The sequence below is a fragment of the Pseudoalteromonas sp. Ps84H-4 genome, from assembly GCF_024124645.1.
GTDB lineage: Bacteria > Pseudomonadota > Gammaproteobacteria > Enterobacterales > Alteromonadaceae > Pseudoalteromonas > Pseudoalteromonas lipolytica_C.
The window spans coordinates 57,672-115,342 of the sequence record NZ_JAMXSK010000003.1 but is presented as its reverse complement, the minus strand read 5'-3'; the positions used below and the strand labels follow the sequence as shown (position 1 = coordinate 115,342).

44 protein-coding genes (2 of these 44 cut by a window edge) are annotated in these 57,671 nt (G+C 40.0%); 13 read left to right on the top strand and 31 right to left on the bottom strand.

What is annotated here, in order from left to right; translation table 11 throughout:
• Positions 1-1,455, bottom strand: the 5' portion of a protein-coding gene (locus tag NH454_RS05185; RefSeq protein WP_249930215.1) for a BCCT family transporter. The gene continues 36 nt to the left of window position 1, outside the view; only the first 1,455 of its 1,491 coding nucleotides appear in the window; its start codon is at positions 1,453-1,455; its stop codon lies off the left edge, out of view.
• Between the two features lie 227 nt (positions 1,456-1,682).
• Here NH454_RS05185 and NH454_RS05180 point away from each other — a divergent pair, with 227 nt between their 5' ends.
• Positions 1,683-2,099, top strand: a complete 417-nt coding sequence (locus NH454_RS05180; RefSeq protein ID WP_135924881.1) for an MgtC/SapB family protein — start codon at positions 1,683-1,685, stop codon at positions 2,097-2,099.
• Between the two features lie 4 nt (positions 2,100-2,103).
• Here NH454_RS05180 and NH454_RS05175 read toward each other — a convergent pair whose 3' ends face one another.
• Both NH454_RS05175 and NH454_RS05170 read right to left on the bottom strand, forming a co-directional pair.
• Positions 2,104-3,180 carry an energy transducer TonB gene (locus NH454_RS05175; protein WP_253038418.1) on the bottom strand — a complete coding sequence of 359 codons (1,077 nt, stop codon included), beginning with the start codon at positions 3,178-3,180 and terminating at the stop codon, positions 2,104-2,106.
• Between the two features lie 102 nt (positions 3,181-3,282).
• Complete coding sequence (locus NH454_RS05170) at positions 3,283-5,181, bottom strand: beta-ketoacyl synthase (RefSeq protein ID WP_235382731.1); 1,899 nt, start codon at positions 5,179-5,181, stop codon at positions 3,283-3,285.
• Between the two features lie 127 nt (positions 5,182-5,308).
• Between NH454_RS05170 and NH454_RS05165 the strand changes: the two genes are divergently transcribed.
• From NH454_RS05165 to NH454_RS05155, 3 genes are all read left to right on the top strand, one after another.
• Positions 5,309-6,319, top strand: coding sequence for a helix-turn-helix domain-containing protein (locus NH454_RS05165; protein WP_235382730.1), 1,011 nt, complete (start codon positions 5,309-5,311; stop codon positions 6,317-6,319).
• Between the two features lie 182 nt (positions 6,320-6,501).
• Positions 6,502-7,638 (top strand): GAF domain-containing sensor histidine kinase, encoded by a 1,137-nt coding sequence (locus NH454_RS05160; protein ID WP_253038416.1) that lies wholly within the window; start codon positions 6,502-6,504, stop codon positions 7,636-7,638.
• A gap of 20 nt (positions 7,639-7,658) precedes the next feature.
• Positions 7,659-8,558 carry a S41 family peptidase gene (locus NH454_RS05155; protein ID WP_253038414.1) on the top strand — a complete coding sequence of 300 codons (900 nt, stop codon included), beginning with the start codon at positions 7,659-7,661 and terminating at the stop codon, positions 8,556-8,558.
• On the opposite strand, the gene NH454_RS05150 is transcribed toward NH454_RS05155, so the two are convergent.
• The 9 genes from NH454_RS05150 to NH454_RS05110 form a co-directional block, all read right to left on the bottom strand.
• A complete protein-coding gene (locus NH454_RS05150) occupies positions 8,535-8,978 on the bottom strand; it encodes a GNAT family N-acetyltransferase (RefSeq protein WP_253038413.1) in 444 nt (147 codons plus the stop codon). The genes NH454_RS05155 and NH454_RS05150 overlap by 24 nt on opposite strands.
• A gap of 26 nt (positions 8,979-9,004) precedes the next feature.
• Entirely contained in the window at positions 9,005-9,499 is a 495-nt protein-coding gene (locus NH454_RS05145) for an MgtC/SapB family protein (RefSeq protein ID WP_235382727.1), read from the bottom strand.
• A gap of 30 nt (positions 9,500-9,529) precedes the next feature.
• Positions 9,530-10,633, bottom strand: coding sequence for a GNAT family N-acetyltransferase/peptidase C39 family protein (locus tag NH454_RS05140; protein WP_138557600.1), 1,104 nt, complete (start codon positions 10,631-10,633; stop codon positions 9,530-9,532).
• Complete coding sequence (locus tag NH454_RS05135; RefSeq protein WP_138557601.1) at positions 10,633-12,027, bottom strand: RimK family protein; 1,395 nt, start codon at positions 12,025-12,027, stop codon at positions 10,633-10,635. Before NH454_RS05135 ends, NH454_RS05140 begins: the two co-directional genes overlap by 1 nt.
• Positions 12,028-12,269: 242 nt before the next feature.
• Positions 12,270-12,746, bottom strand: a complete 477-nt coding sequence (locus tag NH454_RS05130) for a GreA/GreB family elongation factor (protein ID WP_138557602.1) — start codon at positions 12,744-12,746, stop codon at positions 12,270-12,272.
• Positions 12,747-12,822: 76 nt separating this feature from the next.
• Positions 12,823-13,743, bottom strand: a complete 921-nt coding sequence (secF, locus tag NH454_RS05125) for a protein translocase subunit SecF (RefSeq protein WP_138557603.1) — start codon at positions 13,741-13,743, stop codon at positions 12,823-12,825.
• Positions 13,740-15,551, bottom strand: coding sequence for a protein translocase subunit SecD (gene secD / locus NH454_RS05120; RefSeq protein ID WP_253038412.1), 1,812 nt, complete (start codon positions 15,549-15,551; stop codon positions 13,740-13,742). Before secD ends, secF begins: the two co-directional genes overlap by 4 nt.
• 73 nt (positions 15,552-15,624) lie before the next feature.
• The gene (locus tag NH454_RS05115) at positions 15,625-15,996 is read right to left on the bottom strand and encodes a hypothetical protein (protein ID WP_138557605.1); all 372 of its coding nucleotides are present in this window, start codon (positions 15,994-15,996) and stop codon (positions 15,625-15,627) included.
• Positions 15,997-16,203: 207 nt separating this feature from the next.
• Positions 16,204-17,250 (bottom strand): NAD(P)-dependent alcohol dehydrogenase, encoded by a 1,047-nt coding sequence (locus NH454_RS05110; RefSeq protein ID WP_138557606.1) that lies wholly within the window; start codon positions 17,248-17,250, stop codon positions 16,204-16,206.
• A 172-nt stretch (positions 17,251-17,422) separates the two neighbouring features.
• On the opposite strand from NH454_RS05110, the gene NH454_RS05105 reads away from it, so the two are divergent.
• The 3 genes from NH454_RS05105 to NH454_RS05095 all read left to right on the top strand — a co-directional run bounded on the left by NH454_RS05105 (position 17,423) and on the right by NH454_RS05095 (position 21,321).
• On the top strand, positions 17,423-19,204 hold the full coding sequence (locus NH454_RS05105) for an ABC transporter ATP-binding protein/permease (RefSeq protein WP_253038411.1): 1,782 nt from the start codon (positions 17,423-17,425) through the stop codon (positions 19,202-19,204).
• Positions 19,205-19,278: 74 nt separating this feature from the next.
• Positions 19,279-19,992 (top strand): YebC/PmpR family DNA-binding transcriptional regulator, encoded by a 714-nt coding sequence (locus tag NH454_RS05100; protein ID WP_138625158.1) that lies wholly within the window; start codon positions 19,279-19,281, stop codon positions 19,990-19,992.
• Between the two features lie 54 nt (positions 19,993-20,046).
• Positions 20,047-21,321 carry a protein kinase gene (locus NH454_RS05095; protein WP_253038410.1) on the top strand — a complete coding sequence of 425 codons (1,275 nt, stop codon included), beginning with the start codon at positions 20,047-20,049 and terminating at the stop codon, positions 21,319-21,321.
• Between the two features lie 35 nt (positions 21,322-21,356).
• On the opposite strand, the gene NH454_RS05090 is transcribed toward NH454_RS05095, so the two are convergent.
• The gene (locus NH454_RS05090) at positions 21,357-22,478 is read right to left on the bottom strand and encodes a sterol desaturase family protein (protein ID WP_253038409.1); all 1,122 of its coding nucleotides are present in this window, start codon (positions 22,476-22,478) and stop codon (positions 21,357-21,359) included.
• Positions 22,479-23,338: 860 nt separating this feature from the next.
• Here NH454_RS05090 and NH454_RS05085 point away from each other — a divergent pair.
• A complete protein-coding gene (locus NH454_RS05085) occupies positions 23,339-24,145 on the top strand; it encodes an alpha/beta hydrolase (protein WP_253038408.1) in 807 nt (268 codons plus the stop codon).
• A 62-nt stretch (positions 24,146-24,207) separates the two neighbouring features.
• Here NH454_RS05085 and gap read toward each other — a convergent pair whose 3' ends face one another.
• The 5 genes from gap to glk all read right to left on the bottom strand — a co-directional run bounded on the left by gap (position 24,208) and on the right by glk (position 30,200).
• Positions 24,208-25,212, bottom strand: a complete 1,005-nt coding sequence (gap, locus tag NH454_RS05080) for a type I glyceraldehyde-3-phosphate dehydrogenase (protein ID WP_253038407.1) — start codon at positions 25,210-25,212, stop codon at positions 24,208-24,210.
• A gap of 18 nt (positions 25,213-25,230) precedes the next feature.
• Positions 25,231-25,851, bottom strand: coding sequence for a bifunctional 4-hydroxy-2-oxoglutarate aldolase/2-dehydro-3-deoxy-phosphogluconate aldolase (locus NH454_RS05075; protein ID WP_063705675.1), 621 nt, complete (start codon positions 25,849-25,851; stop codon positions 25,231-25,233).
• A gap of 34 nt (positions 25,852-25,885) precedes the next feature.
• Positions 25,886-27,736, bottom strand: a complete 1,851-nt coding sequence (gene edd, locus NH454_RS05070; RefSeq protein WP_138557611.1) for a phosphogluconate dehydratase — start codon at positions 27,734-27,736, stop codon at positions 25,886-25,888.
• 429 nt (positions 27,737-28,165) lie between these two features.
• Positions 28,166-29,179 carry a LacI family DNA-binding transcriptional regulator gene (locus tag NH454_RS05065; protein ID WP_135924926.1) on the bottom strand — a complete coding sequence of 338 codons (1,014 nt, stop codon included), beginning with the start codon at positions 29,177-29,179 and terminating at the stop codon, positions 28,166-28,168.
• Between the two features lie 22 nt (positions 29,180-29,201).
• The gene (gene glk / locus NH454_RS05060) at positions 29,202-30,200 is read right to left on the bottom strand and encodes a glucokinase (protein ID WP_135924929.1); all 999 of its coding nucleotides are present in this window, start codon (positions 30,198-30,200) and stop codon (positions 29,202-29,204) included.
• A gap of 413 nt (positions 30,201-30,613) precedes the next feature.
• Here glk and NH454_RS05055 point away from each other — a divergent pair, with 413 nt between their 5' ends.
• Together NH454_RS05055 and NH454_RS05050 are read left to right on the top strand one after the other, a co-directional pair.
• Positions 30,614-31,633, top strand: a complete 1,020-nt coding sequence (locus tag NH454_RS05055) for a LacI family DNA-binding transcriptional regulator (RefSeq protein ID WP_135924931.1) — start codon at positions 30,614-30,616, stop codon at positions 31,631-31,633.
• A 193-nt stretch (positions 31,634-31,826) separates the two neighbouring features.
• Positions 31,827-34,013: an OsmC domain/YcaO domain-containing protein gene (locus tag NH454_RS05050; protein ID WP_253038405.1), complete on the top strand. Its 2,187-nt coding sequence runs from the start codon at positions 31,827-31,829 to the stop codon at positions 34,011-34,013.
• 44 nt (positions 34,014-34,057) lie between these two features.
• Here NH454_RS05050 and NH454_RS05045 read toward each other — a convergent pair whose 3' ends face one another.
• Positions 34,058-34,984: a hypothetical protein gene (locus NH454_RS05045; RefSeq protein WP_253038403.1), complete on the bottom strand. Its 927-nt coding sequence runs from the start codon at positions 34,982-34,984 to the stop codon at positions 34,058-34,060.
• A 423-nt stretch (positions 34,985-35,407) separates the two neighbouring features.
• Positions 35,408-36,001, bottom strand: coding sequence for a DUF1287 domain-containing protein (locus tag NH454_RS05040; protein WP_253038401.1), 594 nt, complete (start codon positions 35,999-36,001; stop codon positions 35,408-35,410).
• Positions 36,002-36,246: 245 nt separating this feature from the next.
• On the opposite strand from NH454_RS05040, the gene NH454_RS05035 reads away from it, so the two are divergent.
• Complete coding sequence (locus NH454_RS05035) at positions 36,247-36,966, top strand: hypothetical protein (protein WP_253038399.1); 720 nt, start codon at positions 36,247-36,249, stop codon at positions 36,964-36,966.
• An 8-nt stretch (positions 36,967-36,974) separates the two neighbouring features.
• On the opposite strand, the gene NH454_RS05030 is transcribed toward NH454_RS05035, so the two are convergent.
• From NH454_RS05030 to NH454_RS04995, 8 genes are all read right to left on the bottom strand, one after another.
• Positions 36,975-37,373, bottom strand: coding sequence for a hypothetical protein (locus NH454_RS05030; RefSeq protein ID WP_253038458.1), 399 nt, complete (start codon positions 37,371-37,373; stop codon positions 36,975-36,977).
• A gap of 47 nt (positions 37,374-37,420) precedes the next feature.
• Positions 37,421-37,822, bottom strand: coding sequence for a hypothetical protein (locus NH454_RS05025; RefSeq protein WP_253038397.1), 402 nt, complete (start codon positions 37,820-37,822; stop codon positions 37,421-37,423).
• A 230-nt stretch (positions 37,823-38,052) separates the two neighbouring features.
• Positions 38,053-40,452: a glucan 1,4-alpha-glucosidase gene (locus NH454_RS05020; protein ID WP_253038395.1), complete on the bottom strand. Its 2,400-nt coding sequence runs from the start codon at positions 40,450-40,452 to the stop codon at positions 38,053-38,055.
• Between the two features lie 12 nt (positions 40,453-40,464).
• Positions 40,465-41,949, bottom strand: coding sequence for an MFS transporter (locus tag NH454_RS05015; RefSeq protein ID WP_253038393.1), 1,485 nt, complete (start codon positions 41,947-41,949; stop codon positions 40,465-40,467).
• On the bottom strand, positions 41,942-43,819 hold the full coding sequence (locus NH454_RS05010; RefSeq protein ID WP_253038391.1) for an alpha-amylase family glycosyl hydrolase: 1,878 nt from the start codon (positions 43,817-43,819) through the stop codon (positions 41,942-41,944). Before NH454_RS05010 ends, NH454_RS05015 begins: the two co-directional genes overlap by 8 nt.
• 91 nt (positions 43,820-43,910) lie before the next feature.
• Positions 43,911-45,761 (bottom strand): glycoside hydrolase family 13 protein, encoded by a 1,851-nt coding sequence (locus tag NH454_RS05005; protein ID WP_253038389.1) that lies wholly within the window; start codon positions 45,759-45,761, stop codon positions 43,911-43,913.
• Positions 45,762-45,763: 2 nt separating this feature from the next.
• Entirely contained in the window at positions 45,764-47,260 is a 1,497-nt protein-coding gene (locus NH454_RS05000) for a tryptophan halogenase family protein (protein ID WP_253038387.1), read from the bottom strand.
• Positions 47,261-47,364: 104 nt separating this feature from the next.
• Positions 47,365-50,154, bottom strand: a complete 2,790-nt coding sequence (locus NH454_RS04995) for a TonB-dependent receptor (protein WP_135924951.1) — start codon at positions 50,152-50,154, stop codon at positions 47,365-47,367.
• A 675-nt stretch (positions 50,155-50,829) separates the two neighbouring features.
• Between NH454_RS04995 and NH454_RS04990 the strand changes: the two genes are divergently transcribed.
• On the top strand, positions 50,830-52,455 hold the full coding sequence (locus tag NH454_RS04990; protein ID WP_253038385.1) for an alpha-glucosidase family protein: 1,626 nt from the start codon (positions 50,830-50,832) through the stop codon (positions 52,453-52,455).
• A 60-nt stretch (positions 52,456-52,515) separates the two neighbouring features.
• Here NH454_RS04990 and NH454_RS04985 read toward each other — a convergent pair whose 3' ends face one another.
• Positions 52,516-53,064, bottom strand: a complete 549-nt coding sequence (locus tag NH454_RS04985) for a TIGR00645 family protein (RefSeq protein WP_135924956.1) — start codon at positions 53,062-53,064, stop codon at positions 52,516-52,518.
• A gap of 238 nt (positions 53,065-53,302) precedes the next feature.
• On the opposite strand from NH454_RS04985, the gene NH454_RS04980 reads away from it, so the two are divergent.
• Positions 53,303-53,545, top strand: a complete 243-nt coding sequence (locus NH454_RS04980; protein ID WP_135924959.1) for a hypothetical protein — start codon at positions 53,303-53,305, stop codon at positions 53,543-53,545.
• 84 nt (positions 53,546-53,629) lie between these two features.
• On the opposite strand, the gene topA is transcribed toward NH454_RS04980, so the two are convergent.
• Both topA and NH454_RS04970 read right to left on the bottom strand, forming a co-directional pair.
• Complete coding sequence (gene topA / locus NH454_RS04975; RefSeq protein WP_253038383.1) at positions 53,630-56,296, bottom strand: type I DNA topoisomerase; 2,667 nt, start codon at positions 56,294-56,296, stop codon at positions 53,630-53,632.
• A 303-nt stretch (positions 56,297-56,599) separates the two neighbouring features.
• Positions 56,600-57,671, bottom strand: the 3' end of a protein-coding gene (locus tag NH454_RS04970) for a hypothetical protein (protein ID WP_253038381.1). It continues 2,255 nt past the right edge of the window; the window shows 1,072 of its 3,327 coding nt (coding positions 2,256-3,327); the start codon falls outside the window, past its right edge — the gene reads right to left on this strand; the stop codon is at positions 56,600-56,602.

The following is a 57,671-nucleotide window of genomic DNA, read 5'->3' as shown; positions in this document are numbered from 1 at the left end:
ACCAACCAGCTGCAATAAAAATATTAGTAAGAAAGGTAAAGCGCCTAAAATTGCAACGCTACGATTTAAGGGCTCATCTTGTAACAGCAATAATGAAAAGCTGCATATAAATAAAGCAAAACACCATGCGTAGAGGGTCACACGATTATTTTTCGCTCCAACAAGCTCTCTTATCACTAAAATTGCAGAGTCAGCTGAGGTTGCCACAAATACCAATAGTAATAACAAACTTGACCAAATAAACACGGTCCCTTGCCAACCTAATTGATGAAAAAATACAAATAGGCCTTGGCTGTAATCTTGTCTAATTGCAGCTAAAATGCCTGCTTGATTGAGTCTATCCCATTCAATCGCTGCGCCTGAAAAAGTCGCAAACCAGATAATTGTGACTAAAGTTGGAATGCACACAACCGCCATAATAAATTGCCAAACCTTACGCCCCTGACTAATTTTGGCTAGAAACACGCCGACGAATGGTCCCCACGCTAACCACCAAAAGTAGTAGTTATATGTCCAATGATTGGCCCAATCTGGTGTTTTTAATTGGCTATCAAATTGCCAAGTGCCGGTCGCAAGTAACTGTAAATAGTAGCCGGTTCCATCTAATGCAATTTTAATAATAGGCGCAATCGGCACCACTATTAGCAACCAAACGAGCAAACTAAATGCCAAAAGCACATTAAATATGCTCAGTGATTGCACACCGCGACGTAAACCAAACTTAACCGACAGAGAATAAATAACTGCTAACAAACAAACGATTAAAGACCCAACTAATAATGTTGAAGTAACACCCAACTCGATCTCAACACCTTTACTGATCAGTAAAGTTGAATTTGCTATGGTCCCCACTACACCAAAAAATATCGAGAGCACCGCAGTTAATTTTACAATAAACGAGACTGTATATTTTGCAGACCTATCAAACCGGTTGCCAAGTGCCGTTAAAACAGGAGCACATATATCTCCTGACTTACCACTGTACTGTGTTAACCCGCCAAGAACTAATGCAAAGACTGCATAAAGAGCCCAAGCATGAGCTCCCCAATTGACCAAGGTTAAAGCCAAGCTACTTGCTAGTCTGTCTGGGTATAAGCTTTGTTTAAGTGGTGGGTCAAGGGAGTGTAATGCAGGCTCTGCTACACCCCAAAAAACCAACCCTGAGCCCATTCCAGCAGCAAACAGCATAGCAAACCAACCAAAGTTTGAATACTCGACAACAGCATGTTCGCCACCAACTTTGCGGCTTCCTAATGGACTTACGGCTAATATTATGATGGCAAACAATAAAAAATTGATCATCAAGAAAAAGCTACTACCTATCCACTTTAAAACCATTTGTACAAACGGTTGTACTTGCTCAGTGATAATGTCCGGCAATATAACAGCAATGAGAGCACCAAACATACACAGTGCAAGCGCGGTCTTTTCAAGAGGTGAGGTGGAATGTTTCAAAGTGAAGCCTATTTATTCAGCGTGATTAGCATACTGTTAGCATGGCTGAAATTCAAACAGCCAAAAGACTGAAAAAATGACATAGCAATGCGTAAAAAGCGCAAATTATACCAAGCCTTACTTTTTAAAACCCGGCTACATGTCCCTAGTTTCCTCATTTTATTAAATTTGTTGATCGGGTATTGAAATTGCAGCTCAGTCAAAATTAACATCGCAAGGAGCTAAGTATGGACTTTAATTTTGATTGGTATGAAATTCTCGATAATTTAATTCACTTAGGGATTGCATATTTACTTGCCTTGCCCATGGCATTTGACCGTGAAAAAACCAGTAATGGCGCTGGTCTTCGAACTTTTCCGTTAGTAGCCGTTGCATCTTGTGGTTATGCATTAGTAGGCATGTCTGTATTAACAAGCTCAGAGGCAGAATCAAAAGTACTAGAAGGGATTATCACAGGTATTGGCTTTATCGGTGGCGGTGCCATTTTGAAGAACAAAAATTCAACTTATGGAACAGCCACAGCAGCCAGTATTTGGAATATGGGACTTATTGGCATAGCTGTGGCATTCAGTCGCTACGAAATTGCCTTTTTAATGGCATTAATTAATTTCGTAACGCTAAGGTATGTTAAACGCTTAAAGTAAACAGCTAACTAGCATCGTATTTAGAGTTAACAATGGCATACCCGGTTTGTTTAACTTTAATTTCAGCTGGGTTTGCAGATTTAACTAATAAACCGCAGCGTCTACTTTGCTCATCAATGACATAGTTAACTAACTCACTGGCTTCAAGATCAATGACTTGATCAGCACAACGGATCTGTAATTTAGATACATCACTTGCGCCCTCTATCTTGATAGAACCGCGAGACAAAGATAAATAAGACAGCTTATCTTTTGAAACACTAATTTGTGAATTGATTTGCGGTGTGCGGGCTAACAAGTCATCAATTTGCTTAATTGTAGCAAGTTTGTTTTCTTCTGAGAATTCTTTACCTTCGATATTATCAAGTGCATAAATAGCATTGTAAGCGAGGTTAAAATCGCCCTTAAAGCTATACCACTGCAGAGCACTTTTAGCGACTAAATACTGAATATCTGTTGGTAATTTTGCTCGCAATAAATAGGCTATCGACAATTGCTCATCAAAGCCAAACCATTGCTGTTGGTAGTAATAATATTGACTTTTTAACCAAGCAAATAACGCCTGCTCAGAGGTGTTTTTGGTGTGATCTTTATATAACTTAGCCAATGCCTGCTCAGCTTTTTTAAACTCTTTGGCTTGCAGCATTTTATTAATTTCATCGTATTCATTAATAAAACCACGGCTCGCTTTATCATTTGAGTAACCGTTAAAATATTTCCCTACTTCAAATGAAAATAGATACCCACCTTCAACTGTTTTACCCTCTTTAGTGGCTGGTGCAAACTCTAAATTAGTTAAATATTTCTCTGCGTTTTCTTCACTACCACGGGTATCGGAGGCCATGATCACTTCAATGTCTTTCGCTTTACCTTGTGTGTCAACTACATACGACATTAACGCCCACCCTTCTAATCGAGAGCCATTGTAGCTACCAGCAAAACGCGGATTTTGATTTTTAACGATATAGGCCGATGTAGCAGCTTGTACGTCAATACCTAAGTCATTAACGTCTCGTGCTAAAGTATGTGTTGGTAATCCGATTAGTGAACAAAGTACAGCAAATTTAGTAAGTTTGATCATGAGTAATTGCTCCTATTCCCTTAGATAGGAACATTTATAGCACTAAAAAAGGCGCTTTAAAAGCGCCTTGCTGTCAAGAATGTGCTTAAACATGTCTTGATCTTAAAACATATCCTGGTATGGGTTTGATTTTGTTAACAAAATCTTCTTATCAAAACCAGGGATTGTCATTGAATCTTCACAAATTTCAATGTCATTTTCGTCAATTAGTCCATCACCAAAACGATATATAAGCTCATAATGACCTAAATCAGCCTGTTTTTGGTAGTCAGCTTGGGCTTGTGCAACTTGAGTATGACGGTCTTGATATTGCGCCATAACCGCATCACCATGACGCTTTGCTAGCATTTTTAATGTGATTGTTGGTGAAAGTACTGTTGCCGTTGCGTTATTACCACCAAATCCTTTAGAGTTAATAAATGCAATGTCCATTGCATCGCATTGGTAATGTTGAGTACGAATATCTAAATGCTCGCTATAAACGTCATCCGCCACTTTATCGATTGTCGTGATACCCGGCATAATATTATGACTGAACACACCTAACGCCATAGCTAACTGATCTCCACTAGCTGGCGCTATAGTATGACCCACATACGCCTTAGGTGCTGCAACCTTCCAATTATCAATCGCAAATGTCTGTGCTACTTTATGATAAATTAATGATTCTGTTACGCGATTTTGTGGCGTGCTCGAGCCATGTGCCAAAATAAAGCTTCTTTTTTGTACCGCTTCTTGACCAACAATACTGCTCGCCAATGCAACAGATTTAGCCATTGTAATATAGTTACCAGGACCCGGCGCTGTGATTGATTTTTTAATACCATCTGCATTGACAAACACATCAGCAACGCTGCCTAACACATCAGCACCTAACTCTAATGCCAGTGCATCATCCATTAAAATTGCAACCTGTGCACCTTCACCAATAGTAAAGCCACAGTTTTCACCGAATGGACGACTTGTGCGGCGATGATCAACCACATCAGTATTATCAAGACGCTTTAAACCTTCTTCATTTGCAAGTGCACTCATATTACCAAAACCTTCAACGATTTCTGGCGTAATAGCACACTCAACAGACGCTACGATAGCTACTCGTGTACGACCCGCTTGAATATCGTTTACTGCGGCACGCAGGTTATATAAAAACGTGGCGCACGCGCCTGATGTGGTAAAAGTTGTACCCACATTACCTGTTACATAGGCATTGATAAAGTCAGTCGACATGGTGTTTAAGCCAAGTGCAAGCTGTTTAGTACTTACGCGATCGCCCTGTTGACGCGCACGTATCAATCCACCAAAACCCTCATCATCAACTTGACCTGCCACAGAAGCTGAGTATGTACCAATTTGATCAGGCTCAACACTGTTCATTACCTGCTGCCACGGCAGACCTGTTGAACGAATAGCATCGGTTGCGGCAAAAATAGTTGCTTGTAAGCCCCTTGGTTGATAACGGCTGTTATACATAGCTGAAGGTTCAAAACCTGTCGGTAATTGACCTGCCGCTTTAATTGGATTATCACGCGTGCTGTCATGCTTGATAGCAAGATCAGCACTAATAGTGACTTTCACTTTTTTATCACTAAGGTCTTCGACCTGCCAACTTGCTGGCACTGGAGATGGTAAATCACGACGACGCGTTTCAAAAACAATCTGTTGTTCATCAGACGCTGTTAACGTCATTTTTTGCTGCCATGGCGTTGCATCTACATCGAAGTGATTTTTTTCAATTTTACGAATAAGTGTGCCAGCTAAAATTTGCTCGCCAAATTGTGTTTCAATATCTGCTTCATTGACGGTATTACCATTTGCATCTTTTAAAACACCGTCTGTCAATGTAACTAAATTCATTAAAGTCGCTAAGCCTAAAAATGTCTCCTGACGGGCTTTTGCGTCCAAGCTGTCTAACACGATACGACGATAACCTTGATGAAAAGAAGTGCGGCCAGCGGCATTAATACCACCCATACCAACAATAACGGGTAATGCTGTCATAATTTACCTTGAGAAAACGTGTTACGATAATTCGCTTAAGTTTAAATGGATTACCAACGCTTCTTTATGCTTAAATAGCCAAATATTATGCATGAAATGCCAAAAACAACTGGTCGGAGCAATTAAAGTGACAAAACTTCAACAAACTAAAGCCACCGAAATCAGTATCTTGGTTTATCCCCATTTATTAATTACCAGCCTCACGCTACCAATTGAGATGTTGAGGGCTGGCGAAGCATTTGCCAAAAGCCATCATCAGTCTCAACAGTTTTGCCCTCTAAATATCAACTTAGTAGCCAGTAACTTGGCGCCTATACCCAACAGAACGGGGCTGGCAATCATACCTGACTGTGAAACAGTCACCGCCCCTACAAGTGATTTAATAATTGTACCTGGCATCTGGCGCAATCCGCGTCCTGTCGTCAATAAACAAAAAAAATTAGTGCAATGGTTAAAGGATTCATGGCAGCAAGGAAGTCATATTATTGGTGTAGGCACAGGTAATTGTTTAGTTGCAGAAGCAGGATTACTGGATGGTCACCCTGCTACCACTCACTGGCATTACGCAGAGCAATTTAAACGTGACTACCCTAAAGTCCAGCTCAAGCCTGACTTTTTTATCACGCAATCTGAGCGCATGTACACAGTTGCGAGTTTAAATGCGCTTGCCGATGTTATTGTGCATATTATTAGTCAATATTACGGCCGAGAAGCTGCACAACATGTTGAGCGTAATTTTTCCCATGAAATCCGTAAGCCATATGAAGATCAACGTTATCTCGAGGGAGCTGTCGATAAGCATCCTGATGAACTCATTGCTCAAATACAGTTTTGGTTAAAAAACAACCTAACATCAGAGTTATCTTTGCAAGAGATTGCAGCACAATTCAACCTTAGCTATCGCACCTTTACTCGACGCTTTCGCCAAGCCACCAGCCAAACCCCCATTGAATACTGGCAACAACTTCGCGTGCAAACAGCAAAAGAATTACTCGCCTCTTCAAACTTATCGATTCAAGAAGTCGCCCTTGAAGTCGGGTATAACGACCAAGGTCATTTAACACGGGTATTTAAGAAAGTACTATCACAAACCCCTAGTGAATACAGGACAGTTGTGCGACGTAAGTTATTCGGATAACGAGTAAGATAAACTCAGAAATTTTTGAAAATTTCATTTAAGTCAAGCATTAATTTGCCGAAATTAAATTTGTAACTAAGCTTTCAGATAGCAGTAATTTTTTCTCTGAGTCGGAAATAATGTATCAACCTGATTATAATGAATTAGTACAAAGTTGGAATAAAACCCTTGAGGTTTTAGCGATGTTTGCAAAAGTGCCCGTTGCTTTAATTATGAAAGTTGAAGACAACGTTATCAGTGTTTTTTCAAAAAATGATCATCTAGAAAATCCTTATAACATCGGTGATTGTGAAAACTTAGATGGCTCTGGCCTATATTGCGAGCATGTCATAAAAACGCAAAAGCTATTATCAATATCTAACGCACTGGTTGATGAAAATTGGAAAGATAACCCAGATATAAAGTTAAATATGATTTCTTACTTGGGGTTACCTATATCAGCCGGCGATGCGACCCCTTTTGGTACGATATGTATTTTAGATAATAAACCGCATAGTTACAGTGAACCTGTTATTAAATTACTTGAAACCATCAAGCATAGTTTTGAAGCCCAACTAAAATTACTTCATCAGCAAAAACAAGCATTTGAACAACTACAGTTCGAGGAGTTGGCTACTCTAATAAGAGGGATTGCCCATGAACTCAACACCCCACTCGGTAATTGCATAACCGCAGTTGATGTGGCTAATTTATCAATTACTAACACGCAGCAAAGTCTTGAAAATAAAAGTTTAGGCCAAAAAGCTTTATATAAGGCTCTTGAAACAATGGCTAATACTAATGAGTTATTAACACGGAACCTCACCACCTGTGCCCATAAAATACGTATTTTACAAGACTTGCTATACACAAAAGCTCAATCATCAAAGTCTCCCTTTAGCCTCAAACAATTAGCTGATACATTAACTAACCATTTAACACAACCACTTAAAGATACGAATGCCAAGCTTGAGGTTAGTTACTCGCCTTCCAAGTCAGAATGTGAAATTGAAATAGATTTACTAAAACAAGTGCTGTTTATCTTGCTACAAAACTCTATGGAGCACGCATTTTTAGGCGTTGAAAAACCACGAATCAAAATTGATATGCAAGATTACAATGGTATATTGAAAATTCATTACACTGACAATGGCATCGGAATCGAAGATGATCAGATCAACGCTATTTTTACACCTTTCTATAAAGGAAAAAACAACCATACAGGAATGGGGTTAGGTCTTAGTATTGCTAAAAAAATTGTAACGCAGCAACTACAAGGTAATATCTCAGTAATAGATAGCAACGAGGGAGTACACTTTTTATTAAGCCTGCCAAAATAGTGAGTAGTAAATTGCAGAAAATGACTATTTTCAAATGGTGCCTTTTAGCCCATATTTCTTTTTGCAGTTTAACTTTATTTGCAGAACCAAATTATCAAGAAGTAAAGCAGTTAATTGACCTACATTTTATCCATAAAACTGATTATGCTAATAAAGCAGCTTATCTCGAATATGGTAACTTAAACCTAAAATCACTCATAAAATCACTTAATGAGCCACACTCTTACCTAAAAGTTAAAGGTTTAAATACAACTTTGTTTAGTGCAAAAAAACGCTGTGTTAATAACAGTAAAATTAAGCTGAATTTTCAAAAAGGTAAATTTTCTTATCTAAAAATTTCCAGTATTGGCTCAACGACCACGAAAGAGAAATCTCAATATGTTAGTAATTCAATCAATAAGATAAGATCTCAAGACAACGAGAACTCTCGATACTGGATTATTGATTTAAGAAAAAATAGCGGCGGCAATATGTGGCCTATGTTACAAGCACTTTCCCCTTTTTTCGACGCTACACAGACATTAGGTGAATTCCATTTGTCATCTGGAAGCATTACTAGATTTGGTTTTAAAGATGGAATAGCCCATGAAAGCTCGCTACAAAAAATCAATTTCCAACCAGATACCTATCATTTAAAACATCAGCCTATTGGGATTTATGTTTTGATTGATTCTAGTGTCGCAAGTTCTGCTGAAGCTTTAGCAATTGGCCTATCATCGCTTGAAAATGTAACACTCGTTGGCGAGAAAACGTGTGGCTTAGCTACCGTCAATACTCCGTTTGAGCTCAGTGACGGAAGTATTCTTGTTTTAACAACAGGCGAGATGGCCAATATTCATGGTCAAACGTTTAAAAATGGCATCACACCGAGTATGAGTAGTCTAGAATTTATTAGGCTAATCAAAGACTTTGGAGAATAAAATTTTGCTAGCTTGTGGGCAGCCTCTGTCTTCATAACCCACTATTGCATAACTATTTTTAATCAGCATACTCAGCATTGCAGGAAAACGGTTCATCGACTTAACTTTAATAGCTCGGTAATTGTGCTCTTGAACCCATGTTTCTTGTGCGTTTAATAATGCCTGTGCAATGCCCTTTCCTCTGCACTTTGGCGCTACTGCGCCAAGCCAGCTATAGAAAGTATTTGAATCTAATGCATAACCCAGTTTGTAGGCCACAGGCTCATTATCGATAAAGGCTACTAAAATTAAATACTCAACACCTGCTATCCTTGCTTGTAACTTACCGAGCGTATTTTTACCATCAAACTCAGGGATTTGACTATCCACGAGCAGTAAATCTTGTAGATTAGCAGGCTTTATTGTGTAGCAAGGTTCCATGGATTATTCCACTCTAATTTCTTGTTTCACTTTTCTTTTCGATAATACAACTTTGAATAGCGTTTTACACGCGCATGTACACCGCGACCTAAACTTTTAAATTTAGCTTCGAGTACATCAACGCCATACAAAATAACGACCACTAATACTGAAAGTTTAATTGCAGCTAACAAGTTATCAGTGGCAATCACAACACCAATAGAGGCTAGCACCCAGATCGTTGCAGCGGATGTTACTCCGACAACCGCGCCATCTTTTGCAAGCATTACTCCGGCACCTAAAAAGCCAATACCGGTGATAATTTGCCCCACTACACGTGAATGGTCTATCACATCGCCATGTAACATAAATGCAGTAGCAAGAAATAAATAGGTACCCAACACAATGAGTGCTGAGGTACGTATACCAACAGGTTTGCCGCGTAATTGGCGCTCCATACCAATAATTGCGCCGCAAAAAGCGGCGCTACCAATTGCTGACCAAGAATAAGGGGCAATATCAAATAAACTACTCAGTGTCACTTTACTTCCAAATCAAACTAACAATCAAAATTATAAATAAAAGGCCATCGCAGTGCTGAGTCGTGATGAACCAAAACTCGCCATTTTGCTAAAATCGGCTTTGGCTATTGGCACATGCTGACAGTCAATCGCCAATTGCTTTTCGTTTTCACAGAATGGATCATGAACATACAAGCAGTGCTCATCAATATGGGTTACACACACCCAATGCGGTGATTTTTTTCCATCAAATCGATAGGTGCTGATCAATAACACCACCGCTTTACCCTCAGCAAGCCAATCTTCAATGGAGGCCAAGGTTAACTCTTGATACCTCACAGGCAGTTTTGCAGCGATTGCTTCAGCCACAAACTGATTGTGTACGGTATGCAAAATGGCTTTTTTCTTTTCGCTTCTCACCCCGTCAATAAACAAAGTATCACGGGTATTTAAAACAACATCAGCTTTAAAACCTCGCTTCATTGCCGCAAGTGCTAACCCTAGAGGATGGCAACCGCCATGCCCTGATGTCATGAAAATAGTCGTCGCTTCACGCCATATATCCAGCTCTTTGAGTTGGCTCATTGCGGTATCATTCAAGGATGACATTGCCATTAATAGCGCCGCAGGACCACAGGTAAACTCGGTTGTTTGCTGATACCAAGGCGTGTGTTTATCGGCATTAAATTCGATATTACGACGAATGTTTTTTTGCATTCGATGGGCATCACTATGGTCATCATAATAATCACTGTAATGACCAAATACCTGATAACCCAGTTTTTCATATAAGCGAATTGCTGAATGGTTGTTTACCGCAACTTCTAAACGCATGTATAAACGGCCACGTTTAGCCGTTTCGTTTTCAAGCGCAAGCAGTATCTTTGAGGCAATGCCTTTGCCTTGCTGAGATTGTAAAACAGCCAGTGAATATAACCGAGCGAGGCGCGTCCCTTTGTGACACCACACTAAACCATAACCAACGAGTTGGTTATCTACCTCTGCCACCATCAGTAAACCATGCGTTGCGCTGATCCAGCGTTTTAAACTACGGCTACTTAACCTATCTTGACTAAAGCTTTGTTCTTCAATCGCTACAAGGGCCGCCAAATCCGTTGCCTGAGCAAAACGGATTTGGCAAACAGATGCGTTCATTAACCGCGGCCTCGTGCTTCTAGGCGTTGTTTAAACTCATCCATAATGATCATATAAAGCTCATCACCTAAATAAGCATCTTCGACTTTATGGTCGATACTCGGGTTGTCATTCACTTCTAACACGTATGCTTTACCTTGATGCTCTTTAACATCAACGCCATACAAACCTTTACCCACCGTTTTACAGGCTTTTAATGCTGCATCAAGTACCACTTTAGGTAGTTCAAATGTTGGCAAGGTTTCAAAACCACCTGAGAAAAAGCGTTTTGCATCATGGTTGTAAATTTGCCAGTGATTACGCGCCATTAAATAACGACATGCATAAATTGCACGGCCATTTAACACCCCGACACGCCAATCATATTCGGTGTACATATACTCTTGCGCTAGCACAAGTGCACTGAACTCAAACAGCTCAGTTAACTTAGCAACTAACTCATCACGATTAGCAACTTTAAATACACCTTTAGAGAAAGAGCCTTCTGGCATTTTTAATACCAGTGGGTAGCTAAAGTTTGCTTCTAAACTTTCAATTGTCTCTTCGTTTGTATCAGCCACAACATGAGTTTTTAAACTCGGCACTTTTTGATAATTAAAGGCATCGTGTAAATACACTTTATTACAACAACGCAATATTGACTCTGCATCATCAATGACCACTAAGCCTAAGCTTTGTGCTTTACTTGCTAAGCGATAAGTTGGATGGTCGATAGCCGTTGTTTGACGAATAAATAGCGCATCAAATTGTGCAATATTGGTAATTTCATCAAATGTCAGTGCTTGAGCATAAATACCATGTTTAGCGGCTGCTTTAATAAATTTAGCAATGGCATCTTTATCACTTGGCGGCACTTTTTCTTGGTGATCAACCAATATAGCCATATCCCAACGGTAACGACGTTTTTTATCGTGAATGCGCCACACAGACTCGGTAAAGCTACTGAGTTGTTTTACAAACTCTGTAAAGCCAGTGTCATCTAATGATGCAATTGTGCCTTGTTTTACAACACCTTGCTCATCACACACCAAAATAGGCGCAGGATATTGTGAGAATAATGCTTTGGTTGCTTTACTTTGCTGCTCTTTATCTGTGTGACCAAAAAAGACAGTGCCACCAGCGAGCTCTTTATGACGCGTGCTGTGCTCATCGCTACGGAGCGCATTAATTGTTTTTACACTCGGTAATACCTGATGCTTTCTCGCTTCAGCAAGCAAAGAACAATAATAACCTTTACTTAAATACTGCCCTGTATCACACAAGTTTAAAATGCGCGTTTTTGGCTCATTATGTTTTGGGTAATCACGTAAGTAGGTGTCAAAGGTAATGACATTTTCGAAATTTTGAGCAATACGTTGCTCATTGTTATCAACCACAATCAAGGTTTTAAACACGACTTTTCCTAAATTAAGTCTTATGAAAAAAATGAAAACACCCAACCAATTAAGTGAACGCATGAGGCTAAACTTCACTTAACTAGATGGGTGCTTGGAATACCAATTCACAATAATTGTGTAATTAAGCGTATTGGTATAAGCATTAAGCTTGATGTGATTTATAGAGGGTTTTTAGCTTTGTGACCAACGAGTTATTTTTTACCTTAAGATGAAATTTATTGATTAATAAATTTTCTAGATCAGAGTATTTCAGTAATGTTGTAAAACTGCTTATTTCCTGCAATAGTCAGTGTTACTTCATCATTAATTTGCTTGCCAATCAGTTGCTTACCTAACGGCGCTTCTCGGGTTACAACATAAATCGGTTGCTCTTTTACGGTGACCACTAAGCCACCAGCACTTGGACCCATAAAGAACCACTTTGCGTTATCTTGCTCATCGATAAGACACACTAATGCACCTTCACGAACCTTATTAAATTCGCTTTCTTTAAACACCGTATTGAATGCCTGAATATCACGGTAGCACTCATTAACTCGCTCAGCTTGCCCTTGCGCTAAGTATGCAGCCTCTAAACCCAAGGTATCGTATTGAGTTTCAGCAACACTTTCTTCGTGAGTTGCTGCATCATGGGCCGCTTTTGCCGCTTCTTTAGCGTTTTGCAGTTGTGCCTCAAGCGCAAAGCGTAAATGTTCAATTACGTGTGTTTTATTCATATCAAAGCAGTTAAAACAGAAAAGCCGCTATTCTATGGAAAAATAGCGGCTGATGAAAGTAAGTTATAAAACTGACTTACGGCATCTCCATATAGGCTTTGGTTTTATCATCCAGTGTTTGGGTGTAATTTTCTGAACTTAACCCCAATAACTGCGGCAAGGTCGCGGCGATACAAATCGATGAGAATGTCCCCACCACAATGCCCACAAATAACGCGATAGCAAAACCCGTTAATGCAGCCCCTGCAAGCAGCCAAATACAGGCAATGGTCGCAAGTGTTGTGCCTGAGGTGATCAATGTACGCGTTAACGTAGAGCCAATTGCATCATTAATCACAACATGGGTATTTATGCGTTGATTGTCTGGCTGAATACGTAAAAGCTCTCTGACTCTGTCGCCAACAATAATTGAGTCATTTAATGAATAACCAATAATAGCCAGTAAACTCGCCAGCACGGTTAAATTAAACTCAAGCCCTAGCAAAGAAAACAAACCAAGCACTAAAGTTAAATCATGTAACAGTGCAACCACTGAACCTACTGCGAGTCGCCATTCAAAGCGCACGGCAAGATAAACCATAATTGCAATCAGCGCTGCAAATAAAGCTAAACAGCCCTGTTCAAAAAGCTCATCACCCACTTGTGAGCCTAAAAATGAGCTAGATAATACGCTATAGTCGACGCCTTGTTCATTCAGCTCTGCTTGCCAAGTACTGGCTTTACTCACCTCTGGCGCTTCTCTTAAAACAAAGTGATATTCACCCGCTTTAGTGATGGTTAATTTGCTCGCAGCCTCAGAGCTTAACTTTGCTTTTAAATCAGTAATTGTGGTGACTGACGTTGTATTAATTTCAGTAATGTAGCCACCTGTAAAATCAAGGCCAAAGTTAAGCCCCTTAACAGATAAAACACCCAAGCTCGCGATGACTAAAATACAACTTAGCAATAGCCCTAAAACGCGCGCTTTACTCGCGGCAGTTAAAGTAGACCAACTCATGCTTTTGCCCCCGTTAAATTGGTTAGTTTAATGTACAGTGTTTGGCTAAGCGCTTTTGAAATGTAAACGCCAGTAAATACGCTAGTTAATAGGCCGAGCGCTAACGTGATGGCAAAGCCTTTCACAGGCCCATAACCTATGGCATATAAAATAATCGCCGTGATCATGGTTGTTACATTGGCATCAAAAATGGTCGTAAATGCTTGGTTATAACCTTGCTCAATCGCTTGATATGTAGGTCGACCCTTGCGTTTCTCTTCTTTTATTCGCTCAAAGATAATCACATTCGTATCAACAGCCATACCTATCGTCAGAACAAGACCTGCAATGCCCGGTAAGGTCAGTACAACGCCCGGCAATAACGACATTAAACCAACTAAAGCAGTTAAATTTAGTAGCAAAGCAATATTGGCAATCAGCCCTAAGCGACGATACCAAAGCGCCATAAATGCAAGGGTAATACCGATACCCAGCATTAACGCAGCTAAGCCATGCTCAATGTTTTCACTGCCTAAGCTTGGGCCTATGGTTTGCTCTTGTACAATGGTCACTGGTGCTGTGAGCGACCCTGCACGTAATAGAAGCGCTAAATCGTAAGCAGCTTGTGGGCTTTTCATATTGGTAATGCTAAAACGAGAGCTTAAGTGCTGAGCAATGTTTGCCACATTGATCACTTCGCTTTTTTTCACAACTTCGCCATTTTCACCCCGTGAGTATTCAGAATACACAGTGGCCATTGGCTTACCAATGTTGTGCTTCGAAAAAGCAGACATCGCATCACCACCTTGCGAGTCTAAACTGAGCTGAACTAAAGGCTTGCCCCACTCATCTTTACCAACACTGGCATTATTGATGTGATCACCTGAAAAAATCGCTATAGGATTTAAATTAACAACGCCACCGCCTTGCACATTAAACGCTTTACCACCTACTTCGACGACCTGATAAAAATCGAGGGTCGCTGTTGCACCAATAATACGCTTAGCTTCAGATGGGTCTTGCACACCGGGTAACTCGATGCGAATGCGCTGCTTACCTTGTCGTTGCGTTACCGCTTCTGTGATGCCAAGCTCTTCAATACGACCACGCAGGGTTGTTAAGCTTTGCGCCATAACTTGTTTATTGAATTCGCTTTGGCTTTGCTCATTAAAATGCAGTAATACCGTGGTTAGGTTATTAGTGGTTGATTTAGTTTGCATCAGGCCTTTGAATTGACCTTGTAACGTTGAGACGAGCCCTGCGAGTTGCTCCTCGGAGCTTGGTAAAATTTGTAGCTCAACCCCTCCTTTTACTTCACTTGCCCGAATACCACGAATTTTATCTTTACGAAGCGCCAATTTAGTTTGTTGATACACACTGCTTAAGTGCTCTTGCATTGCTTTATCTAAGTCAACATCAAGCACAAATAACACCCCACCATTTAAGTCGAGTCCTAACTTAATTGGTGAAAGACCAAGCTGCTGAAGCCACTGTGGGCTTGTCGCATGCTCAACAATTTTAGCGTCTAACTGTGGATATTGTGTTTTGATAAAACTCAGCGCATTGGCACTTTGGGTTGGCTCGCTTAATAAAATAGCCAGTTGTGCTTGGCTATCATTGGCTTCAGTCACTTCAAAACCATGTTGGTTTAGAGAAGTTGTCACACTTTGCAGCGTCACAGTTTGATCTGGCAAGCTAATGTGCAACCAAGATTTATTAGGATAAAGATTAGGTAATGCGCTTACCGCTAGTAAAATACACGCCGCTATCATAGCGACATAACTCATTTTTAGACGACGCCATAGCGCCGGCTTTGATTTATGTGACATACATGACTTCCTTCCGGCATTGTCAGCCGGTAAAAATTAACTCCAAAAATACAAAAGTAACGAAGGAAGTCGTTTAGTTATGGTAGGTCGTGTTGGCTTTGTACAAAAGATTAGCGTCTTTCCAGCCACTAATGCGGGATTTACGCTGGGTTGCTAAGGCAAACCATGGGATCTCACGCACAGCCCCTGGCGGCGCTAGAAAGTGCTCTTTCCCCCAATCTTCAGCAAAGAATTCTATTAATAGCTCGTAATCAGGGTCAACCTGACTATGATAAAGAAACAATGATGAATTACTGGCAGTTAAACGCGGCACAAGGGTATCAAACCCCGATGGTTCTACCGGTTTGTGGTGTTCTGCTGTATGAGTTTGGGAAATAACTGGGGTTTTAGTCAGCTCGACTTGGAACAATTTAGTCGCAGCAAAGTGTGAGTGAGTATCAGGCATAGCCATGCTCTGTGCACTAAAGAACACAGTAAATAGCAAGATAATGACTGAGAAAAACCGTAACAAGAACTGACCAATAAATTAAGCGGATAACATGGCTATAATGAGGGTAAAAAAATAAAACACAAGGTATTACTTAAATAAAAATAACTAAAATAAAAGCGAGCCCATTTTGGCCCGCTTAGTAATTTAACTTTATTAAACGAGTTAAACCTCTAATGATGACATGTCGATAACAAAGCGTGAGGCCATATCACCTTGCTTTAATTTATCGAATGCGTCATTAATTTGCTCCATTTTGATCATTTCAACTTCAGGCAAAATATTATGTAGTGCACAGAAGTCGAGGATTTCTTGAGTTTGCGCAATACCGCCAATCAATGAGCCTGCAACACGGCGACGCCCCATTAATAACGGCACTGAATTAGACTCAGCAAGCGCACCTACTTGACCAACCAATACTTGAGTCCCATCAATATCTAAAAGCGGGATATACGGCGTAAAGTCGTGTTTTACCGGAATGGTATTAATGATCACATCAAATTGATTAGCATGCGCTTGCATGGCAGCTTCATCGCTTGATACCAATAAATCTTTTGCGCCATAAGATAAAACCTGCTGTTTTTTCTTATCACTACGGCTAATTGCCGTAACATGTGCGCCCATTGCAGCTGCGATTTTAATCGCCATGTGGCCTAAACCACCTAAACCAATCACACCAACACGGCTACCTGGGCCGACATTCCAGGTACGTAATGGCGAATACGTTGTGATACCCGCACATAAAATTGGTGCACATTTAGCAAGGTCTAAGCCTTCAGGCACGCTCAGTACAAATTCTTCACGCACCACAATGTGTTTTGAATAGCCACCTTGAGTGAGTTCACCGCTAATGCGATCTTGTCCTGAGTAAGTCCCTACCATACCTTCACGACAAAACTGCTCTTCACCGTGATGACATTGGTCACAGCTTAAACAGCTATCAACCATACAACCTACAGCAACATTATCGCCCACTTTGTATTTAGTAACGCCGCTGCCTACTTCAAGGACGCGACCAACGATTTCATGGCCTGGCACGACTGGGTATTGAGTCCAGCCCCAGTCGTTTTCTGCGGTGTGCAAGTCTGAATGGCACACGCCACAATAAAGAATTTCAATTGATACATCTTCATCACGAAGTGCACGGCGTTCAAAATGATACGGCTCTAATGGTTTTTCAGAATCATGTGCTGCATAACCGACGGTTTTCATGCTTACTCCTTAATTTTCTTCGTGTTTAACTCATGCAATTAACAAATTTGCTAATGCGCTGGTGTATACTGCACTCAGTATAGAGGTAAATTTGCAAAATACACTTGCCTAAAACACGAAAGCTTTTGCCTATTTTTATCAAATTGATTTTTAAGAGACCCCAATGCGTGGAATGAGCCGCAAAGAACAGGTGACGAGATCGCCTGATGCAATGAACCTATCACAAAGCATCAAAACACTCTGGCCCTATTTAATGACCTTTAAAGGCCGCGTTATTTTAGCCGTAATGGCGCTTATTGCAGCAAAGGGCGCCACATTGCTGATGCCTTGGGCACTAAAAGAAATAATTGACGCGGTTGATGCGAGTATCAACCCGTTATTAAGCGTTCCTGTTGCCTTGCTCATCGCTTATGGTTTGCTGCGCTTTGCCAGTGTGTTTTTTGGTGAAGTACGCGATGCATTATTTGGCCGAGTTACAGAGCACGCAATGCGCCATATTGGCTTAAAAGTATTTAAACACTTGCATAGTTTAGAGCTTGCCTTTCATCTTGACAGGCAAACAGGTGGAATTAGTCGCGATATAGAGCGTGGTACAAGTGGCCTTAGTTTTTTAATGCGCTTTTTGATGTTTAATATCGTACCAACCTTATTTGAAATAATCACAGTAGCGATTATTTTTGCGACCTTATTTTCGCCGTGGTTTGCACTAGTCACCGTTATCGCGGTCGCTATTTACATTGCTTTCACTGTGATAGTAACTCAGTGGCGTAACCGGTTTATTCGTGAAGCAAATACTGCCGATAACAACTCTAATACCCGTGCTATCGACAGCTTACTAAATTACGAAACCGTTAAGTACTTTAACAATGAACAATATGAAGCGAGCACCTACGACAGCTTTTTAGCTAAATGGGAGCAAGCAAGGCTAAAAAATCGTTTATCATTACTGGCGCTTAATTCAGGGCAGGCACTTATAATCGCCGCGGCTATTACAGCGCTAATGTGGCTAGGTGCCAGTTCAGTGGTCAATAAAGAGCTGACAATAGGTGAGCTTGTGATGATCAATGCCTACATGATCCAGCTATTTTTACCACTTAACTTTTTAGGTTTTGTTTATCGTGAGATACGCCGTGCGCTGACTGACCTTGAAAACATGCTCGGGCTATTAAATCGAAAAGCCGCCATTAGCGATGACAAAGATGCAAAACCATTAAAAGCAACCAAAGCAGCTATCCGATTTGAAAATGTCTCTTTTAGTTACGACAAACAACGGCCAATTTTAAATAACTTAAGCTTTGAGGTTACTTCTGGCAGCAAGGTGGCCATTGTGGGTGCCAGTGGCGCAGGTAAAAGCACTCTAAGCCGCCTACTCTACCGCTTTTATGATGTGGATGCGGGCAAAATTTACATCGATGAGCAAGCAATCAACACAGTTACACTTGAGAGCTTGCGCCAAGCTATTGCCATCGTACCGCAAGATACCGTGCTATTTAATACCAGCATTCGCGAAAACATCGCCTACGGAAACCCAACTGCAAGCGAAGATGAAATTGATAAAGCCATAAGCCTTGCCCATTTAGATGGGTTTATTGCCAGCCTAGACAAAGGCGATAAAACCCTTGTTGGTGAGCGCGGTTTAAAAGTGTCGGGCGGTGAAAAGCAGCGCATTGCAATCGCCAGAGCCATTTTAAAAGGTTCACCGATTTTATTATTTGATGAAGCAACATCGGCGCTAGATTCGCATTCAGAGCAAGCCATTCTCAGTGCGATGCGTGAAGTCGCACAAAGGCACACCAGCTTAGTGATTGCACATCGTTTATCAACAATTACTGACGCAGACAAAATTATTGTGATGAAACAAGGACAGGTTGTTGAACAAGGTCAGCACCAACAGCTACTTGCTGCGAATGGTGAATACGCTCGAATGTGGCAGTTGCAGCAAAGCGATGAATAAACACTGTTAACTAGTGGGTTAAATGATTAGAATAACCGCTTTATTTTTATCTATAACAAAAAGGCAACACGCAGATGGGCAGAGCTTATCAAAACAAAAAAGACTCAATGGCAAAAACTGCGGGTGCAAAAACCAAAGTTTATTCAAAGTACGGAAAAGAAATTTATATCTGCGCTAAGAATGGTGGTGTTGATCCCGATGGCAACTTAGCGCTTCGTCGCTTAATCGATCGTGCTAAAAAAGACCAAGTACCTACGCATGTAATCGAGCGTGCAATCGATAAAGCCAAAGGTGGTGGCGGCGAAGATTACGTAGCAACTCGCTACGAAGGTTACGGACCTGGTAACTGTATGATTATTGTTGACTGTTTAACCGACAACAACAAACGTACCTTTGCTGACGTACGTGTTTGTTTTACTAAAGCTAATGCCAAAATTGGTGCGCAAAACTCAGTTTCACACTTATTTGATCACCTTGCTATTTTTGTGTTTGATGGTGATGATGACGAGGCTGTTTTAGAAGCACTAATGATGGCTGATGTTGATGTAACAGATGTAGAAGTTGAAGACGGTAAAGTGACTGTATTCGCTCCACACACTGAGTACAACAATACCCGTACAGCACTTGAAGAAATGGGAATTACTGATTTCCACGAAGATCTAATTGCTTTTGTGCCGCAAGTAGAAGCACCCATTGAAGGTGAAGACGTTGAAGTCATGGAACGCTTTTTAGCCATGCTAGAAGACTGTGACGACGTACAAAACGTTTACCACAACGCACAGTTTTAATAAAAAAGGCCAACCAAGTTGGCCTTTTACCTTTTTAGCCCAAAGGAATCAACATTGAATACCCTCGAAGAGTTAAAAGCCGGTTCTCTACAAGGTTGTACCCGGCTTCAGCTTGTTGCAGAACTAACCGAATTGCCAAAAGAAATTTATACCCTAGCCGATACGTTAGAAATTCTCGATTTATCTAATAATCAGCTAAGTGATTTACCTGACGATTTTTACAAATTAAAAAATCTCAAACGGCTGTTTTTATCATTTAATCAGTTTAAACATATTCCAGACGTGCTAAGAGAATGCCCAAACTTAATCATGGTGGCATTTAAAGGTAATCAAATAACTGAATTTGAAGCGCACTGTTTGCCAACGCAGATTGAATGGTTAATCTTAACTGATAATCAAATTCCTGCTTTACCTGATACATTTGGTGAGTACAGCAAGCTTAAAAAGCTCGCACTGGCAGGTAATCAGTTAACACATTTGCCAGTCTCAATGGCTAATTGTAAAGAGCTTGAGCTAATACGTTTAAGTGCCAATAAGCTTACAAAAGTTGAAGATTGGCTTTTAGCTTTACCGAAACTTGCTTGGCTTGCCTTCTCTGGTAACGATTTAAATCGCTCAACTAGCTTGCACTGTGAGCTGTTTAGCCAAATCGCACTGGATGAAATCGAAGTTAAAAAGCAGATTGGCCAAGGTGCATCTGGGGTTATTCACTTAGCCAATTTGCATCAACAGCCTGTTGCTCTTAAGTTATTTAAAGGCGAGATCACCAGTGATGGTTATCCACTCGATGAGCTAAATTGCTGTTTAAAAGCCAGTGAGCATCCAAATCTCATAAAAGCATTGGGCTATGTCGATGAAGAGTCTCAACTCGGTTTAGTGATGGAGCTTATCAGTAAAGAATTTACGAATCTTGGTTTGCCACCTTCCCTTGCAACTTGTACACGAGACACATTCGAAGACAACTGCCAGTACGCGCCAGAAATAGTGCTAAAAGTCGTTAAGCAAATGGCCAGTACCCTCGCCCATTTGCATCAAAAGCAAATAAGCCATGGTGACATTTATGCCCATAACAGCATGATCAATTCACAAGGCGAGTTATTATTTGGTGACTTTGGTGCGGCAACAGACTTATCAATGCTGACGCCTGATCAACAGCAGCTATTAGAAGGCATTGAAGTACGCGCCCTTGGTTATTTCATCGATGATTTACTGACTGTAGTGAGTGAACAAAACGACATTACTAAGATGCTTGCTGACATAGCTCAAGAGTGCTTGGTACTCAACTCAGAAAAACGCCCTCGCCTTTCTGAGCTAGTTTCGCGATTATGATTTAGGGTCCTTATTAATAAAGCCTCAGTGAGGCTTTATTTTTGCTTTTTAAACGGGAACACCTGTTGCTTGAACATACCTTCGGGCATGTAATCGCCGACTACACCATATTTGTCGGGCCACTCTGCTTGGCCTTTGACAGCAGTGCCAAATAGATAATCTAAAAAAGAAAAATGCGCAGCATAGTTACGGTCAATGGCCGCTTTATCAGATGAATGATGCCAATGATGAAACTGAGGCGTAACCAGCAAATACTTTAACCATCCAAATCTCACACGAACATTGGCGTGGTTAAATACTGCCTGAAAGCCTACAATTATTACATATAGGCTAATAACATCCGATGGAAAGCCAAGCACAAAAATAGGCGTGAGCACTAAACTGCGCGTCACGAGTATTTCTAAAATATGCTGACGAGAGCCTGCAAGCCAATCCATTTCTTTTGCACTGTGATGGACGGCATGAAAACGCCAAAGCAGAGGCACTTCGTGATAAGCCCTATGCACAAAATATTGCATTAAATCGGCTACTAAAATGATTAAAAATAGCTGCAGTAAAAATGGCAGTTGAATAATAAAGCCTTGCACTGTATCAGACACAGCCCAGCCAAATGCGTGATGCACGAACTGATTGGTTGCCAACAACACAAAACCAATAATTAAGTGATTAACAAAGAAATGATTTAAGTCACCCTGCCACTCAGAACGGAGGATTTTTTGTTCTCTACGGTGCGGCAGTAGCTTTTCAATTAGAATAAAAATCAGTGTGGAGCCAAGTAAGTCAAGGATGAACCAATCAAGCCCCAAGTACGGCGTATTATCTTTAAAGTCGCCCACTTCAACATTCGGCCCACCAAATGCAATAGCCACAACTATAAACACCCAAGCCGTTGCACCGAGCCGTTTATTAGTATTACGAACAAAGTTCAACAACCCTAAACTGCCTGAAATAATCAATGCCACAAACATCAACTGGCGTAAAAACTCTACACTGTAGTTTTGCCTGAGCTCTGGGGTCGTTAAATACTCAGGAAAATGAAAAGCTAGTACCCCTAAACAGGATAAAACCGCTAAGAAGCAAGCAATATAGCCGCTTATATTGCCTTCACCCACTTGAAACTGCTCAGCCCTAAATAGCCGATGATAAAGACGTGTCATGATATAAAAATCCATTTATCAATTTTTTTGCAGCATAACACAGAAGAATTTAGGAACAAATATACGCTAAGCCATCACGAACATGTGTATACAACAAATTGATATTAAGCTCAAAAAACCCAAAACGATGCTGCGTTCAGGTAGGTAATGAATAATCAACGCAGGCATTGCAATAATGTGTGAAGCCTTTGGCCTATAGCACAAACTATGTTTTTCAAAACTCATGAAAGCATTTTTTAGCTTTATAATTAAGTCTAATACTCGTTGAAATAATAATCCTTTTAAGTTACTAGAAGTACATTTGTAAAATAAAAGCCAAGAAATATTTACCTAAATATTATATTGTTATCTCATTTATTTCTAAGGATAGCCTGAATATGAGTAAAATGTTCGTTACTGGAACTTTCGGACCTGCATTATGTTTTAATAGTGATACTTTTCACTTCCGAATTCTTTCGGAAGAGTTACAGAGTTAGATTTTGAAGCTGTAATGTCGAGTCAAAAAAGGCTACAAGGAATATTTAGCCCTGAATCTGAGTAGCCTAAAGAAAATATGACTCTACAAGAGAGTATCAGAAGCTTAAGGATTCATAAGCAAGAATTTGAATTAAGGGATGCGTTTGCTTATTCAGTCTTTAATAAAAGAAAAGTGTTTAGGATATATCTATATTGATCAAAGTAAATCTATAAACTATGACTGTGAAGTCTTTTTTTGGATCCGCGATGATAGTACTGAGCTAAAAATTTACTTTATCTAACAGTTTTAATTGGCTCGAAACCAGATTGCCTTTTTCAAGAATCATATTTCTTGTCAGGTAAATTCGCCCTATTGTAAACGTCGCTACTTTAAAGGAGTAATAATGAAGGTTGTGCTGTATTTTTTGCTTTATTTGATATCATTTTATGCTTCGGCAGATATAAACTTTATCAAAGTGAATGGTTATAGCGTTGAGTACGAGATAAAAGGAAATGGGAAAAATATTATTTTTCTAGAAGCAGGAGGATCAGCAGGTTTATCCGATTGGGATCCTATCTTTAAGAAGTTATCAAAAAAAGCCAAAGTTATTCGCTACTCAAGAATTGGAAATGGTGGCTCAGAAAAAATCAGAAAAAACTACACTTCAGAAGAATATGCTCAAGAAGCGTCTTTACTTCTCGCAGCTTTAAAAATAGAGCGACCTATCGTTTATGTAGCTCATTCATACGGAGCTTACATAGCTAGAAGATTTTCTGCAACTTACCCTGAAAAAGTCGCTGCGCTTATGTTAATCGAGCCAGCTTCAGAACATGATGTTGATATAATGCGCAGAATTGATCTGGAATTAGCTGAAAAGCAAATAGCTCAAGTAAAGTTAGATGATTTAGCAAATGGAATGTCTAATCAGTACCTAGATTTTTGGTCAAAACGGCCTTTACCAGATTACCCCGAAATTCCCGATATTCCAGTAACCGTTATAGCGTCCACAAAAAAGTTTAATGATCCCAAGCTGTTATTTTTTACAGATCAAGCGCGGGATATGTGGGGCAAATTGCATTCAGTTTGGGCAAATACATTCCCACAAGGGAAAGCTGTATTAACAAATAAAAGTTATCACTATCCACAAAATGATGAGCCAGACATGGTCGTAGCAGAAATACTAAAATTACTGTCACGTATCGAGCAGTAAAAACCAAAAAAGCCACGGTAAACGTGGCTTTGTTGGATAAAGCTTAAACTTTTACTGTTCTATTATAAGAACTGACCTAGCGCTTTAACTTGGTCTAACATGCGGTTTGAGAAACCCCACTCGTTATCGTACCAAGCCATTACTTTAACAAGCTTACCATCTACTTTAGTTTGCGTAGAATCGAAGATTGAAGACGCTGGGTTGTGGTTAAAGTCGATAGAAACAAGCGGTAGTTCGTTGTATTCAAGAATACCTTGCATTGCACCTTCTGATGCAGCTTTAACGACTTCGTTGATTTCTGCTGCAGTTGTTTCACGCTTAGCAACGAACGTTAAGTCTACTAAAGAAACGTTGATTGTTGGAACGCGAACTGCCATGCCGTCAAGTTTACCCGCAAGTTCAGGAAGCACTAAGCCAACCGCTTTAGCTGCACCGGTTTTAGTTGGGATCATTGACTGAGTTGCGCTACGTGCACGGTATAAGTCTGGGTGATAAACGTCAGATAAGTTTTGATCGTTTGTGTAAGCATGAATGGTTGTCATGCTACCTTGCTCGATTCCTACTGTGTCGTTGATTGCTTTTGCAATCGGTGCTAAACAGTTTGTTGTACACGATGCGTTTGAAATGATGTTGCTGTCAGCGTTTAAAACTTCGCTGTTAACACCATGAACAACCGTTGCATCCATATCAGTACCAGGCGCAGAAACGATTACTTTTTTAGCACCCGCTTCAATGTGTTTAGCCGCTGCGTCACGTGAAGTGAATAAACCCGTACATTCTAATACGATATCGACGTTTAATTCCTTCCAAGGAAGGTTTGCAGGATCACGCTCTTGCGTAAGGGTAATTTCATCATTACCAATTAGCATGGTGTTTTCAGCAAGTGTTACTTTTTGAGAAAATTGACCGTGTACTGAGTCAAATTGAGTTAAATGCGCGTTAACATTTGCTGGTGCTAAATCGTTGATAGCAACAATTTTGATTTCGTTGTTTTGAGCTGACTCATAAAGAGCACGTAATACGTTACGACCGATACGTCCATAGCCATTAATTGCAACATTAATCATTCTAATATCTCCCGTTAATTATTTTACTTCACTTGCTTGGCGAGCAAGCGCTTCAATGGCTTGCCAGTCTTTGTTTTCAATAAGTTGTTTATCTAACATCCAAGTACCACCTACGCAGATTACGTTTTTAAGTGCTAGGTAGTTAGGCGCTGTTTCAAGGCTAATGCCGCCAGTTGGGCAGAAAGTCACTTGCGGTAAAGGGCCACCAATTGATTTAAGCATTGCTGTACCACCTGCCGCTTCTGCAGGGAAAAACTTTAAGAACTTAAAGCCTTGGCTTGCTAATTTCATTACTTCACTTGGTGTTGCTGCACCGGGTAAAAATGGAATATCAGACTCTTTAGCCAGTGCTAATAATTCGTCGTTTACACCTGGGCTAACCATAAAATCAGCACCAGCTTCTACAGATGCATTAAATGTCGCTTTATCAATAACAGTGCCTGTGCCTACGTATGCTTCAGGTACAGCTTCTTTCATAAGCTTTACTGCTTCTGCCGCAATCGGCGTTCGCAAAGTAATTTCTAATGCTTTTAAGCCACCGTTATAAAGCGCACGTGCAAGGGGTGCTGCATCTTCAAGTTTTTCGATAACAACAACCGGTACCACAGGTGCCGATGATAAAATTTTCTCAATGCTCATTGTATGTTCCTCATAGCCCAGTAACGGCGTATTATTATTCTAAACCGAAGGCGCTAGCGCCAAGGTCTGCACTACTTACTATATTTCTGAAACCTGCGAATAATTCTCGGCCTGTACCATATGTTTGGCTTGGTTGGCTAAGTTGTAATTCACGTTTTGCTAATTCTTCATCGCTTACGTGTACTTTTAATACACCCGCTGGTGCATCAAGTGTCACTAAATCACCTTCGTGAATTTTTGCGATTACACCACCTTCAACAGCTTCAGGTGCTAAGTGGATTGCTGCAGGAACTTTACCTGATGCGCCCGACATACGACCGTCTGTCACAATAGCTACTTTGTAGCCTTGATCTTGGAGTGTTGCCATTACTGGCGTTAATTTATGAAGCTCAGGCATGCCTTTCGCTTTCGGACCTTGCTCTTTAATTACAGCAATAAAGTCGGTGTTTAATTCACCACGGCTATACGCTTCTTGTAACTCGCCTTGTGAGCTAAATACTTTAGCTGGCGCAGAAACAACCTGATGTGACTCAGCCACTGCAGATACTTTAATAACCGCTTTACCAAGGTTACCTGTAAGAAGCTGTAAACCACCCTGCTTGCTAAACGGGTTATCAATCGGGCGTAAAACTTCTTCATCGTGTGACTTTTCAGGACACGCTACCCATTTAACTTTGCTTGGGCCTGTGCTGTTAGTCATGATCACTGATGAATCTTTATCTAACATTGGCTCTGTGGTGTAAGCTTCAAGGCCATCACCAACAATCGTTTTCACGTCGTTGTGTAGGTAACCTTTGCTAAGTAGTTGCTTCATTAGGAAGCCCATACCACCAGCAGCTTGGAAGTGGTTCACATCTGCTGAACCATTCGGGTAGATGCGTGTAAGAAGTGGCACAACTTCAGATAAGTCAGCCATGTCTTTCCATGTAAGGATCACACCCGCTGCTTTAGCAATTGCTACTAGGTGGATTGCGTGGTTTGTTGAACCGCCTGTTGATAACAAGCCGACTAAACCATTAATAATTGTTTTTTCACTCACTACGTCTGCAAGGCAGTTAGCATCTTTTGTTTCGATTAACTGCTTTAACATGGTTTCTACAGCATGACCTGTTAAACCATCACGTAGTTCTGTGTATGGGTTAATGAAAGAGCTACCAGGTAAATGTAGACCCATGATTTCCATTAACATTTGATTCGAGTTTGCTGTACCGTAGAAAGTACAAGTACCGGCACTGTGATACGACGCGCTTTCTGCTTCTAACAGCTCTTCGCGACTTACTAGGCCTTGTGCAAACTTTTGACGTACGCGGGCTTTTTCTTTATTCGGGATACCCGATTGCATTGGACCTGCTGGTAAGAAATACGTTGGTAAATGACCAAATGATAAGGCACCAATTAAAAGTCCTGGGACAATCTTGTCACATACACCTAAACAGAAAACACCGTCAAACACGTCGTGCGATAAAGAAACCGCAGTCGACATTGCAATCACATCACGTGAAAACAATGACAGTTCCATACCATCACGGCCTTGTGTTACACCGTCACACATTGCAGGTACACCACCAGCAACTTGTGCTGTTGCATCGTACTTGGTTGCAAGGCTTTTAATGATTTCTGGATAATCTTTGTAAGGTACATGCGCTGAAAGCATGTCGTTATAAGCGTTGATGATAGCTAGGTTTGGTTGCTCGTCAGCTTTTAAACGAGCTTTGTCATCGCTGCTACAAGCAGCCATAACGTGTGCAATATTACCACAGCCTAAACCTGCACGAACTCTTGTTTGTTTTTTTGCGTGCGCGATTCGCTCTAAATAAGCTTGGCGGGTCTCTTTACTACGTTCAATAACGCGGTCGGTGACTTCTTGGATACGAGGATGCAACATAAAATTCGACTCATCTCTATAGTTAGAGGATAAAGGCTCAGTAACAATTACAGACTCCACGAATATAACTGTACTGAGCATCTTTGATTTACCCGTTCAAAGGTACGCTATCAGGCTGTCTCTCACAACCAACCTGACACCGGTGTCACTGTATTAACTCATGACTGTGACACCGGTGTCAACCCTATCTGTTAAATTTAGTTTAATTTTTTTAAATGACCAAATAATGAACAATTTAATTTTAGTAGAATATGAGGATATTTCATGTTTATATCTACTTATAACGACTTAGATAAAGCTTACACATTGCCAAATTTATTATTTATAAACAGCAACTTAAATTAAAGTCCGCTCTTTTCTAGCTTCAAAATAAAAAAGCCCGAGAACGCGTCACTCATTCTCGGGCTACTGTGAAAAATATGATGAAATTTATTTAATTGCGGCTGTTGATTCGCGAGTAATTAGCTTTGCTTCAAGTGTCACTTGATAAGGTGACTCTTGTGGTTCACTAATATGTGTAATTAATTGCTTGACTGCTTGTTGTGTCATTTCTTCAACTGGCTGTGCGATGGTGGTTAAGCCTGGCCAAATATGACGGGCAATAGGTGCATTATCAAAACCTGCAATAGAAATATCGTCTGGCACTTTCAATTGCATTTGCGTAGCTAACTTTAATACCGCTGCTGCCATGTAGTCATTTGAAGCAAAGACTGCCGTTGGCCTAGGATTTAAATCTAAAATAGTACGGGCACTATCAACACCAGAATGATAACTAAAGTTACCTTCTTCGACTAAACGCTCATCAAATTCAATGCCGTTTGAGGCAAGTGCACGGCGGTAGCCTTTAAAACGTTGTTCTGTAGCACTATGATCTGGGTGACCTTTAATAAACGCAATTTCTTTGTGACCAAGCTTAATTAGATGCTCAGTTATTTCAAAAGCGCCCTGCTCGTCATTACTTCGTACAGAAATAGAATCATCTTCAAGGGTGGCTGAGGCTACACGAGCATACGGGATCTTTTTCGACTTTAAAAAACTCACTAATTGAGGAAAGTCCGAAAAAGGTGGAGTTAAAACGATACCATCTAAACGAGAGGTTTGAATTAACTGCTCAATGTTACTAATTAACTCTTCGCCACGTAACTCACAAGGATGGATCAATAAGTTGTAATTAAGTTCATGACACGCCGCTAAAGCACCTGTTTGCACACGGGTAATGTAACTTTTACTTGGGTTGTCGTATAAGCAACCAATTATGAAACTGCGATTTTGTGCTAAACCACGGGCAATAGGATTAGGCGTGTAATCTAACTCTTTAAATACTTTTAGTACCTTTTCGCGCGTTGCATCACTCACGTTTGGCTCATTATTCAGCACGCGAGAGACTGTTTTCTTAGAAACACCAGCATGGCTGGCAACACTGTTGATGGTAACTTTTTTCATCCGCTCTTAATCCAACTGCAAATTACGCGTTACTGTTTACATGTAAACACGCAGCAGCACCAATGAATGGAATGTTGTCTTGTGTTACTAGTGTAACAGGGATCTGTGAAGTATATTGCGACATAATACCTTTGTCTGCAAAACGCTCAATAAATCGACTAGATAATAGACGTTGTTGCATGCGTGGTAAAATACCACCACCAATAAATACACCACCTAATGCACCAAATGTAAGTGCTAAATCGCCGGCTACGCTGCCAATCCAATCACAAAACTGATTTAATGTCGCATCACACACTTCGCATTGGCCTGTAGTGGCTAATTCACTAATTTGCGCTGCATCTAAATTTTTAGCTTCAACACCTTTTACCGCAGCCATAGCACGATACAAATGCGCAATACCTGGGCCTGAGAACACTGTCTCTACTGACACATGATTTAATTGTTTTTTAAGCTCAGTGATTAAAAGGCGGTCTAATTCTGTTACTGCGGCAAGGGTAATATGACCCGCTTCGCAGCTAAGTACTGCGCTGCCTTGAGAGGTACGCACTAAGCACGCTGCACCAAAACCAGTGCCTGGGCCCATTACTGCAATATTTGCATTTTCATCTGCTTGACCTGCCTTAACGGCCATATTTTGCGAATCGTCTAAATATGGTGCTGCATAAGCAAATGCGGCAAAGTCGTTGATAACTTCAAGTTGCTCAAATGAAAACTCAGCTTTTAAATCTGCAACGTTAAAGTGCCAGCCAAGGTTTGTTAAGTGAACTTGGCCTGCTTTTATAGGGCCCGCTACCGCTAAACATGCACGCTTAGGCTTTGGAAACGATATTTGACTGAAATACTGATTAATTGCACTTTCTAAAGAACCAAAATCAGCACTTGGGAATGTTAAATTATGCTTTATAACAAACTGATTTGTTTGCGTATTAAAGTCTGTGATTAAAGCGAAACGAGCGTTAGTGCCGCCGATATCGGCAACAAGAATAGGAGCGAATTCTGTAGTTGTCTGTGTGTTCATGTTGTTTTCTCTATTTGTCTAAGCTATTGCCGCTTATTTTTCTAGTTTTCAATGGCAAAGCCACTGTGTCTGCTAAACTTTGGGTCGTTGCCTCAAAGAAGCTATCTTTTGTATTAAAAAAATGCTGCCCAAATGAATGGGCAGCCAAATACGTTTTGACAACAAAATGATAAAACAGTGACATTATGACACCGGTGTCAGATTCGAATCAATAAAAATTTTCATTATTTGTGAATGCATACGTATTTTATTAAAAAACTCACGCCTTAAGTGCTAAAAATCAACAAAATGCACAGAAATAACACCTATTAGCTCTGAGTTTTGCTTGTAATTAACCACTCGTCACAAATAGCTTGAAAAAAATATTAAATAGCCGAAAATGGCAATTACTACTTATGTTATTTGGTAACAATATGAAAGGTAAGGCGACATCTTTTGACATTGCACATTATGCGGGTGTGTCACAGTCAACCGTGTCTCGCGCATTAAGAAACAGCCCTTTGGTCAACGAAGAAACGCGTAGACGTGTTCATGAGGTAGCAAAACAGCTCAACTATAAAGTTGATAAAAATGCCAGTAACCTAAGAACACAACAAAGTAGCACCCTCGCCCTTTTGTTATTTGAAGATCCAACCTCAGATGAATCACAAATAAACCCTTTCTTTTTGGCGATGCTTGGTAGTATTACCAGAGCGTGTGCGAAAGAAGGCTATGACTTGCTTGTTTCGTTTCAATCAAGCAGCTCAGATTGGCAAGCTGATTATGAAGATAGTCACCGTGCCGATGGCTTAATCTTATTGGGTTATGGGGATTACCTCGATTATCAACCCAAATTTAAAACCTTAATTGACCAACACACTAAGTTTGTCTGCTGGGGTGCAAGCGTCGATAACCGCCCTGACTTAACAGTGAGCTGTGATAATTATGGTGGTGGTAAGTTAGCGGCAGAGCATTTATTAGCAACAGGCAGAACGGATTGTGCTTTTATTGGTGATGCCTCTGAGCATAGCCCTGAGTTTTTTGCCCGTTACCAAGGCTTTAAGGATGCATTTTTAGCCAAAGGTGTGACCCTTAACGAACGTAAAATGGCTAATGCCATTTCTACAGAAGAATCAGGCTATCATGCTACTCGATCATTGATTGCCAATAATATTCGTTTTAACTCTTTATTTGCAGCCAGTGACCTTATTGCTATTGGTGCTATTCGCGCCTTGAAAGAAGCAAAAATAAAAGTTCCTGACGATGTTCACGTTGTCGGTTTTGATAACATTGCTGTTGCCAGCTTTGTTAATCCGCCTCTTACTACTGTTCAGCAAGACACCACTCTTGCGGGGCAAATGTTAGTTGATAATCTACTTAAGCTTATTCGTGGTGAACAAGTAGAAAATACGCTTTTACCGCCTCGTTTAATTATTCGCGGTTCGAGTGTTTAACCCTTAGCGATAACGCCACAGTTATCGCTATCTGCTCTGCAAACTAGGCTTTTATTTATTAAAATCCCTTTTTTTTCGATTTACCCAAGACTATTACTTCGAAAAAGCAGATAATTACACCTATTATGATGAAAATGCTTATCTGGCTGTATAAAGCTTCAGATAGCAATGCGCACAAAGGTGGAATTTTTTAATGGAAATTAAAGTTAATTTTCTCGACAACCTCAGACTTGAAGCCAAGTTTGATGATTTCTCTGTCATTGCAGACCAACCTATTCGCTATAAGGGTGATGGCACTGCACCAAGTCCATTCGATTATTTCTTAGCGTCTTCTGCATTGTGTGCGGCTTACTTTATTAAAGTGTATTGTAATTCACGCGATATCCCGACTGATGGTATTCGTGTGGCGCAAAACAATATCGTTGACCCAGAAGACCGCTATAACCAAATTTTCCAAATTCAGGTTGAATTACCTGAAAGCTTATCTGAAAAAGACCGCACAGGTATTTTACGTTCTGTTGAACGTTGTACGGTAAAACGTGTTATTCAAACTGGGCCAGAGTTTAAAATCGATACTGTAGAAAGTATCGAAGCTGACGCACAAGCAATGCTGATGGCAAAACCAGGTGATGACAGCAACACGTTTATTTTAGGTAAAGATTTACCGCTTGAAGAAACCATCGCAAATATGACGGCCATCCTTGAAGAATTAGGGATGAAAATCGAGATCTCTTCTTGGCGTAATATTGTGCCTAATGTATGGTCACTCCATATTCGTGATGCAGCCTCGCCTATGTGTTTTACTAATGGTAAAGGTGCAACTAAAGAAAGCGCGTTATGCTCAGCATTGGGTGAATTTATTGAGCGCTTAAACTGTAACTTCTTCTATAACGATCAGTTCTTAGGCGAAGACATTGCTAATAGCGAGTTTGTTCATTATCCAAATGAAAAGTGGTTTGCTCTGACTGACGATGACTCTCTACCAGAGGGCATTTTAGATGACTATACCCGTGAAATTTATAATCCAGATGGTGAGCTATGTGGCTCACACCTAATTGATACCAACTCTGGCAATAAAGAACGTGGTATCTGTTCTATTCCTTATGTACGCCACTCTGACGGTGAAACTGTTTACTTCCCATCAAACCTAATCGAAAACTTATTCTTAAGTAATGGTATGAGCGCAGGTAACAACTTTGCCGAAGCAAAAGTACAATGTTTATCTGAAATTTTTGAACGTGCTGTTAAGCGCCAGATCATTGAGCAAGAAATTGTTTTACCAGACGTACCTCAAGAGGTTTTAAACAAATACCCAGGGATTGTTGCAGGTATTAATGGCCTTGAAGAACAAGGCTTTCCAGTTGTAGTAAAAGATGCCTCACTAGGCGGTCAGTTCCCTGTCATGTGCGTAACACTCATGAACCCTAAAACTGGCGGTGTATTTGCTTCTTTTGGTGCACACCCAAGCTTTGAAGTTGCGTTAGAGCGCAGCTTAACTGAGCTATTACAAGGCAGAAGCTTCGAAGGTTTAAACGATGTGCCTAAGCCAACATTTAATAGCATGGCTGTGTCTGAGCCAGAAAACTTTGTAGAACACTTTATTGACTCAACTGGCGTGATTTCATGGCGTTTCTTCAGTGCTAAACACGATTATGAGTTTGTTGAGTGGGATTTCTCTGGCAGCAATGAAGAAGAAACAGCGAGCTTATTCGGTATTTTAGAAAGCTTAGGTAAAGAAGCTTACATTGCTGAGTTCTCAGATCTTGGTACTGCATGTCGTATTTTGGTGCCTGATTACTCAGAAGTGTATCCAGTAGAAGACTTAATCTGGGACAATACCAATAAAGCACTTAATTTCCGCGAAGATATCTTAAATCTGCACCATTTATCAGAAGATCAACTTGCTGATTTAGTTGAGCGCTTAGAACAAAGTGAACTTGATAACTACATTGATATCATCACCTTAATCGGCATTGAGTTTGATGAAAACACAGTGTGGGGTCAGTTAACGATTCTTGAGCTTAAACTACTTATTTACTTAGCACTTGGTGATTTAGAAGCAGCAATGGAGCTTGTTGAAGCTTTCTTACAATATAACGACAATACTATTGTAGAACGTGGCCTATTCTACCAAGCAATGCACGCAACGTTAGAAGTTGCTCTTAGTGATGACCTTGAAATTGAAGATTACATCCACAGCTTTACCCGTATGTTTGGCCAAGAAACAATGGATGCCGTGGTTGGCTCAATCAACGGCGATGTGATGTTTTATGGTCTAACAGAGACCAGCATGAAGCTTGAGGGATTAGATAGACACCTTCGTTTAATCGAAAGCTATAAAAAACTACATACTGCTCGCGCTAAAAAAGCCGGGTTATAAAATCCATACCCCCCTCAAATTCACACTTTGAGGGGGGAAGAATACTATCTACATTTAATTTTTTTTGAGTACATCATTTTCTTTAGATACATTAAATCTCTCGCAGCCCCCCGAAATTCTTTTAATAATGACATACTATATTTAATTTCAAATGTAGACTCCGGGATAAAAGCATAGTTTATGCTGGATAGATTTTTACTTTCTATTGCCCTTCTCAATTCTTCATTATTTACTTTTTCGTCACCAAATAACGACCTGATGATAACATTTTCTTTTGGTACAGAATCACGTACTTTTTGTAGGTTAAATCTTTTTTTATGACTTTTTATTTTTTCATTCAGTTTTATTGAGCTAGTATTTTTATCTTGGAATGAAATTTTCAATACTCTTCGGTAATTATTATTTTTATTCGGGCTAGCTCTGTGAAATGCAGTTCTATTAAATAAAAAAGAATGTCCTCTTTTACCTGTTATACTGTAAAATTTTGAGCTCTTAAACAATCTAGGAAGATAACCTAACTTTTTTGTGCAAACTTCAAATGCACCATCATTGGCACCTACATCAGTTAGATATACAAAAAGGCTTATATGCTGAATACCTCCCTTTTCAAAATCATGAATACAGTCTATGTCTCTATGCCAACCGTCTAAAAAGTTGTCCCCTGCTATATGTGATTTTTGAGACTTACCATCAATTTCATATGAATGACAATGATAAAGAATTGGATTGGGCATTAGCTTATAAATTAATGATATTAAGCTTGGGTTAAAAACATCGTAAAGAACCCCTAAATCAAGCATATCTAAAGCATCTACATAGCGTCTAGATTGATTCTGCTGTAAGAATAATTGATCAAATTTAGTATTCAAATACTCTATGGTTTCATCTGAATAGATTGGTTCAATTGCGACAAAAGAATCTTTAGTAAGCTTTTCAGCTAATGTTGATTTAACTGTAAACTTACTAAGCATATCTATACATTCCAAAAATCAAACAGACAAGAAATATAGAACCATAAATAGTAATAAATTCACTCAACGAATATATGCCTATTAATGATGTTATTAATGTTAATACTAAGGCTATTACACCAAAGCTCTCTTTGATACGTTTTTTCATAATTCCCTTCACTTATCGAATTGTTCCTTTTTTGCACTTAAAAAGATTGAAACTGACAATTTTACTTGAAGCTTTTTATAAAAATGCTCAGCATAAGTTATAGGTACAAAATACCTTAAATTATTATAAAAACAAAATTTATTCCATATTCTTAATACAAAGAGCTATAAACTTTAACAAATAACGAACAATGCACGCTGTTATAGCAAAAACACGAGGTTATAAAATGCAAGACGATAGCAATTGCTTATGGCTTAATTCTGATACAGGAAAAACTATTTGCTAAGATTTGGTTCAAATCGATAGTGACCTGTAATTTTATAGTTAAATAACATATCTTCCATTTTCGGCCCCCAGCCAATGTTATGAACAATGAGAGGTCTTAATTTATCTTCAGATAGCTCATCTGTAACAATGCCGATATGAGGCCTATTATTAGGTAAAACCCAAGTCACAATATCACCAGCTTGGTAATCAGCAGCTGTTTTGCTAATAACTTTTCTTGTGCCAAATTTTTCAAAAAACACTTGCAGGTTAGGTACCCTTCGGTGGTCAATGTTGGTATCTGGTTTGGTCAAGCCCCAAATTCGCTTTGAAGGATATAAGGTAAAGTTGTCGCGCATATCTTCATGTACAAGCGCCTGTAAATCAATTCCTAAAGCTCTATAGCTGCGAATTATCACATCGGTACACACACCTATATTTTTTGGTACATCGCCATTGGGGTAGTCAATTTTTCGATAACTGCCGTTATAAACTACAACGTGTTCAGTACGCTCTTTCGCAGCTTTGACTAATTTTGCTTGAAAGCTTTGTGCTTGCGTATTAAACGCAATCAATGAAAATAAAATTAAGGCTGTTTTTATCATTTACAAACTCCATTTGGAAAAATAATACAGTACTTCACAGGCTACAAAATGCTACACGATTTCAACATTGCAGTTTCCAGTTTTTCCCTCAAGTAAAAAATTCTAACGCACTGTTTTAAAATATATAAATGAATAACTCAAGCTAAATACATACAACGATGTTATTTCAGGTTGTTACCTTGATATTGTTTTTATAGCTAGTCATTGATAAATTAATAATTAATTAAAACATGACAAGTTTATAAATGGACTTTATACGTTTTTTTATCACCTTATGTGCTTTATTTATTGCTTCATTCAGCCATTCAGTTTCAGCTAAATTGCTGATAGGTGTATCAAGTGAAAATGGCGAATCTTTAAAGTACTACCGTAAACAATTTCATGGTGAATTAAAGTCAGCATATAGCTGTGTTATTAATCATCTCGAATCCGACTTTGACGTTATTACAGTACCGCAAGCTCGTTTAATTAAAATGTTAAAAAATAATGAAGTAGATATCGCTATGCCATTATTACTGCTTCCTCAAAGAGATCTATTTGCGACTCGTTCAAAAACAATTTATCAAGTTGGTTACCAGCTCATAATCCAGGCAAATGAAACAGATTTAAGTATTAAAAATTTACGCAAGCAGGCATTATTACAAGGCATAGCATATAAGCGCGGTACTGGTGCGCGCACCTTAATACTTAAATATTTAGACATTGATGAAAATGAAATACTAAGCCATGAGCAACAAGTTAATACATGGCAACAAGCTGTTGAGTTTGTAGCTAAAAACAGAGCTGGTATTACAGCCCTACCCACTGTAATTGCAAAAGATATCGAGCCTCACCACTTTGATGGCGTTACACGCATAAAAATGCCAGACCACCAATTAGGCCTCTATATGTCAACACGTTTTGCCAAAAGCGCTGAAGCAACTGTAATCAATGATGCATCTAAAACCTGTAAAGAACTTAGATAAACGATTAATTAGTTATTTTTCTCAGTATTAAGTTCGGCTAAACGGCTTTCAACTTGCATCCGCTCTTGCTCTGTTAGTTCGCCATAGAACTTAGGATATGGCCAGCCATAACCCCAGCGAAAGCTGGTTGGTAAAAAAGGTGTACCACCCACTCTGACACCAGCAAGCATCAATACCGCAATCTCTTTCTCACCTACTTTTGCAACACACTCTTTTAAATCGACATCAGCTTGCTCACGTTGCTTGAAAGTACCGCCTTGCCAATATGCGAGATCATGGGCTGTACAGCAAGACAACCACAAGTTTTTATGTTCTATAGTTCCATCAGGGAAAGAGCTGCAACCATCACTGCTGAAGGGTTTTAATTTTGCATTAGCAACACTTAAGAAAGGGTAAGTAAGTAGCATTAGAAAAACAAAGCGAAGCATGTGTTTCATTGTTTTTGAGCTCATAGTTAATTTTCAATATTATAAACAGAGCCTTCACAACGCATTGATTTATAGCACTGATATGTATTTGACGTAGTATAACATTGAGAAAAAACTATACCATTACCACCCATTTTATGTGCTTTAACTTTTAAAGAATCTTGTAAAGTACCTTTTATATTGGAAGGATTGTAATAATAAGCATCTTCAGGGATAAGAGAGTCATTTTTTTCGTGACAAAAGTTCGATTCTACATTACCTAAATAGGTTGATCTAAAGTTGAAAATTTCTCGATCGTTATAAACCTGGACTTGTTCACCTCTTCCTCTGTTTTCGGCGTCAGCAATAATATAATTACCGAAGTTAGAATTAATAGAGCAAGAACATTGTAAAATCAGTAATAATATAAGTGAAATTCTTTTTAGCATATTAATTAAATTCCCTTTACTTTTAATTTAAACAAAGCTACTTAACCTGAGCAAAACCTCTATTTTTAAAAAATAGTGCAATTTTTGCTTTTACTTAAATAGGTGTTTTTCTCAGACAATTATATTTGCATAATGCTAAAATATCACACTATTTGAAAATTAATGTAAAAAAGTGCAAAACAAAAAAAACCGCCAAGTGTTAATCGGCGGTTTCATCATATGAAGCTGAATTATTTCAATGCGTCTTCAACAACTGGGTAATGGTCCCACACATGTTTATCGCTCACTGAGCGAAGTAACTTGATATATTCAGCGTGAGTCCAAGCAAGTGGTGTCGCTGAGTTTGTCCCCTCACCTAACTGATAGCCTGCTTTATTATTACCAACGCCATCCCAAACTTGCTCAGGTAACATCATGCCTTCATTAGCAAATGCTTCCATGCCTTTTACATAGGTGTCTTTAATCGCTTGTTGCTTCATCGCATCAAGGCTATTGGTTGCGTTTGCCGCAGCGATTTCGTAGTGACCACGCTCACCGGTGAAAAACGGCCAAACACGACCACGTTGACCTGGAGTGTTATTGCCACCTTCAGCATAGTTGTTACCTGTCACTTCATCTTCACCGTAACCATCGTTACCATAACGACGGTAGCCTGGGAATGAACCCGAACCATCAGCAAAGTTAAAGGTGTAGCGCACTTGCAGGTTATCAACTAAGGTTTCGTCATCATACTCTGGTAAAGTTTTTACAATGCTTGGAGCAAGTGCATCACGCACACCATAGCGAACAAGCTCTAAGAAACCGCCATCAAGGATTTGCTTTTTATCAAAGCCTTTACGACCGTTATTAGCATTAAGTGTGGTTGATGAGTTTGGATCTTTGTCTTGACCGATTCGGATGAAATATTCACCATCACTGTTTTCAGACTTAAGGTTACCTTGAGTCGTAAACATCGTGCTTTCAATTTCACTGTTGTAGGTTTTAGCCGTTGCTAGATAACGCTCTGCATTTTTAGTGTCACCTGCTTTTTTAGCAATATCAGCAGCCGTTACTAGGCCTGCAACTACCGCAGCTGTTGTTGAAGGAGAAAAACCATTTTGCTCTTCCCAGCGCTCTTGTTGCGTTGCTGGTGGTGTAATTTGTGTGTCGTTCCAAAGAATTTTCGCAACGCCACCATCAACTAAGAAATCAGCCGCTGGTTTTAACATTTTGCCATACCAATCTGTCAGCTCTTGATCGCTAAGTACGCCAGCTTGGTGTAGTTTCCACGCTAACATAATCGGCATTGCTGTTTGATCAAGCTGAACAGCTACCCATTCAAGCTCACCATCAACGTGCGTTTTTTGTAAGAACCAGCCCGTGTCACCACCATTGCCTGGCGTGCTGTCCGTCACTTGTACTTTTTCTAGATATTCAAACGCCGTTTTAGCTGTACGTGTATCACCCATAGCCATAAATGCCATAGCAACTTGATAGAAATCACGCACCCAAACGGCTTTATAACCAGTAGAACCAGTTTTAGCCGAAACCGTTTCACCCCAAGGGTTAGAAAGTGACGCAATTAAAGCACCTGCATGAGTTTTATCTTCTTGCGCTTTTAATACCATGGCGCTGGTATATAGCAATTTACCATTATCAGCAGTGCTGTTAGTTAATGTGCTCAAAGGTTCAAGGCTTGCTAAGTAATCTTGCCAACCAATTGCCGCACCTTCGCCGTTATAAGCAGCAAGCACTTTTTGGTAACCTTGGTTTAAACTTGTTTGACCTTCTTTTAAGCTTGCAGCTTCAGAATTACCAAAGCTTAAAGCTAAATCAAAGGTGGTGTTTTTAGATACTTCGCCAAGCTCTGCAAGTAAGCTTACATTACCCGACTTATCACCGGTATTTTGGTAAGTCGTTGAGAGTGATTGCGATGCTTTTAACTCTTTTAAGCCATCACTCACACCTGTAAAGCCAACACTTGCCTTTTTAAATGGTTGAGCGGCTTGTAAAGATAAAAAGTTATCATCTTGCCAAGCAACTAGACCTTTGTCGGTCACTTTTGCGAAATCGTCTAAACCGTTGTTATCAATGTAAGGATTTACATTAACGTAGGCTTTCACACCTTCAAGGTCAGTATTAAACACGCTACGAACAAACAATGTTTGCCCGTTAGGATCTGTAAAAATGTGTTTTTCTAGGGTGAACCGGCCTTGTTTATCTTTACTTACCACTTTGTACGCAAGCGATAATGGACGACCCGCGTCGTCTTTATATAAATAATCAATGCTAACATCCAGATCATCGTTTTCTGTTACGGTAAAGTCTTTACCAACTACAACAAACTGCATATCTTTGATTTGTGCTTGGTGAATTAAACCAAACATAGTTTCGGTGATCATGCCTTTAGCGATTGAAAACCAAACTTTTGATACTTTGCCAGTAGCAGCTGCATCGCTATAGTGGCCGTCTTGGTATTGCTCGTAAGAGGTACCAATACCCGTTTTACCTGAGTAAGCCCAAAAAGGCTCAACACCCGGAGCACCTGGCGCAGACACCTGCTCAACTGCTGTATTAACTGATTGCTCTGAACTACAAGCTGTTAAACCTAACGCTAAAAAACTTGCGGTAATAAGATTAAATTTTTTCATGGTGTGTCCTTATTATTGTTGCTTAACGCGCAGTACAGCGACCGCTGCTAGTACAAATGACACTGCACCTAGCACTAACGCATAAATCGGTTGATTATCAAAAAAGTGACGTAAAATTAGGCCTAATACGCTTGCCGCTAAAAGCTGCGGAATAACAATAAAGAAGTTAAAAATACCCATGTACACACCCATTTTTTTACTTGGTACTGAGGTACTTAACATTGCGTATGGTAAAGATAGAATTGACGCCCAAGCAAACCCTACTCCAATCATTGGCCAGATCAGTAAACTTGGATCTTTGATAATAATAAAGCTCACCAAGCCCAATGCACCTAACACTAGGTTGATAGCGTGAGCCATTTTTAGCCCTACTTTTTTAACGATTATTGGAATACACAGTGCTGCAATAGCTGCAAAACCGTTATAAGCGGCAAATAATACACCAACCCAGTCAGCACCGTTGTTGTAAGCAAGAGAACTTGTGTCACTGCTGCCGTAGTGGAAGCTAGTTACTGCCGAGGTGGTATAAATCCACATTGCAAACAATGAGAACCAGCTAAAAAATTGTACCCAAGCCAATTGTTTCATCGTTTCAGGCATAGTGAATACATCATTCACAACCTGATAAAAGCCACCACTGGTTGCGTTTTTAGCCTTTAAAGCAGCGGCAATAAATTGAATAACACCAAAGCTAATCAAACCACCTGCAAGCAAATACAGCTCTTTCTCAAGAGAAAGACCGGTAACGATACCAAGTACAACAAGGCCAAGCACCGTAAAGATTGCAGCGCCTTTGTTAAAGTTGACATTACTTTGAACATCAGCCGAGTCATCGCTTTGCTCTTGTTCATGAAAGCTTTCAAGCTCTTCTGGTGAATATTCTTTAGTTGTAAAGACGGTCCAAAACACAGCAATAATTAAAACAACGGCACCAAAATAAAACGAGAATTTTACAGAATCCGGGATTTGCCCAGCAGGTGCTGTATTAGCAATATCGAACCAGTTAGTCATCATCCATGGTAAAGCAGACGCGACAACCGCACCGATACCAATGAAGAAGCTTTGCATTGCATAACCAGTTGCACGTTGTTTTTTCGGCAGATTATCACTGACAAGTGCACGGAAAGGTTCCATAGTCACGTTAATTGACGCATCCATGATCCATAACATACCCGCCGCAATCCACAGGCTTGGTGAGTTAGGCATAATGAATAACGATAACGTCGTTAAAATTGCCCCATAGAAAAAGAACGGACGACGGCGACCTAACTTATTCCATGTTTTATCGCTCCAGTAACCAATGATAGGTTGTACGATAAGACCTGTAAGCGGCGCTGCAACCCAAAGGATTGGAATGTCATCAACATTGGCACCTAAAGTTTGAAATATACGACTCACATTACCGTTTTGTAATGCAAAGCCAAATTGGATGCCAAGGAATCCAAAACACATATTCCATATTTGCCAAAAGCTTAGCGTTGGTTTGTTATTATTCATAGTCAGCCTTTAAGGTAAATACTGCACTGCTTAAGCCGTTCAGTTGTAATTGAATTGGCGCCTTCGTTGCTGCCTCAGAAATCACAATGTCGGCATGATTTTCTAGATTGTCAGTTAACGTTAAACCACTGTGGTTAAGTTTAGGTAATAACGCTTGGTTAAGAGTAAGCTCAACATTCTGTGGATTTTCTGAAAAGTTACTTACTACAAGCACCAGCTGTTGACCTAGCTTACGCGTAAAGGCAATTACTTGCTCTGAGCCAGTCAATTCAACCGCTTGCATGTCACCGCCAACAATTGCAGGAAGTGTGTTTAATGACATTAACTTCGTGTAGTAAGCGCGAAGATCAGCTTGCTGCTTTGAAAGCGCACCGCCATCGAATTTACCATTATTCATCCATGCTTGATGCGCAGGTACACCCATATAATCGAAAATGCTGGTACGCGTTGGGTCACCAAAACCACCGTCTTCAGAGCCATCTTCACCAACAGCTTGACCAAAATAAAGTAAGGTTGGCGAACGCGACATTAATGTAGAAACCACCATAGCTGGCTTACCTTTTTCACTGCTACCAGCGAAATCCGGGCTAGCAATGCGTTGCTCATCATGGTTTTCTAAAAAGTGGAGCATGTGCTCTTCAATATCAGCCACTTGGCTTTGGATTTCAAAAATAGTTTCTGCTGATTGCTTGCCTTGCATCACAGCTTTAACTGTGTCGTAAAAACCGACTTTGTCGTACAGATAATCCATCTTACCCTGCTGAATATAAGGGCGATAAAGTGTTGGGTTATAAACCTCTGCCAGAATAAAGGCATCACTTTTTTGCATTTTGATTGATGAGTTTAAAAAGCTCCAAAACTCAACAGGCACCATTTCTGCCATGTCATAACGGAAACCATCAACACCTTTATCTAACCAATATAGTGCGATATCTCGGAATTTATACCAGCTATTTGGTAGGTCTTTATCCTGCCAAAAAGCATAGTGCGCACGGTAATCTTTTTCAGCGTAATCAGCTGGTAGTGTTGGGAAATCGTAGCTGCCGTCTGGTTTCACACCGTAATTGATTTTAACTGTTTCGTACCAATCATTGATGTCGGGTTTAGCAGCGCGTGCCCCATTGCCCGTCCATTTTGCTGGTGTTTCATCAAACTGATTATCTGCAAGTGGATGCGGGTTACCACCTAATACTTGGTAGCTATCGCTTGTTGGCACTTGAAATGACTGCCCTGTTACATAATAAAAATTATTATCGCGAGCATAGGTTTTCGTCGTGTCATCATCAGCGCCGAAATCTTTAACACCTTCAGGCTTGGCAACCGACTCGTAGTTACGCGCTACATGATTTGGCACAATATCAATAATAACTTTCATACCGTGCTCATGAGTACGATTGATAAGCTCAACAAACTCTTCTAAGCGGCGCTCAGGGTTAATTGCTAAATCAGGATTAACATCGTAATAATCTTTCACCGCATAAGGCGAGCCTGCACGCCCTTTTACAACATCAGGGTCATCTTGAGACAAACCGTATTCAGTATAATCAGTTACTAATGCATGACGCGGCACACCGGTATACCAAACATGTGTCGTGCCTAGCTCTTTAATACCTTGTAATGCTGCATCATTAAAATCAGCGAATTTGCCAACCCCATTTTCTTCTAATGTGCCCCACGGTTTATTCGTGGTGTTTGTATTACCAAATAATCGAGTGAATACTTGATAAACCACAGGCTTAGAGATAGCTGCTTGGCTAGATTCTGATTGTTGCTTTTGCGTGTTCTGCTGTACTGGCGCATCGTTACCACAGGCAGTTAAACCTAAAACCGAAGCCACTACTAGCGCAGTTATTTTGTATGTTGTCATCATTACTTCATTTTTCTGTAAATATCAGTTCATACTAATGTTAAGGGCTGCATACGGACAGTAAATGCATACGTATTCAGCCTATTAGTTGCAATTATTCAAGCTCGATTAAGCGTGCTTGCATAGCTTTTAAGCGGATTGGCGCTGCAAGATCAACAGGTTTTTCGCTGATTAAATCACGTCCTTTATTGTTGCCTTTCAGCACTTCTTGCATGTAGCTTAAGTCCCAATCAATGGCTTGTTGGTTTTTGTTAAGAATAACTAATACAGTTTGCTCATTGTGTTCTCTCACATAGCTATACACGCCTTGCTTCGGTGAAAAATGCATTAAACGGCCTTCGCTTAGCGCTGGTTTTTCTTGGCGCAGTTGAAGCAGCTTTTTAATGCTAGTTAACATCTCTTGCTGATCAGTTGAAAGGCCTTCGCCTGTGAAGGCATTCGCTTTTTGACCATGAAACCCACCCGGGAAGTCAATGCGAATATCACCGTGGTCATTACTTGGCGTGTTATCAAGCAACAGTTCTGTGCCGTAATAAATTTGTGGAATACCGCGAGTCGTTAACAGTAGCGTCATGGCTAATTTTGTTTTTGCTAGGTCTTGACCAAGCTCAGTGTAAACACGGCTCATGTCATGATTATCAGCAAACACTAAAATGTTATCTGTATCAGCATATAAAAAGTCATTCGCTAGCGATTGATACACTTTTACCCAACCTGTATTCCAGCTTTCTTCTTCGTTGAGTGCTTGGATCAGCGCTTCTTGTAATGAAAAGTCCATCACACTCGGTAAGTCAGAGGTATAGCCATCTTGATTTACTTTGCCGCGCTGCCAATAAGAAGCAATTGCCGGGTTGGTTGTCCACTCTTCACCTACAATATTAAAGTTTGGATACTCGGTCATAATGGCTTTAGTCCAATCGGCTAAAAATGCTTTATCTGAGTATGAATAGGTATCAACACGAATGCCGCTTAAGTTGGCGTATTCAATCCACCAAATGGCATTTTGAATCAAATAAGTAGACAGTAACGGCTGGCGCTGATTTAAATCAGGCATAGACTCAACAAACCAACCATCATTAAATTGACGTTTATCGTATTGGCTCGCATGTGGGTCTTGAATTGTTTGTCTGGCATGACTTGTGGCATTTTTGCCGTTTTCAAACTTGCCATCAAAGTTAACCCAATCTGCTGTTGGCATATCAGCCATCCACTGATGCGATGAACCAAAGTGGTTAAGTACCATGTCCATCACTAAGCCGATGCCATGCTCTTTCGCCTCTGCTGATAAGGTTTTGTAAAGTGCATTACTACCCATACGCGGATCAACTTTGTAAAAGTCAGTAATGGCATAACCATGATAAGAGTAACTTGGCATGTCATTTTCAAGCACCGGTGTTAACCAAAGTTGAGTCACACCTAAGTCCTCAAGATAATCTAGGCTATTAATAACACCTTGAATATCACCGCCATGTCGGCCACCTTTAAAGCTTGGGTTTGCAGCCTCCTTCATACCAGCAACGGTGTCATTGCTTGGATCACCATTTACAAAGCGATCAGGATTGATTAAATAAAGCGTGTCTTTATTTGTAAAGCCATGACGATTGGCACTTTGTTTATCACGGGCATTTAACGAGTAAGTAAAGGTTGCGCCATCTTCAGCTTTAAAAGTCAGCGTTCCCGCCTTTGCATTATCACTAATGGTTAAATCTAAAAACGCGTAGTTAGGGTTATTCGTTGTTGTCACCCCTTTAAACTCAACACCTTCATAAGGCATCATTTGCCAGGTTTTGTTAGCAATATTGTTCTCGTAAAGCATGACTTGTAACGAGTCATTTTGCATTCCTACCCACCAGTTTTCTGGTGACGCAGTAATTGCAAAGCTGGCTGTCGAGTTGAAAAGCGTAAATGCGGTCGTTAACGCTAAAAATATTCGTGTTGTTTTCATAGTTAATTTTGTACTTTTTCTAAGAATTGACTGTGGCTTGGCAGTTGCTCTACAGTGCTATTAATCAGGGTTTTTAAATTACTAAATAGCTCATTTAACTGCTCATCTGATAACGCATCAGTTAATGGATGGTGATCCTCTGCTATAAGCCCTTGCCCTATCATCACTTGTTGCCATGCAACTTCGGCAAATAGCTCATCGTCTTCTCTTACGAGCTTGCCACTGGTTTTAAATAGCTCAATTTTCTTTTTAAGACTACTTGGAATATCCATGCCTTTACAAAAACGCCAAAACGCACTGTCATCACGCTCAGTAATCTTGTAATGAAGAATAATAAAGTCACGAATTCGCTCAAATTCTGTTTTACTTTGTTGATTAAATTCATCCACAAGGCTTTGTTTAATACCTTGATGCGGAAAAAGCTTAATTAAACGAATGGCTGCACTTTGAATTAAATGAATACTGGTCGATTCTAATGGCTCTAAAAATCCGCTCGATAAGCCAACCGATACCACATTTTTATGCCACTGCTTTAAACGGCGGCCTGTTTTAAATTTAATAACGCGGGGCTCTGTCAGTGCTTTAGCAGGTAAGTTATCCAAGAGCTGTTGTTTTGCCGCTTCGTCTGATAAGAAACGAGAAGAATATACAATGCCGTTGCCTACACGATGCTGTAATGGTATTTGCCACTGCCAGCCTGAGTCTCTTGCAATTGAACGTGTATATGGAATTGCATCGTTAGCTGATTCACTTTGCACCGCAATCGCACTATCACATGGTAACCAATGTGACCAATCTTCAAAGCCAGTATTAAGAGTTTGTTCTATCAATAAAGCACGTAAACCGGTGCAATCAATAAATAAGTCGCCATCAATTTGCTCGCCATTTGTAAGCAATAAAGAGGTAATATGCCCGCTTAGGTGACATTGATTAACCGATTCAATTTTGCCTTCAATCCGTTTTACGCCCCGTGATTGTGCTAATTCTTTTAAGAATTCGCCGTATCGAGTGGCATCAAAATGATAGGCATAATGTAAGCCCGCTAACTGAGTATTTGGAATTTGTTTAAGGTGGGCAAATTTATGTGCTTTGGCAGCTTGGTAGTTAAGTGAAAAATCCCAAAAGTCAGGTGCATTATTAGCTTGATTTGCTTTTAACCAAAAGTGGTAAAACTCACAAAACGGGAAGTCTTTACCTATCTCACCAAAGGCGTGCATATAGCTGTGACCTTGACTGCGCCAATTTTCAAACTCAATACCCAGTTTAATCGTTGCGCCAGTGGCCTTAATAAATTCTTTTTCGGTTATACCTAGCGCACCATTTAGATGCAAAATAGGTGGAATACTGGCTTCGCCTACACCGACAGTGCCAATTTCTGCTGACTCTATCAGGGTTATATCAAGCACTTTACCCAGCACTTTATTGAGTAATGCTGCAGTTATCCACCCTGCGGTACCACCGCCAGCAATCACTACTTTGGTTATTTTTTTTGATTCCATAGTACACCTAACGCCAATTTCAATTCATTGAGTGTAGCTCACTGATATAAAAAAGCCCTTGTAAAACAAATCACAAGGGCAATTTTATATCTCTATTTAGCTCATTACAGCTTGTAGCTGAAGCCTAACAGGAATGTACGACCGTAGTCTTGATAATCACGTACTTGAAGTGAGTTATCACCTTGTAGTGATGTGAACGGCTCTTCTGTGATGTTCTGAACTTGGAAAGTTACAGATAAACCGTCAAGACTCTCTACACCGCCTTCACTAAAGTCATAACCAATTTGTGCATCCCAAATTGTTTCGCCTTTAATATCAACTTGTGTAGTAGCAAAACCTAAACCGTATACGTCACCTTTAAAGTCACTACGTTTACGCATGCTAGTACGTGCTTGGAAACCGTTACGCTCAAAGTAAACTGTTAAGCTATCGATTTGGTCAGATAAACCAGGTAGCTCATATTCGTTACCATTTTGGTCAGTTAAGTCTTGCTCAACACCTGTATGGCTTGCGATTAAACCAAAACCGTCTAGTGATTCACTGAACATAGTGAACGGTAGTGTTAATGAAAGCTCATAACCCCATAGGTCACCAGAACCACCATTTACTTTACCAGAACCAGTACCGGTTGAAGTTGCAGGGATTTCACCGGTAGACGGGTCAGCTACACCACTCATGTCGATTTCATAAGTACCATCGAAAATCCACTGAGTGATATCTTTATAGAATACAGCAGCTGCAAAGTAACCTTCTTCATGGAAGTAGTTTTCGTAGCTTACATCAAAACCTGTTGCTTCTTTTGGTTCAAGTTCAGGGTTACCACCTGACACACTCCAGTAGTTACCATTTTCATCAGGTTGTTGATTGTAAGAAGCATTAACTGATGAGTTCATTTCATCTAAGCGAGCACGAGAAATCGTTTTCGCCGCACCAAAACGTACAGTTTGCTCTTCATCAATTGCAAACGATAAATTGATGCTTGGTAAGAAGTGGCTGTAATCGTGGCTTACATCAGTTGGTGAGACAACAACTAAACCATTCACAGTGTTAGCGGCAAAGCCTTGTGAAGACTGTTCAGTTTTCACATAACGCACACCAACGTTACCTGTTACAGGGATTGAACCAATTTCAGCATTAATGTCAGCTTGAGCAAAAAACGCTGTTACTTCTTCTTGTACAGTCCAAGATTGTGTCTTGTGTTTTGAATCAGTTAAGCTTTCTTGAAGAAGGTTATAATAACCGTCGTTTACTAAACCGTTGGTATCGTATGCAACCATGTTGCCCATACCAATGAAGTCAAGGCTCGCTGTACCTAAACGGTATTGCTCAGGGATTGATAACATACCTGGGTTTGATAAAGAGAAATCTTTTAATGTCATGAAGTAACCTTCAGACACTTTGCTCTTTTCACGGTCACGGTAAGACATACCAAATGACACACGGCTGATGTAAGCGTTATCAAGTACTTTGCTTGCAGCAAGTTTTAATGTGCTTAATTCATCATTGATTTCTGGCGCGTTGATAAAGCCATCTTGCGCTGTATTTTGGTATTCAGTACCTGTTAAACCATACTTATCGTTAAGTGCAGCACTTGCACCCCAAGATAATGGGCCACCAAGTTGGATTAAGTCGTAATCGCTGTAATCAAGGTTGTGGCTGAATTGCGCGCCAGTGTTACCACCGTCAAACTCGTAACCAATCGTATCAGCAACACCATTTGCGTCACCACGACCTGTACCTGAGTAGCTTTCGATACTCCAGATTTGACGTTCAACTTCAGAACGGCTTACGTCAAATTCTACTGACCAGTCATCACTGATGTCGTATTTTGCATTAAAACCAAACTGAGTTAGCTCAGCGTTACGCTCTTCGTAGTCGTTACGAACAACAACACGTTGACCTTCAGTTACTGCACTTGTGATAAAACCAGAGTCAGCATCAATTACAGCTGAGCTTGGGTCGATTGAACCTTGGCCCCAAGCAAATGGCACTTCAATACCACGTAAGATTTTTTCATCCGAAAAATCAACGTATAAAGCATCGAATGTCATGTTAAGACGATCTGTCGGCGCAGCTTCAATAACAAGCATCGCTGTGTCACGCTCAAGAGTCGATGAACGTACGAATGGTTTAGCACCACCTAAAATTGAATACGTGTTACCATCTCCACCGGTAAACTCAGGGTAGCCCCATGAATTCCAACGTTTTTCTTGGTTAGGTGAGCTCATTGTATTGTAAGCAAATGCAACACCAATTGTGTCATCTGCAAACTGATCAATGTATGAAACAGTACCGCGGAAACCTTTATCGTCACCGTCTGGGTTTAATTTATCAAAACCAGTTTGCTCATATTGGCCATTGAACATGATAACTTGCTCACCTTTGCTTAAAGGTTTAACAGTTTGCATGTCGATTACGCCAGCAATACCTTCTGCATCAAGACTAGCGCTTGGTGTTTTATATACCGTTACGCCACTCATAATTTCTGATGGGTAAAGGTCAAATTCTACGCCACGGTTGTCACCGATTGATACTTGCTCACGGCCATTAAAAGTAGTAGCACTTTCGTTTTCACTGAAACCACGAACACTTACGCGGCTAGCTCGACCATCTAGACGTTGAGCAGTTAAACCAGGAAGGCGTGCAATTGATTCTGCAATTGATGAATCTGGTAGTTTACCGATATCTTCTGCTGAGATTGACTCAACAACTTCAGGAGTGAAGCGTTTAGTATTAATAGATTCTACAACACTGCCACGAAAACCTTTTACTTCGATAACTTCAACGTTATCGTTTTTTGCTTTTTGGTCTTCTTCTGCAGCATACGCTACAAAGCTATTTAAACCTGCGGCTGTTAAAGCCAGAGTTAATATACTTGGTTTGAACATAGACATGATGCTTTTCCCATTACCCAAATTGTAATGCCAACGCGATGCAGATATTTATTATCTAATAGCTGAAGTCGTTGACTGATTTTGTTGTCGGAATGAATATTAACGCCGAGATTATTTCCTTAACAAATTTATGCATACGTATTCAGCGTAGTTTAACCACTCAAAAATTAACAATACATTTACACAATTAAGACTTAACCCATTGTAATTGTTAACTTTAGTATGATACCAGCACAATTTAATAAGAATGAAACATTTTCGCCATAATTTTGAACCCTAACTCTCCAGTAGAAACACAAAAGCCTCCTCAACAGGGTGTTAGCAAAAGAAGTAATGTTAATAAACAGAAAAAGTTCGACAAACTGGAAATTGGTCTTACCAAATTTTATTTGCACTACTTTGGCCAGAAGCAACTGTTTTATGCACCAAGCTGGGGTTTTTTGTTTTTACAAATAACAAGCAAAGCCAATTGGTAAATTTTTTCATAGATGAAATAGCCAATTGAACTGGTGCAACGACGGATATTTTTTCAGTAATTAAAATATGAATTTAGCGTGCATACGTATGCAGAGTTTTTACACTATCCCAGCCTTCACGTATGCTTTTGACATTCCGGCAACATCTAGTTAGTTGCCCAACAGTTTACAAACACTGAGTGTCACGATGGAGAAAAACATGGCTCAAAAGCAGTGGTATAAAGGTGCGGTTATCTATCAAGTTTATCCGCGCAGTTTCCAAGACACCAATGGCGATGGCATTGGTGATATCAAAGGTATCATTGATCGCATCGATTATATTAAGAGCTTGGGTGTTGATGCTATTTGGATTTCACCTTTCTTTAAATCACCAATGAAAGATTTTGGTTATGACATAAGTGATTATCGTGATATCGACCCTATTTTTGGTAACCTTGCTGATTTTGATGATTTAATTGCACAAGCTCACCAACGTGATATTAAAATTATTATTGATCAGGTATTGAGCCATACCTCAGATCAACATCAGTGGTTCCTCGATAGTCGTGAAGATAAAACCAACGATAAAGCTGACTGGTACGTTTGGGCAGATGCGAAGCCGGATGGCACACAACCAAATAACTGGTTATCTATATTTGGTGGTCCAGCATGGCAATGGGAACCGCGTCGTGGTCAATATTACTTGCATAACTTCTTTGCAGAACAGCCTGATTTAAACTTCCATAATCCTGAAGTTCGCAAAGCCGTATTAGATAATGTGGAGTTTTGGCTTAAAAAAGGTGTTGATGGTTTCCGCTTAGATGCGATCAATTTCTGTTATCACGATGCACAATTACGTGACAATCCTGCTAAGCCGCCTGAAAAGCGTCAGGGTCGTGGCTTTAGCGAAGATAACCCGTATGCGTTCCAGTATCACTACTACAATAATACGCAATCAGAAAACTTAAGCTTTATGCAGGACATTCGTGCCCTATTAAATAAATACCCTGGCACGGTTGCTTTAGGTGAAATCTCATCAGAAGACTCATTAGCTACTATGGCTGAGTACACCTCAGGTGGTGATAAACTCCACATGGGTTATAGCTTTGAATTACTTACTAATGATTACAGTGCAGAATATATTCGTAATACCGTGAGTACATTAGAAGAGCGTATGACTGAAGGCTGGCCATGTTGGGCATTTAGTAACCACGATGTTGAACGTGTTGCTAGTCGCTGGAGTAAAGATAACACGATCAATCCGCAGCAATGTAAAATGCTGACCGCCCTGCTTGCTTCACTACGCGGCAGCGTATGTATGTATCAAGGTGAAGAGCTTGGTTTAGGTGAAGCTGAAGTCGCCTTCGAAGACTTACAAGACCCATACGGCATTACTTTCTGGCCAAACTTTAAAGGCCGTGATGGATGCCGTACTCCAATGCCATGGGACGCAAGCGATACTGAACAGGCTGGCTTCTCAACAGCTAAGCCATGGCTACCTATAGGCAATGCTCACAAAGCCGTTGCTGTTAATGCACAAGATCAAGACAAAAATTCGATTTTGAATGCCTACCGTGAATTTATGGCATGGCGTAAAGATAAAAATGTTCTGTTAGAAGGCGACATTGAGTTTTTAAACACTCCAGAGCCTGTACTTGCTTTTTATAGAACCTTTGAAGGCGTCAAAATGCTGTGTGCATTCAACCTAGGCGCACAAAGTAGCGAGTTAACAATCTCTGATACAGTGTCTTCACTGCATACGGAGCTATCGCATCACACAGCTGAGTTAAACAATAATACAGTCACTCTGCCCGGGTTCGGTTGCTTTTATGCAACCCTGAATTAATTATCAGTTGTTAAACACCAAGCCCTGCAATGCAGGGCTTTTTTATTACTAATAACACGATTAGTGATTCATGGTTTTACTATTAATGTAGTCAGTTAGTGCAAATAACACTCCCGAAACCACAAACGTAACATGAATTAACACCTTCCAAAGTAACTCATCCGTTGAATGGTTGTTTGAGCTGATAAACACCTTTAAAAGCTCTACAGCAGAGATAGCGACAATGGCGCTTATTAATTTCATCTTAAGCCCTGAAAAACCAACCTTTCCCATCCATACAGGTCTGTCTTCGTGATTGTCTATATTCAACTTTGAAACAAAGTTTTCGTAACCACTAAAAATAATGATAAGCAAAAGCCCAGCTAAAAGCGCAGTATCAACCAAAGTTAATATTCCCACCAATAACTCTTGATTAGTTGCCGAAAACGTATTTAAGGCCATGCTGTAAAGATATTTAAAAAACTTTAACAACAATAAGACTACAGCGACTAATAAACCTATAAAAAATGGCGCTAACAGCCATCGAGAACGAAAAATAAATTTTTCGACGACTCTCTCTAATGTAGAAGGCACTTTTTTGTTTTTAGTTTGATTAATCTGTTCAGACATTTCTAAAATCACTCCCATAAATATTAGTTTGATAATACGCGGTTTTTATTAGTAATTTCTATATTTGCAGCGCACTACTGTGACTATTTTTTGTTTATCTTTACGATAAAAATATTTCGTTATCTTTTTTACAGATTTCGTTTATAAATTCACTTAAGCAAAGCGGTATGCCCTTTGCGCACCTTTACTGAGCACTTTAAGCCAGTAATTATTAATTATGTTGATTAGGAATAATTAAATGAACAAAGCATTGCTAGCACTAATTTTGGCACCTGTATTAAGCGTGTCAGCGTCTAACGCAATCGCTAACGAAGCACCTGAAGCATCAGCTGAAATGATCAAAGAATACACTGAGATGTGTTTAAACTGGGCTAAAGATGATGACATCAGCAACGAAGAATTAAAGCCATACGTACTAAAATGTGTGAACGATGAGCTTGAAGCTGAAGGCTTTAAGAAAGTAAAAGACGTACAAATTTAATTTGTCGTTAAACCAGATATAAAAAAACCGGAATGACACAAAGACGTGCGCTCCGGTTTTTTATTGTCTTGAAAAGCTAAGGAATTATTCCTTAGCTTTTGTCGATGTTTTCTTTTTTGCAGGCGCTTTCTTTTTACTTTCTTCAACCCACTTGCCATTTTGGTAGTGAGCAGTCCAACCTGTCGCTTTGCCATCAACTTCACTCATCACATATTGTTCTTTATTTTTGCGGCTGTAACGAACAATTGATGGGTTACCATCTGGGTCTTGCGTAGGCGCATCAGCTAAATAGTAAAACTTCTCAGAAATACGATCTCTAAAACGTTTTAACTCTTCAACTTTAGGTGCACGAGTTTCACGAGACTTAGGAAAAGTATTCGCCGCCAAGAAAATACCTGAAGCACCATCACGAAGTACAAAGTAAGCTTCTGATTTTTCACATTCTAGTTCTGGTAAATGAACCGGATCTTCTTTCGGTGGCGCAGCTTCACCATTTTTGAGTAATTTACGCGTATTCTTACACTCTTCATTACTACAGCCAAAATACTTGCCAAAACGGCCTGATTTTAACTGCATATCTGAGCCACATTTATCACATTCGATAATTGGGCCATCGTAGCCTTTAATTTTAAAGGTACCTTGTTCAACGATATAACCCTTACAGGCTGGGTTATTACCACAGACATGCAGTTTACGTGTTTCGTCTATCAAGTATGAATCCATTGCCGTTTCACAGATTGGGCAACGCTTCATTTGCATTAGTGATTCTGTTTCAACATCTTCAACATCTGCGGCAATCGCTTCATCACCAGGCACCAAATTCATGGTTGTTGTACAACGCTCTTTAGGTGGCAGGTTGTAACCTGTACAGCCTAAGAATACACCAGTTGACGCAGTACGAATCCCCATTTTACGGCCACAGGTTGGACAATCGATGTCTGTTTCAACCATTTGATTTTGGCGCATACCACCTTGCTCTTCATCACCTGAAGCAATTTCAAGCTGAGTTGAAAAGTCTGCGTAAAATTTGTCTAGTACTTGTGTCCAAAGGCGCTCACCTTCTGCGATATCATCCAGACGACCTTCCATTTTAGCGGTAAAATCAAAGTTCATCAGATCTTCAAAATTTTCCACTAAGCGGTCAGTAACTATCTCACCCATTTTTTCAGCGAAGAAACGGCGGTTTTCAACGCGCACATAACCACGGTCCTGAATCGTTGAGATAATTGATGCATAAGTTGAAGGGCGACCAATACCACGCTTTTCAAGCTCTTTAACTAAGCTTGCTTCACTAAAGCGCGCAGGTGGCTTGGTAAAGTGTTGCTTAGGATCTAACTCAACAAGCGTTAGTACATCACCCTCTTTTACAGCTGGTAATGATTGATCTTCTTCATTCTTTTTACGAACAGCTGGCTGAACTTTTGTCCAACCATCAAAGCGAAGTACACGGCCTTTTGCTTTTAGCTGATAATCACCCGCACCTACGGTTAAAGTTGTTAGGTCATATTCAGCAGGTACCATTTGACAAGCAACAAACTGACGCCAAATTAATTCGTAGAGCTTTTTCGCATCGGCTTCAACACCATCTAAATGGCCTGATAATACCGAGACACTTGATGGACGTATCGCCTCGTGCGCCTCTTGTGCATTGCCTTTCGAGCTGTAACTGATCGGTGCTTTTGGTAAATACTTTTCACCAAATTGCTCGGTTACGTAATCACGACACATTTCAACCGCATCTTTTGATAAGTTGGTTGAGTCGGTACGCATATAAGTAATGTGACCCGCTTCATATAAGCGTTGAGCCAGCATCATAGTCTTTTTAACACCATAGCCTAAACGTGTACTAGCAGCCTGTTGCATGGTTGAGGTAATGAATGGTGCACTAGGCTTACTCTTGCTTGGCTTTTCTTCAACGCTAACAACCTTGTACTGAGCTTTCTCTAGGTCAGTAACCGCAGCCATTGCCTGCGCCTCATTAACAGGCTTAAATGCTTTGTCAGCGTGTTTCGTAACTTCTAAACGTAATGCAGCTTCACTATTTTTAACATCAGCGTGTACATCCCAAAACTCTTCAGGGATAAATGCTTTGATTTCACGCTCACGCTCAACGAGTAAACGCACCGCAACAGATTGCACACGACCGGCTGATAAACCACGAGCAACTTTAGCCCAAAGTAATGGTGACACCATAAAGCCCACTACACGGTCAAGAAAACGACGCGCTTGTTGTGCGTAAACCATATCAGTGTTTAGTTCACCCGGTGTTTCGAATGCTTGTTGAATTGCATTTTTAGTAATTTCGTTAAAAACAACTCGCTTATACTTTTCAGGCTCGCCACCAATAATCTGTTCGAGGTGCCATGCAATTGCTTCCCCTTCTCTATCCAAATCGGTTGCGAGATAGATTTTATCGGCGTTTTCAGCAAGCTTTTTTAATTCTTGAACAACTTTTTCTTTGCCTGGCAGTATTTCGTAATGTGGTTCCCAACCTTTTTCAGGGTCTATCCCCATGCGGGCAACAAGATTCTTATAATCTCGTTGCTTTTTATAGGCAGCTTTTTCTTCTGGTGACATTTTGCGAACTTCAGCAGGCGTTTTGGTCGCCGCTGTTTTCGTTTTGCCTGAACCTGAAGTTGGAAGATCACGCACATGCCCAACACTGGACTTGACGATAAAATCCTTTCCTAAGTATTTGTTAATTGTTTTTGCCTTTGCCGGAGACTCTACAATTACTAGTGATTTGCCCATAGTTGCCTATTTCTGACCGAAAGTTTTAAAGTTTTTTGCCCTTATAAATGTATATCCATCACATTAAACAAATAAGTATGATTTTTTAACATTGGAGCACGAATATTTATAGGTATATCTACAAACACCAATTGTTACAAGCTTTTAATCGAAACTTTTCTTCATTGACTGAATAATTAAACAATTTTTGTTGCTAATTTAGTCAATGTGGTGTTTTGCGGTAATTTCAAGGGGAATATATAGAACAGCAACAAAAATGCCAACCTTCTGGTTGGCATTTTTTAAATTTAATTGTGCTTAAATTTATTTATCATCAAGTATAGCAATTGATTTACTTACTGTTTTTGTAGTACCAAATTGATTCTCGAAATTAAATGTAATGGTCAGCACACCATCTGCGTCTTGGTTACCGTCAACCTCTCGAGCTATACGTACACTTGAAGACATTGTTGAGTCTCTATTTGTGCTTCCGATAATATCTTGATGTTGCAGTATAGAAAAATCACCATTGTCTGCAGTAATTGTTACCTCTGTACCTGCAGGTAATGGATTACCAAATTCATCACTGTAGAAAATTTGGATATTGATACCCGTTAAACCTATATCAATATCTTCTGGGCCTGAATCAGGATCATCCTCATCGTAATTCGGGTTAGGGCGTGTAACACTCGACAAATCAATCGATTCAACATCACACCAGCTTGCATTATCTGATTCTTCAAAGCCACCTGCAAATGTCGAACTACAATCAGCTGGCACAACTACTTCGTAAGGAGCAGTCACAACTTCATTTGATTTTAATACGGCGAATCGTACATAAGGTTCATCACCAGACATAACTACTTCAATCTGCTTACGAACTTCAATTAAATCACGCGTACATTGCCCAGCATTAAAGGCAGCTTCACTACATAACAATCCGTTATATTTACCATCAGGGCCGTCATATACACCATCATTATCAAGATCTCGCCATGTTTCATTATGACCGCCTCGTGAATTTTTCTCCGAGCATGGGTCTGAATCAGCATCGTAAGAATCTCTGGTTGCATCGCTACAGTTAGCTTTGTCAAAGGTATTATTTTCATTGTGGTCATTAAATGCTTCAGGTAAATCATATAACGTATAATATTCACCAACATCAAATAACCCGTTTCGACGAGTAACGCCATCTGATGACTCCTCATCCTCGTAGCTCTCTTGACCTTTCGCTACCGCAAGTATGCTTGTTCGTCCACCTCGAATTACACCATTTGGATCATTTTTAGCGCGAACTAAGGTGCCAATACATGGGGCTGCAATACCAAAATAAGGGTCGCAGTTTACTTCACCAGTTTTAGGGTTTATTCCTTCAGTAGTTGCAGTATTACCATCA

Coding starts and splice junctions, on each gene's coding strand:
- NH454_RS05180 (WP_135924881.1), top strand. CDS start 1,683: ATGGACTTTAATTTTGATTGGTATGAAATTCTCGATAATTTAATTCAC.
- NH454_RS05175 (WP_253038418.1), bottom strand. CDS start 3,180: ATGATCAAACTTACTAAATTTGCTGTACTTTGTTCACTAATCGGATTA.
- NH454_RS05170 (WP_235382731.1), bottom strand. CDS start 5,181: ATGACAGCATTACCCGTTATTGTTGGTATGGGTGGTATTAATGCCGCT.
- NH454_RS05160 (WP_253038416.1), top strand. CDS start 6,502: ATGTTTGCAAAAGTGCCCGTTGCTTTAATTATGAAAGTTGAAGACAAC.
- NH454_RS05155 (WP_253038414.1), top strand. CDS start 7,659: ATGACTATTTTCAAATGGTGCCTTTTAGCCCATATTTCTTTTTGCAGT.
- NH454_RS05150 (WP_253038413.1), bottom strand. CDS start 8,978: ATGGAACCTTGCTACACAATAAAGCCTGCTAATCTACAAGATTTACTG.
- NH454_RS05140 (WP_138557600.1), bottom strand. CDS start 10,633: ATGAACGCATCTGTTTGCCAAATCCGTTTTGCTCAGGCAACGGATTTG.
- NH454_RS05130 (WP_138557602.1), bottom strand. CDS start 12,746: ATGAATAAAACACACGTAATTGAACATTTACGCTTTGCGCTTGAGGCA.
- secF (WP_138557603.1), bottom strand. CDS start 13,743: ATGAGTTGGTCTACTTTAACTGCCGCGAGTAAAGCGCGCGTTTTAGGG.
- secD (WP_253038412.1), bottom strand. CDS start 15,551: ATGTCACATAAATCAAAGCCGGCGCTATGGCGTCGTCTAAAAATGAGT.
- NH454_RS05115 (WP_138557605.1), bottom strand. CDS start 15,996: ATGCCTGATACTCACTCACACTTTGCTGCGACTAAATTGTTCCAAGTC.
- NH454_RS05110 (WP_138557606.1), bottom strand. CDS start 17,250: ATGAAAACCGTCGGTTATGCAGCACATGATTCTGAAAAACCATTAGAG.
- NH454_RS05105 (WP_253038411.1), top strand. CDS start 17,423: ATGAGCCGCAAAGAACAGGTGACGAGATCGCCTGATGCAATGAACCTA.
- NH454_RS05100 (WP_138625158.1), top strand. CDS start 19,279: ATGGGCAGAGCTTATCAAAACAAAAAAGACTCAATGGCAAAAACTGCG.
- NH454_RS05090 (WP_253038409.1), bottom strand. CDS start 22,478: ATGACACGTCTTTATCATCGGCTATTTAGGGCTGAGCAGTTTCAAGTG.
- NH454_RS05085 (WP_253038408.1), top strand. CDS start 23,339: ATGAAGGTTGTGCTGTATTTTTTGCTTTATTTGATATCATTTTATGCT.
- gap (WP_253038407.1), bottom strand. CDS start 25,212: ATGATTAATGTTGCAATTAATGGCTATGGACGTATCGGTCGTAACGTA.
- NH454_RS05075 (WP_063705675.1), bottom strand. CDS start 25,851: ATGAGCATTGAGAAAATTTTATCATCGGCACCTGTGGTACCGGTTGTT.
- edd (WP_138557611.1), bottom strand. CDS start 27,736: ATGTTGCATCCTCGTATCCAAGAAGTCACCGACCGCGTTATTGAACGT.
- NH454_RS05065 (WP_135924926.1), bottom strand. CDS start 29,179: ATGAAAAAAGTTACCATCAACAGTGTTGCCAGCCATGCTGGTGTTTCT.
- glk (WP_135924929.1), bottom strand. CDS start 30,200: ATGAACACACAGACAACTACAGAATTCGCTCCTATTCTTGTTGCCGAT.
- NH454_RS05055 (WP_135924931.1), top strand. CDS start 30,614: ATGAAAGGTAAGGCGACATCTTTTGACATTGCACATTATGCGGGTGTG.
- NH454_RS05050 (WP_253038405.1), top strand. CDS start 31,827: ATGGAAATTAAAGTTAATTTTCTCGACAACCTCAGACTTGAAGCCAAG.
- NH454_RS05045 (WP_253038403.1), bottom strand. CDS start 34,984: ATGCTTAGTAAGTTTACAGTTAAATCAACATTAGCTGAAAAGCTTACT.
- NH454_RS05040 (WP_253038401.1), bottom strand. CDS start 36,001: ATGATAAAAACAGCCTTAATTTTATTTTCATTGATTGCGTTTAATACG.
- NH454_RS05035 (WP_253038399.1), top strand. CDS start 36,247: ATGGACTTTATACGTTTTTTTATCACCTTATGTGCTTTATTTATTGCT.
- NH454_RS05030 (WP_253038458.1), bottom strand. CDS start 37,373: ATGCTACTTACTTACCCTTTCTTAAGTGTTGCTAATGCAAAATTAAAA.
- NH454_RS05025 (WP_253038397.1), bottom strand. CDS start 37,822: ATGCTAAAAAGAATTTCACTTATATTATTACTGATTTTACAATGTTCT.
- NH454_RS05020 (WP_253038395.1), bottom strand. CDS start 40,452: ATGAAAAAATTTAATCTTATTACCGCAAGTTTTTTAGCGTTAGGTTTA.
- NH454_RS05015 (WP_253038393.1), bottom strand. CDS start 41,949: ATGAATAATAACAAACCAACGCTAAGCTTTTGGCAAATATGGAATATG.
- NH454_RS05010 (WP_253038391.1), bottom strand. CDS start 43,819: ATGATGACAACATACAAAATAACTGCGCTAGTAGTGGCTTCGGTTTTA.
- NH454_RS05005 (WP_253038389.1), bottom strand. CDS start 45,761: ATGAAAACAACACGAATATTTTTAGCGTTAACGACCGCATTTACGCTT.
- NH454_RS05000 (WP_253038387.1), bottom strand. CDS start 47,260: ATGGAATCAAAAAAAATAACCAAAGTAGTGATTGCTGGCGGTGGTACC.
- NH454_RS04995 (WP_135924951.1), bottom strand. CDS start 50,154: ATGTCTATGTTCAAACCAAGTATATTAACTCTGGCTTTAACAGCCGCA.
- NH454_RS04990 (WP_253038385.1), top strand. CDS start 50,830: ATGGCTCAAAAGCAGTGGTATAAAGGTGCGGTTATCTATCAAGTTTAT.
- NH454_RS04985 (WP_135924956.1), bottom strand. CDS start 53,064: ATGTCTGAACAGATTAATCAAACTAAAAACAAAAAAGTGCCTTCTACA.
- NH454_RS04980 (WP_135924959.1), top strand. CDS start 53,303: ATGAACAAAGCATTGCTAGCACTAATTTTGGCACCTGTATTAAGCGTG.
- topA (WP_253038383.1), bottom strand. CDS start 56,296: ATGGGCAAATCACTAGTAATTGTAGAGTCTCCGGCAAAGGCAAAAACA.